Genomic DNA, 57,671 nt, shown 5'->3' with positions numbered 1-57,671 from the left:
GAAGTAATCTTCAGAGAAGTTCATGATCAGGTCAGAACCTGATTTTACTTTGGTGATGCGTAGAGCCAGCTCAGGCAGAATGCGTTGCACAAAATAATTCGCCAAAGCCAGTTTGTTTTGATAGAACTCGCCCTCTTTATTTTTCGCAGCATTGGCAATACGCGCGAACATATACGAGAAGCTGAGCAGACCGACAGCGTGCAGATAGTCGACCGCGGTCGAGTTCGGGAAATCATGACTTTCTCTTGCTGCTTCCAGAATAAACTGAGTCACCGATTCGACTTCAGTCGCTGCATCCAAAGTGGCGTCTTTAATGAAGTTTAGGTCTGCATCCAGACTGTTGGCAAAGTCACGGATTTCAGAGATATATTCAGAGATATATTCACCGCCACATTTAATGGTTTTACGACCGATTAAATCTTGTGACTGTACGCCGTTGGTGCCTTCATAGATCTGGGAAATACGCAGGTCACGGATACATTGTTCCACGCCCCATTCACGGATATAGCCATGACCACCGAAGACCATTTGTGCATCTAATGTCGCCTGGAATGCGGTATCCGTTAAATACGCTTTCGCGATTGGTGTTAATAGCGCAACACGGTCATTGGCTTTTTTCACCGCTTCAGGATCAGTAGAGAATTTGGTAATGTCCAGTTGCTGACCGACATAGACTGCAAAGGCACGAGACGCTTCATTGTTGGCACGTACATTCAGCAGCATACGGCGTACATCACCATGCACCAGAATACTGTCCGCCGGTTTGTTTGGCGATTGAACGCCAGCCGCACTGCGACCCTGTAAACGATCGGTCGCGTATTGTGCAGCATTTTGATAAGCAAATTCAGAAGCACCTAAGCCCTGAATCCCCATGGACAGGCGCTCGTAGTTCATCATTACGAACATCGCAGCCAGACCTTCGTTTTCTTTACCCACCAGATAGCCTTTGGCGCCGTCAAAGTTCATCACACAAGTCGCAGATGCCTTGATCCCCATTTTGTGTTCAATTGAACCTGGGCCGACCGGGTTACGTTCGCCAATCGAACCATCTTCATTCACCAAGAATTTCGGTACGATGAACAGGGAAATACCACGTGAACCCGCAGGTGCATCTGGGGTTTTGGCCAGAACCAGATGAATGATGTTTTCCGCCAGATCATGATCACCGCCGGTAATAAAAATCTTGGTGCCGGTGATGCTATAGCTACCATCTTCATTGTGTTCAGCTTTGGTTTTGATAATCCCCAGATCTGTACCGGCATGTGGCTCGGTTAAGCACATGGTGCCTGACCATTCACCCGAATAAATTTTAGGTAAATAGGTTTCTTTTTGCGCTTGTGAAGCATAGCTGTTTAAGGCCATACCTGCACCGACAGACAGCAGCGGATACAGCATGAAAGACGGGTTGGTGGCAAACAGCATTTCATCAGAAAGTACCGTTAGCATTTTCGGCATTTCCTGGCCGCCCCATTCGGTATCTGCGCCCAGCCCGATCCAGCCGCCTTCTGCATATTGTTTAAAGGCTTCTTTAAAGCCAGCAGGGGTAGTCACATTGCCATTTTCATATTTTGCGCCTTCTTCATCACCGCTACGGTTGAGTGGCAGGGTCACGTTTTGCGCAAATTTCGCCATTTCTTCCAGAATGGCTTCTGCTGTTGCAGCATCGAGGTGCGCTAAATTTTCATTGGCTTGCCAGAATTGTTCTGCATTAAAGACATCGTTGAGGATGAATTTCATATCGGCAAGTGGCGCGTTATAAATTGGCATGGTGTGTCACCTGTTTATTGTTTGATTAAATAAGTTTTAATCAGTCTAAAACACTCAAAATCTGAATGTTAGACGACTAAAGGTTAATTCTGTAACTCGTTATAAAGAAAAAGGACTGTCTGTTCATTGACCGTCCTTTTTCTGTGATGCGATTAGTCTGATTCTAACTTAGAATGCGAAATGTTCTGCATCCAGGTTCATCAATGGCTCTACACCTGTTGCGATCACGTCAACATGTGAACGAACGCGTGGCAGGATTTTCTTGAAGTAGAAGCGTGCAGTGGTCACTTTGGCATTGTAGAAGTCAACTTCAGTGGTGCCAGCAGCCAGTTGCTCTTGAGCAACCAGTGCCATACGTGCCCATAGGTAAGCCAGGGTGACATAACCAGAGAAGTACAGGTAATCGACCGCAGCTGCACCGACTTCTTCAGGGTTTTGCATCGCACGCATACCAATTTGCATGGTCAGGTCGCCCCATTCCTTGTTCAAGGCAGCCAATGGCTCAACGAATTCTTTCATTGCAGCATTGTCTTTGTGCGCTTCAGCAAATTTGTGGATCATCTTGGTGAAGTCTTTCAACATTGCACCTTGAGTACCCAACACTTTACGACCTAACAAGTCCAGCGCCTGAATTTCAGTGGTACCTTCGTACAAACAGGCAATACGTGTATCACGTACGATTTGCTCCATGCCATGCTCAGAAATGAAGCCATGACCACCGAAGACCTGCACACCATGTTTCGCAGCTTCAGAACCGGTTTCAGTCAGGAATGCTTTTGCGATTGGGGTAAGTAGAGACAAGATATTGTCTGCAAATTTACGATCGGCTTCTTCTACAGCATGTTCAACCACGTCCGCATATTGCGCCAATAGGTAAACCAGTGCGCGACCTGCTTCAGCATATGCTTTTTGGGTTAGCAGCATGTTACGTACAGCTGGATGCACAATGATTGGATCCGCTTCTTTTTCCGGGCTCTTAGGGCCAGACAGTGAACGCATCGCCAGACGGTCTTTGGCGTAGGCAAGTGCACCCTGGAAAGAGCCTTCAGACGCTGCCAGACCTTGTACTGCCGTACCGATACGTGCGGTGTTCATGAAGGTGAACATGCAGTTCAGACCACGGTTTTCAGGGCCAATCAGGAAGCCTTTCGCGTTATCGAAGTTGATCACACAGGTTGCGTTACCGTGGATCCCCATTTTATGTTCGATTGAACCACAACGTACGCCATTGCGATCGGCAATAGAGCCATCGGCATTTAGGTTGAACTTCGGTACGATGAATAATGAAATACCTTTGGTACCTTTCGGTGCGCCCGGTAAACGTGCCAGTACGATATGGATGATGTTTTCAGCCATGTCGTGTTCACCCGCAGAGATGAAGATTTTCTCGCCAGAAATGGCGTAGCTACCATCTGCTTGTGGCTCGGCTTTGGTACGGATAATACCCAGGTCAGAACCTGCATGCGATTCGGTCAGGCACATGGTACCCGTCCACTCACCTGAAACCAGTTTAGGCAGGTAAGCATCTTTTTGTTCAGCTGAACCGTGGTGTTCTAAAGTACGAACTGCACCGTGAGACAGGCCAGGGTACATGCCCCATGCCCAGTTCGCAGTACCGACCATTTCAGAAATGGTAATCCCTAAAGAATTTGGTAAACCTTGACCGCCATACTGTTCTTCAGCAGAAAGTGAAGGGAAGCCAAGCTCGATGTATTTTTGATACGCTTCTTTAAAGCCTGTTGGTGTAGTCACCACGCCGTCATTCCAGGTACAACCTTCACGGTCGCCCGCCTGGTTAATCGGAGAAAGTTCATTTTCACAGAAATCAGCCGCAGCTTCTAAGTACTGATCTACCAGTTCACGGCTTACGTTTTCTTGGAATGCAGGGAGATTTGCATAGTGTTGTTCAGCATTTAATAATTCATGCAACACAAATTGCATATCACGTAAAGGCGCTTTGTATTGTGGCATATCGGTTTCCTCAATACTGGTTTAACCAGCGTTATAATCTTAGATGAACTAAAAACGTATCTTCACTGACACGGTTTGGAATGATTCTAATCCTGCAACATCTTCCCCTGCGGTACAAGCTTTTCAGGGGGATTTCTTGGTGACTGTAAAGTCAAAGATTAATATGCATGACGTATTAAACATATTGAGTATAAAGGCTTTAGTCATATTTTGTATGATACGAATAGTCAACTATCCAGGGTAAATAGCACGCAATAAAAAAGCACCCGAAGGTGCTTGTCGTGAATCATTGATTCCTATGCATTAATAGGCAGATGTTTTGGGCTGGAAACGAACATGACATTGACCATTCACTGTTTGTTCACCTGCTTTGATCTGTGCAGCAGTACCATCTTTCTTGCCTTGACAGGCTTGCAGCATCGCTTGTTGTTGTGCCTGACGCTGAGCCAGACGTTGATCAAACTGTTTGGTCAATTCTGCACGTTTTGCATCAGTTAATGCTTCACCGCGCATCATGCCGCCACGGACATCGGCACGCATTGGACGATGTTCACCTTTCATGCCGCGGTGTTCACCGCGCTGGCCTTGCATGTTTTTACGATCGGCTTTAAAAACGATAGTACAGCTGCCATCAATGGTTTTATCACCGGCCTTGATTTGAACCGCTGAACCTACGGCTTTATTGTCACAGGCCTGTTGCAGCTGTTTGGCAAATTGCAGACGTTCCGCACGCTTTGCCTTAAACTGCTCGCGCTGTTCAGGCGAAAGATGATGCTGTTTTTTACCCTCATGATGATGTTTCATCATTTGGCGATGCTCATTGTTCGGTACATTACTGGTAGATTGACAGGCAGTCAAAGCACCCATAGAAAGAACACTGGCACTGATTAAGGCTATTTTTGTCATGGCTTGCATTGTATTTATTCCCGTCAAGAACCTGATTTTATGTCAGGTAAAGATTAAACAATAAAGATGAAGAAACAATGAAGAGTTTTTTGATGTCATGTTCGCTACAATAATGAATATAGAAGAAAAATTGAGATTTCTGTTTTGAACATTCGCCGTATTCCGATTGCATTACGTCTATTTTTGACCGTACTGTTGACCACGCTGGTTATTACCACAGTGAGTCTGGGTGTACTGCATCTGAATATGCAGCGTAATTTCGCCCGCTATGTGGCTGATGTCGAAATGCAGAAACTGGATTATGTGATTAAAAATCTGGCGGATGTCTATGCGGTGTATCAGGACTGGGGCAATGCGATTCAGGCCCAGATTCTACAAATGGAAGGGGAAGCCGCCCCAGATGATTATGACCGTTTATCACGCTGGTGGCTGCGCCGTCAGTATGATATTGCCTTGCAGCAGCGCTATTTTCAGGAACAGACCCTGGTTCAAGTCGCACCCAGTATGGTCGATCCGGCTTTGCCACCGCGTCAGGTCAATGAAGAAGAGTTACGCCTCCTGGCTTCCAATCTACCCTCGCAGTTTCAGCCCTTTGAAGGCCTAAAATTTCCGCTGAGTTCCAATCAGAATCTGTTTAGAACTGACCGTAAGAATGGCGAACAAGCAGCACAGCAGCCGACCGGCAAGAAGCAGTTTATCCAGATGCCGGACCGTCTTGGTCTCAGTTCACGTCTTTCATTGTATGATGCAAAACGGCGTTTTGTGGTCGGTGAGGCTTCAGATGAGCAGATTTCCTATCGTCCGATTATGGTGAATAATCAGATTGTTGGCTATCTGGGCTTAAAGCCGGTTCTGGATCAGGATGATGCCTTAAGTATTAATTTTTTTAGTAATCAAAAGCGTTATTTATTTTTGGTCTATGCGCTCAGTATTTTGGCCAGTCTGATTGCCTCCTTGTTATTGGCGACTTATTTCAAGAAACCAATTCAACGTTTGCTGAATGGTACGCGTGCTCTGACCCAAGGCAATTATCAGTATCAGGTCAAAGTCAACCGCAATGATGAATTGGGTGATTTGTCCAATGAATTAAATGCCTTGGCTGTGATTCTGGATCAGCATGAAACCTCACGCCGTCAATGGGTGGCAGATACCTCACATGAATTGAAAACGCCACTGGCGGTATTGCAGGCACAGATTGAAGCGATGCAGGATGGGATTCGTAAACCCACCCCTGAACATTTTGCTTCCATGCTGGCGCAGGTCACCAGCCTGAAAAAACTGACACAGGATCTGGCCGCACTGGCACAGGCCGATGCGCAGCAATTGCAATTTTACTTCTCGACGGTGAATCCGTGGGAAGTGGTACAGCAGGAACTGATCAACTTCCAGCCGAACTTTGAACAGGCTAAATTGACGGTCACCGCAAATGGCGAAGATACTGAGTTAAATCTGGATCTGGACCGCTTTAAACAGATTGTGGCCAACTTGCTGAGTAATAGTATTCGCTATACTGAAGCGGGTGGGCAGGTGCATATTCATAGCACGCAGGATGAGAAAGAATGGATCTTATATGTCGATGACAGTCCATTTGGTTTGAGCGATGAGCAACTGGCGCGGATTGGCGAGCGTTTCTATCGTGTCGATGATTCGCGTACGCGGGCGACTGGCGGAACCGGACTTGGTTTAGCATTATCATGTAAAATTACGCAGGCGCTGGGTGGCAGCTTAAGCTTTGCGCACTCACCACTCGGTGGTTTACGCTGCAAACTGAGTTTTCCTAAACAAATGAAACCCTAAAGGAAATATATTGATGAAACATGTCATGCTGGTTGAAGATGAAATCGAACTTGCACAATTGGTGCGAGACTATCTGGAAGCTGCTGGTTTTGAGGTCAGTATGTTTCATGATGGGCAGGAAGCATATAACAGTTTTACCCAGCGTAAACCGAGTCTGATGATTTTGGACTTGATGGTGCCGCGTATGGATGGTCTGACCATTTGCCGTAAAGTGCGTGAACAGTCAGATTTGCCGATTATTATGGTGACCGCGCGTACCGAAGAAATTGACCGTGTGTTGGGACTGAATATGGGCGCAGATGATTATCTGTGTAAACCATTTAGTCCGAAGGAACTGGTGGCACGGGTACAGGCAGTCTTACGTCGTCTGGACCGTAAATCAGAACCGGAAAGTAATGATCTGTTCCGTATGGATAAATCCCAACAGCGTATCTGGTATCAACAAAAGGCCTTGAATCTGACCCCGACTGAATTCCGTTTACTGGAGTTATTCCTGGAACATGTCGGGCAGGTCTATTCACGTGCGCAATTGCTGGATCATATCAATCCAGACAGTTTTGATGTCGCGGATCGCGTGATTGACAGTCATATCAAGAATTTGCGCCGTAAAATTTCGGATGCTGCTGAAACCGGCAACCGTCATGAGTGGATTCAGGCGGTGTATGGGGTCGGTTACCGTTTTGAATATCCTGAAGATTGAATAAATAAATATTTTTTTAGCATTGTAAAGCTCCTTTAAAATGGTTATTTTTTAGGAGCTTTTTATTTATAATTTTTAGAGGGTTGGGGTAAAATGATTTTAAAAAAAACATTACTAGTACTAAGTTGCTCTGTGTTTTTAGTGGCTTGTGGTGGAGGTGGGAGTGGAAGCGAATCATCTTCACCTAGCGGAGCAAATGGGGGAGAGGTAACGACACCTGCTTCGGATTTAGAAAAAGCAAAACAACTTGTTAAAACCACCAATGCTATCATTTCTTATTATGATGGTTTTCAAAATATTGCTGATCAATATAAAGTTCCTGCAGAAGTAATAAATAACACATCTTCAGATTTGAGCCGTGCAACAAACTTATTATTAGTGATTGCAGAGGTTGTTACTGAGAATGCACAGGGGCAGACCAAGACTTATACAGCACAACAAATTCAGGATTTAATTAATCAGGATGATGCATATAATTTTAAATTTAAGAGCAATACTTTAAAGGCTAATGTTACGGGTACTTCTATTACTATTTCAGGTGATGCTAGTGTCCAATATTGGCAAGCGTTTAATTGGGATAAAATTACAGCGGACAATGCGTGGAGTAATACAAATTGGTATAATGATTCTGCATACTCAATTTATGGTGATGATGCTGAAGTTACAGTATCAAATTTGGTCTTAGAAGCACCATTTATTGATACCGCTCGCACAACTTATAATTATAAGATTCAGAATAATGGAAAAATTTCTACCAAGAATCTTAAAAATCAGACTGCGAGTTTTAGTTTTACCTCTGATAGTACTGCATCTATGGTTTATGCTACGGCAGACACCATGGAAAACCGTGAAGGTATTCCAAATCAAGCGACTTTGAAATTACAAGGTTTAGTCTTTGAAAGCGCAGATGTAAAAGCTAATTTATCTGAAGTTTCTTTAATTGTACGCAAAGCTATATTTAATAATGGTGTTGGAATTCAAGAACAATTGATTCCATCTGAATTAGTGCTGAAAGGTCTTGTAAGTTATCAGCAGGAATCCTTGAATTTAGAAGCCAAACTTAATTTGAATAATGATTTATCTCAAGCTATTGATGTGAGTGCTGGACAGGAAACATCGACTAATTTCATCAATGCGAATTTAAATGTCAAATTAAGTGGTAATTTAAAAGGCGCCAATGCAGTACCTACACCATTTAGCATTGATATTAGCGCAAAACGTGCTGAATTTACCAAAGGTACAGCGACTGTTGCCGTTGTCGTTGATAAAAATGCATTGGATATTGAGTTAACTGCAAAAGACCTAGATCAGGACCATCAAATTATTGCGGGTGTGCTTAAGCATAAAAATGGAGCATCCATCAGTATTGCAGATGTACAGAATTTTACCTCAGCGAATATTCTGGTTGCAGGAAAAAGTTATGGGACACTCACTAAAAATTCATCTGGGCAATATGTGGTTAAATTTAGTGATGACACAATAACTTATATCGCTCCTTAATCTAAAACTTAACTTTGAGAAGAAGGCAGCATTTGCTGTCTTCTTTTATATCTAATGAAAAAATATTTATTCATATTGGCTGTAAGTTTGCCATACTCTGCTTATGCGGAAAAAACGATTCAATACAGTATAAATGCAGATATTTATAGTGAGCCTGTTAGTGTACATGCCTTTTTAAATAGTTGGGAAACCCCTAATTTTAAAAAAGGCAATAATGCCTTTGCACATGGGAAAATGAAATTAGAAACCAAACAGGATAATTGGACTGTAGGTTGGGTTTGGGCTTATGACTATCAGATTCATTTTAGTGATGATATGGCAAAGTTATACTATCAAATTGAAAATGATCAGTTAATTGATGCAAATAAACATAATCAATTGGAATTAGAAGCTCAGCATGTCGAAACGGTGGGAACTCGTTTTGCCTATGATTGGAAAGTTCATCCTGATTGGACAATTGTGACAGGGGCAACGGCTCTCATCGGCCGTCATTATGTGGATGGTAAATTTCAAGCAACAGGACAAACAACCAATTTGACTGAATTGATGGATCGAGTAGCTTGGTTAAATGGTTCATTGGATTATAGTTATGACCGTCCTGCTTTAAAAGAAGAAGAATTAGGTTGGGATGGAAGAACCAGTAAAGGTTATGGCTATGGCCTAGATTTTGGTTTACATGGGCAAATCAAAAAAGATTGGAATATTAATCTTCAGGTCGATGATTTACTCGGTTACTTATATTGGGATAAGGCTCCATTTACACGCTACAATCTTTATTACGATCAAAATCAGCGTCCTCGAATGGATCTAAGTGGACAATTAAGTAAGAGCAAACAGTATCGTCAAAAACTGCCTTTTAAATTAAGTTCGGAAATTAGCTATGATGTTCAAACTAAGCCTTGGAGTGCGAGCATTAGTAGTTTTTCAAATGAATATATAACATTAGCTCAACTCAATGCCTTTTGGAAAATGGAACAATTAAAATATGGACTGCATATAGAGCCGCAAACACAAGCTTGGGGATTATCAATACAGCATAAAAATTTTGGTGCTAAATATATGACTGACAATTTAGAGAGTAATCAGGCACATCGTTTTAGTGCCTCTTTATATGCTCAATATTACTGGTAAAATCTTTCAACATTAAAATTTTCTAATAAAAACGGAGCGATATGCTTCGTTTTTATTAAGACGAACAACTCACCATCACTTCCGGTACATCACTTGGCAATGGTGCTAAATCTTCAGCATGTTCCAGATCTGGCTGTTTCAGATAAGGCTGGCTGAGCAATTTAAACAAACGATCGACTTCGGAAAAATCATCACGCTCTGCCCGTTCAATGGCTTTCTGTGCCATGTGATTGCGCAGAATATAATGCGGATTGGCTTGCTTCATGGCGGCATCCAGTTCTTCAATATCCTGATGTGCACGAATAGTTTCATATTGTGTCAGGAAAGCTTCAAACTGACGGCGATCCAGACAATCATCTTTAATAGCGTCATAGTCTTTATTTTGCAGGCGGATAAAACTCTGGGTGTAATCCAGTTGCTCACTTTGCAAGATTCGCAAAAATGCCATCGCACAGTCAAAACTGTCTTTATGGAAACCTGGCAAGCCCATTTTCTGGTTTAAACCGTGTTTGTAATGTTCCAAGAATGTCGGCTCATAATGTTCCAGACAGCCGGCCAGATCCTGTTTCCATTGTTCTTTGTCATAATCCGCAGGGCAGAGGGGAACCAGATTGTTTAACCATTGCCACAAGTTCCAGTGCCCGATACTTGGTTGTTGCTGATAGGTATAACGCCCTTGATAATCCGAGTGGTTATTGATCCAGTTCGGACGGAAGCGCTCCATAAAGCCATAAGGACCAAAGTCCAAAGTTGAGCCGGTAATATTCAGATTGTCAGTATTCATCACGCCATGCGCGAAGCCAACCAGTTGCCATTTGGCAATCATGACGGCTGTGCGCTGAATGACTTTTGTGGCAAAGGCTAATAGCGGCTGTTCGGCTTGCAGGCATTCCGGATAATGCCATTCAATACATTTCTGGGTAAATTCAGCCAATAACTCCGGCTGATACTGATTGATCCATTCAAAATGCCCAAAACGGATATGACAATCTGAGGTACGTAACATCATCGCACCCGGCTCCAGCCTTTCGCGTTGAATACCTTGCATTGATGAAGTAAAACCAACCGCATTACTGGATGCTACACCCAAAGCATTTAATGCATGACCCGCCAGATACTCACGAATCACCGAACGCAGTACTGCACGCCCATCACCCATACGCGAATAGGGCGTTGCACCCGCACCTTTTAAATGCAGGTCAATAGTCTGACCTTCCTGATCAAGGATCTGTGCAATTAACAGGCCGCGACCATCTCCCAATTGTCCAGCCCATTGACCAAACTGATGACCTGCGTAGACCATGGCCAAGGGTTGAAACTCAGCAAAGACTTTCTGACCACTACACATCTCGACCCATTGCGCTTTGTCTTCATCTGACCATTGCAGTTGTTCTGCCAAAGCTACGTTAAAATGCCCGGCTTTTGCGCCTTTCAACGGTAGTGGAACTTGATGGTGGTAAAGGGCAGCAGGAAGGGTTTGATAACTAGAGTTAAAATACATGGCACTCAGTACAGGCTTGGAATACCTTGACTATAACAAAGTTGCCTGTAGAAAACTGTTGTATAAACGAGAGTTCAAGTTATCTTTCAGACATAAAAAAAGCCCCGATTGGGGCTTTTTTGTGAGCAGTTTTATTAAGATACTGCTGATTTTTTCAAATTACGAACCAGTAAATTCAAGGTTGCCCGGTGATGGGATAAACGCTGTTCAACCAGCTGGAATTCAACTTTCAGTTTGTCATCCATCTGGTGAATTTTTTCTGCCATAGAAGCCTTTTTCACCTGAATTTCTTGCTCTTTTAGTTTGGCCCAGTCATTTAAGGTTTGGGTAAAGGCATCATATTCCTGTGCAATCTTGGTTTTCACAGTAATGATGTCTTCAGAGACATCATGGCCATAGACCGCAAGATCCTGTTCAGCATATTTAAACTTCATTGCCAGTTCTGCTTTTTTGATATTAAAGCTAGGAATACGACGTAAGTTTTTGGCTAAACCCAGTTTAGAACAGGTCCAGATCAACCATTTGGTTGGATCGTATTGCCACCATTTCACGCCATTACGGTAATCGTACTGGAAAATGTGGTGATAGTTATGATAACCCTCACCCCAGGTGGCAATCGCAAGTACGAAGTTGTCACGTGCAGTATTTTCGTCGGTATAAGGACGATTACCCCACATGTGACACAGCGAGTTGATGAAGAAAGTCACATGATGGCTCAGGATTAAACGCACTAATCCACCCAGCAGCAAGACTCCCCAGACATCGCCGACTGCCCAGCCAATTGGAAGCAAAATAGCAGCATGAACGGCAATCACTAATGGAATATAGTATTTGTCCTGAAACATGACGACTTTGTCTTTTAACAGATCTGGCGCATTTTTATAGTTTGCCACACCTGATGGATAATCACGTAACATCCAGCCGATATGTGCATACCAGAAACCTTTGTTGATCGAGTACGGATCTTGATCCACATCATCGACATGACGATGATGAGTACGGTGACCAGATGCCCAGAACAAGATACTATTCTGTACAGCAAATGTACCCATAATCATTAAGATGATTTTTAATGGTAGAGTGGCTTCATAAGCACGATGTGCCCACAGGCGATGGTATCCTGCTGTAATGCCAAGGCTGCTTACGCCCAGTAAAACAAACATGCTGATCCAAGCGGCGGCGCTAAAATCATGGTGATACGCATATAACGGAATTGCAATCAGGGCAACAATGGGTAATAACACCAATGCAAACACCGCAATCCAGTTAATGGGGGCTTTGGGTAAGGGAGCATTCATCTCCAACAGCACTCCTAGAACCTCGGAAGGTTTAACAAAAAGCAGAAACCGCTGTTGGTTTTAACAGCAGCCTATCTTGTTTATATTAGCATGTGGCCTATGGCATCACTAGCATTATTGTACGGTTGTATTGTACTTGTCAGTAACAGGATAAGTAGGGCAAAAACGACCATTTTGCCAGTCTAGACGGGGCTTGATTTCCGACTAAGTGACTGAGGATTATCGGTCTTTTAGACTATTTAATTGGGCTAATATTAAGCGATTTAACTGTTCATCATTTCTACAATATTGCCAGAAAATTTGCAGAATATATCTCATAGACAATTAATGTAACATTCAAGTCGAATCAATCTAAAAGTCAGACACGCTTTAATAGCTTGACATGGAATCGAGCTGTCTTAAATAAAACGATTTGAACTGATCGATAATCAGGCTGTTTTTTAGAGTTGCTGCAGCATCAGTTTTGGGTAATCGGTAATCAGCCCTTGAATTCCCCAATCACGCAGCTCTTTGGCTCGGCTCACATCATTGACCGTCCAGACACTGATATTCAATTCAGCAGCCTGGGTGGCCTGAATCAGGTCTTTGCTGGCCAGCTCATTCATCCAGCCAATATGACAGCAATCCAGTTCTAGCGCCTGATCAATCGCTTGATATTTTAGGTCGGTTTCGATGAGTAAACCGCGTTTTAGCCGGGAATTTTGCTGTTTGAAGGCTTGCAGGACTTTGGCATCAAAACTGGTAATGATGGCCGCCTGCTCATAGCCTTGCAGTTGCTGTGCAACGTCCAGTGCAATTTTCTCAGCCGCAGCTTCGGAATCGACACTTTTGATTTCGACTTCAATATGCTCAAAGTCTCGAATGACATTTAAGGTCTGATTTAAGAGAGGGGTGGCTTCGACTTTATTCCAGTCTGACCAGGTCACAGCATGATTATAGTGTGCAAGATCTTGATGATTGCATTCATATAAATGCTTTTGCAAACCTGTGGTTCGCACAAAGTCGTCATCATGCATGATGATTAGGGCATTGTCTTTGAGCTGACGCACATCAAACTCAACGGCGCGAATACCGATGTCTTGAATATATTGAAAACCGCCTAGGGTATTTTCAGGGGCTTCGCCACGTGCACCACGATGACCAATTATGCGCATAGACTGCCCATAAATTGAGAAGTTGATTTCATTGTATGCGTGCTATGTGACAAAAAGATGATAAGGCTTATTGTCGTCAGATGCACTGTAAAATCAAGATACATCTGACGCGTATTTTTAGATTTAGAATCAAGAAATAATTCTAGTTTTCGATGCTGTCATTGATATTTTTTTGCCACAGCACTTCTGAACCGCCCTCGCTTCGTTGCAGGGTGCGTGATGCTACAAATAACCAGTCCGATAAACGGTTAAGTAGTTGCAGTGACGCTGCCTGAATATTTTGGTCACGGTGATGAACTGACATTACGCTGCGTTCTGCACGACGGCAAACCGCACGAGCCTGATGGGCAAAACTACATACCAATGTGCCTGCCGGCAGAATAAAATCTTTGAGCATTGGTAAGGCCGCATTCATTCGGTCGATATCATTTTCCAAAAACTCAATCGATACCGGTTGCACCAGATTAAAACCCGGAATGCAGACTTCGCCGCCCAGATCAAATAGCCAGTGCTGAATCAGGCTTAAAGATTTGTCCCAAGTGGCTTTATCTTCAATCGTGCTTGCTGAAATCTGTGCACGTAGTACACCAATCACGGCATTGAGTTCATCCACATCACCGAGCGCATCAATACGTAAATCATCTTTGGCAACGCGTGAACCATCGCCCAAACCTGTGGTGCCTGAATCGCCTGTGCGGGTATAAATCTTACTTAAACGGTGACCCATGTGATTTCCTTGATTTTTAAATGCTGTAAATAAAAAGTATCATGCCATAGGCATGACATGATGCTCAAAAGTATTTATTGAAACGCTGAACTTAGTATTTAAAGGTCACACCGGCAGAAGCAAGACGACCACCATTTAAGTAGTAGTTTCCATAATCTTGATATGAAGTTTTGAATTTAGTGTCGCCCATATTCTGAATATTTGTGAAAAGCTTAACAGATGGATTTAGATTCCAATGAGCATTGAAATCTGCTGTCATATAACCTGGATTATCATGTTTGTAGTCCCAATCTTTGGAACTAGATTTTGCATTTAAAGACAAGCCCAAGCCATAGTTTTCATTCGTCATACCTACAGTTGCAGTAGCATGGTGACGTGGGCGACGAACGAGATCACGATTATCTGAGTCATCTTTAGGTTGAACATAGCTATATGATAGACGTGTATAGAATTGATCAGCTTGCCATTTCAATGCTGATTCAAATCCTGTCAGAATCGCTTTTTTAATGTTTTGATTTTCGCCTGCTTTATAGGTGATCAAGTTTTCAATTTCATTACGATATAAGCTAAATTCAGAGCTAAAACCATGTGAATAATTTTGATTTAAACCAATTTCATATGAAATGCTTTCCTCTGGTTCTAAATTTGGATTACCTGATGAGCTGTATAAATCATTTGCACTTGGTGCTCTAAAAGCAGTACCGATATTGGTATATACACTTGTATCTGATGTAAGTTTATAACGAAGTGCAGCTTGACCTACAGTATGTTCGCCAAACTGCTTATTATCTTCTAAGCGAATACCCAATTGAGTATTCAATTTATCATTATTAAATTGATGTTGAACATAATATCCATTTGAATCTAATGACGTATTATATTCAGTTCCATAACTTAGACTATTAACATCTGATTTGTTAATCGTTCCACCAATTAATATATTTTGATGCGGTGTTAGCTTCCATCGAGCATTCAGGTCATATTCTTGACGTTCATTTAAAGTGTAGTCAATTTCTGAGCCAACATAGGTAGAATTCCAATCACCTGTAATTTCATCTTGTACCCAATTATATATATCAGTTAAATCATTTTGGACAAGGTTGTCTTCAAATTTAGAGTAGCGCGCATTAAGCTCCCACTGATCATTTAATTTGAGTGCACTCTTTGCAGTGAATAATTTATTTTCAAAGTTATGAGAGCGTTGTGCACCATAATCATCGTATTGGCTTGAGCCTTGATTTTCACTGTATTCGATACTTGCGTTGTATTGGGCTTTATCAATGCCTAATTTGGTGGTAAAACCTTTTTGATCAAAACTTGCTTTGGGGGTGTTGGGAATATCTGTGACAATCGTACCATCAGTTTCAAGGCGTTGACCGCGGATTTGAGTATAGATCCCATTTTCTGCTAAATCAGCCCCAACTACAGATTTATACGTTTTATTTTCACCGATTTCGCCTGTAACAAATCCACCCGACTTTTTAGGGGCTTGGGTAATGATTTGAACAACACCGCCAATCGCATCTGAGCCATAAAGTACAGAGGCAGGACCTTTTAATACTTCAACTTGTTTGATATCAGTGGTATCAATAAAAGCCAAAGATGCTGCGTTAGATGTTGCTGTGTTAAGTCGAACACCATCACGTAATACGAGGGTATGATCTGATTCAGTACCACGTAAGAAGATCGATGATTGTTGACCAATACCTCCTGCTTGAACCATGTTGATAGATGCATCATTCTTTAATAGTTCTGGAAGTGATGTAATCGATGATTGCTCAAGAATTGCAGGCTCAATAATCGAGATGCGTGCAGGTACATTTTCTATCTTTTCTTCAGAACGTGTGGCAGTCACCACAATGGTATCTAAAGAGGCTTTCGCAACTTTTTGCTCGGCAGCCTGAACAGATGAAGTGAAACCCAAGGCAAGTGCGATCGCACCTACTAAGGCAGTAGGTTGACAATGAAGTGACATGTTAAAGCTCCCTACATTCACTTCCCCGTGAATGATTGAGTTATAGAACACAACAAGCAGGTTTCCGGACTTAAATGTGCAAAGTACAGGCTTTGCTGTCTATCCACCTTCCCACATCAAGATGCAGTGGTGTAAACCGAAGCGGTTTATTTGATAGACGTTTCATTTTTACCGTTGCGGGGGCAGTGCTGGATTTACACCAGCTTCCCTAAAGCAGGAGGCTGCTTTGGCTCGTTGCAAGATGGGCGCAGTATAAAGTTTGTATGCCTTATAAACAATCTGCATCGAGAATAATCCGGATGAACTTCACGCAAGTCGGATAATTTGCATTACAATGATTTGCCCCAATCTTATAGATTGTTCAATACATTGGTAGATCTAGAGCCAACATAATATGCGAACCCGTGCCAAAATTTGTGGAATCACCCGAGTCGAAGATGTTCATGCTGTGGTGAATGCAGGTGCAGATGCGATAGGATTCGTATTTTATCCACCGAGTCCCCGAGCTGTTACAGCCGCTCAAGCTGCTCAACTGGTTCAAGCCATTGCACCTTATGTGCAAGTGGTTGGACTATTTGTGAATCATTCAGCTAATGAGATTCAGGATATCTTGCAAACGGTTCATCTTGATATTGTGCAATTCCATGGTGATGAAACGCCGGAACAATGTCAGACAATCGCTCAACAGGTCGGACGCCGCTGGTACAAGGCCATTCAGGTCAAACCTGATCTTGACGTAGTTACAGAAATTCAAGGTTATCAAGATGCTGGCGCGAGTGCAGTGTTGTTAGACGCATGGCATCCTGATCTGAAAGGTGGTACGGGCCACAGCTTCGATTGGGAGACATTTCCCAAACTTGATATTCCCTTGATCTTGGCAGGCGGTTTAAATCCTGACAATATCGAACAGGCAATTCTCACTACACAGGCCTATGCCGTGGATGTGAGTGGCGGTGTCGAGTCCGCAAAAGGTATTAAAGACCAACAACTCATAGAACGCTTTATGCAAGGAGTCCATCGTGGATCAGCAAAGTACTAGCCAGAACAGTCAGGCAGTTGACTATACCCAATTCCCGGATGAACGCGGGCATTTCGGTATTCATGGCGGACGTTTTGTGTCAGAAACACTCATGGCGGCTTTAGAAGACTTGGAAAAGCTCTACTTCCGTATGAAAGATGATGCACAGTTTTTGGCAGAATTTGACCGTGATCTGGCGTTTTACGTCGGTCGTCCGAGTCCTTTATATCATGCTGAACGATGGTCGAAAGAGTTGGGTGGTGCGCAAATTTATCTGAAACGTGAAGACCTGAACCATACCGGTTCGCATAAGGTCAACAACACTATTGGTCAGGCCTTGCTTGCAAAATTGTCAGGCAAAAAACGTATTATTGCCGAAACAGGTGCCGGTCAGCATGGTGTAGCAACTGCCACAATTGCAGCACGTTTAGGTCTTGAATGCGTTGTATTTATGGGCGCTGAAGATGTCAAACGTCAGGCCATGAACGTGTACCGTATGCGTTTGCTTGGTGCGACAGTTGTGCCTGTACAAAGTGGCTCTAAAACCTTGAAAGATGCCATGAACGAAGCCATGCGTGACTGGGTAACCAATGTCGATTCAACTTACTATGTGATTGGTACCGTGGCAGGCCCACATCCATATCCGCAGCTGGTACGTGATTTCCAGTCGATTATTGGCCGTGAAGCACGCCGTCAGATTCAGGAGCAAGCTGGTCGTCTGCCTGATGCCTTGGTAGCCTGTGTTGGTGGTGGTTCCAATGCAATGGGCTTGTTCTATCCATTCCTGAACGATCAAGATGTGCAAATGTACGGTGTAGAAGCCGCGGGTTTGGGTATTGAAAGCGGTAAACATTCAGCGCCATTGAATGCCGGTCATGTCGGTGTACTGCATGGAAACCGAACTTACCTGATGTCGGATAAAGAAGGTCAGATCATTGAAACGCATTCAATTTCTGCCGGTCTGGATTATCCGGGTGTGGGGCCAGAACATAGCTTCCTGAAAGATATGGAACGTGTGAACTATGTACCGATCACGGACAATGAAGCCCTACAGGGTTTCCGTGATTTAACCAAGATTGAAGGCATTATTCCGGCGCTGGAAAGCGCACATGCTATGGCTTATGTGTCTAAACTTGCACCGACCATGGACAAGGATCAAATCATTATTGCGACGGTTTCAGGTCGTGGTGATAAAGACTTGATGACTGTGGCACGTATTGATGGCGTGGAAATGGTTGAGATGTAACTGTTCTGATCAGCCTCTTCCTATGGGATAGGTTTGGAGAAAGTAAGTTAAAAAAATCGTGCTAAGAAAACTTGGCACGATTTTTTATTGAGTAGATTTTGAAAAAACACATTGGTATGGAATTAAGAAAACTCACCTTCAGCGCGTTCTTTGGCCCATTCGCGTAAAACAAATTTCTGCAATTTTCCGGTCGAGGTTTTTGGAATTTCGGTAATCACAACATCTTTAGGCACTTTAAAACGTGCCAGATGCTGTTTGCAGAATTCCATAATCTCTTCCGCTGTTGCAGTTTGTCCTGCTTTAAGTTCTACAAAGGCACATGGTACTTCCTGCCAGCGTGGATCCGGCTTGGCCACAACAGCTGCCGTTAAAATGGCAGGATGCTGATACAGCACTTCTTCGACTTCTAGCGAGGAAATATTTTCCCCTCCGGAAATAATCACGTCTTTAGATCGGTCGGTAATCTTGGCATAGCCATCAGGCTGACACACGGCCAGATCGCCGGTATGGAACCAGCCACCGGCAAAGGCTTCTGCGGTCGCTTCCGGATTTTTCAAATAACCTTTCATCACGATATTGCCACGGAACATGATCTCACCCATGGTCTGACCATCATGCGGAACTTCCTGCATGGTGTCAGGATCAAGCACTTTCATACCATCTTGTAGCGGATATGGCACACCCTGACGTGAATGCAATTGCGCCTGTTCCTGAATAGACAAATCACTCCAGCCGGCCTGTGATGCACAGAGCGCAGAAGGGCCGTAGGTTTCAGTCAAGCCATAGACATGTGTGACGTTAATTCCGATATTACGCATGCCTTCAATAATTGCAGCCGGCGGGGCAGCACCCGCCACCATGACTTCGACACGATGGTCAATTTTGGTCTTTTTCTCTTCAGGCGTATTGATCAGCATCGACAGGACAATCGGTGCGCCACAGAAGTAATCGACTTTATGTTCAGCAATTAGTTTGAAAATCAGTTCGGCATCGACTTTACGCAGGCAGACGTTGGTTCCGCCGTTGGCCGCCATAGTCCATGCAAAGCACCAGCCATTACAGTGGAACAGTGGCAGTGTCCATAAATAGGTCGCGCGCGGCATCATGCCACAAGCAATGATATTACTGGCGGCATTAATGTAGGCACCGCGGTGATGATAGACCACACCTTTCGGATTACCCGTGGTGCCAGAGGTGTAACTTAAGCTGATGGCATCCCATTCATCTTGAGGCAAATGCCAGTCAAAATTTGCATCGCCTTGGGCAATCCAGTCTTCATATTCGATTTGACCAATACGGCTGTCTTCACCTTCAAACTCTGCATCGGCCACATCAATCACATAGATCTCTTGTGAAACCAGCGCCAGTGCTTCGGTCGCAAGCGCTGTAAATTCAGGGTCGACCAGTAAGACTTTGCTTTCAGCATGCTCCAGCATAAAGGCAAGGGTTTTGGCATCCAGACGGGTATTTAAGGTATTGAGTACCGCACCTGCCATTGGCACAGCAAAGTGCGCTTCAATCATGGCAGGGACGTTAGGCAGCAGGACAGACACGGTATCATTTTTACCGATGCCTAATTTTTGGAGTTGGTTGGCAAACTGACGGCAGCGATTGTATTTTTCACGCCAGGTAATGCGGCGCTGACCATGAATAATCGCATTTTGATTCGGATAGATATAAGCTGCACGATCTAGATAGCGTAAAGGTGACAAGGCTACAAAATTTGCGGGGGTACGCGGTAATTCATCGTATGCGCTAACCATGGTAAAACTCCGTTGTATCGTTATTTTCATATCCTTTTGAAAAGATATGCACTTCTTCGAAATCTTGCATTTATGCTTTAGTCGAGTAAATTAATATAAATTTTAAGTCATTGAATATTAATTAAAATATTTAGCCCTATTTGATTTTTTTGAACCCGTGGGTTCCCATATTTGATTTTTTAGGTATTTTACTCTAATTGAGTCAGTAAAATAATATGAGCCAGAGAATAATAATGAAAATACAACAGGCGAATGCAGTCTGGCGAAACTGGTCAGGGAGTCAGCACAGCGCTCCTCAAGTTTTTCAGCCCAGAGAAATAAGCGAATTACAAGGTTTGGTGAAGTCACAGGCAAAGATTCGTGCAGTAGGTGCGGGGCATTCATTTAGTGCTTTGGCTAAAACCAATGATGTGCTGCTTCATCTCGATCATTTAAAAGGTGTGGTGGCTTTGGATGAGGCAAAAGTTCAATGTACCGTGCACGCTGGTACGCGTTTATATGATTTAGGTGAATATCTTGCCCCGATCAATCAAGCTTTACCCAATCAGGGTGATATTGATCAGCAAAGTCTGGCGGGAGCGATTTCCACGGGAACGCATGGCACCGGCATCGATTTACCCTGTTTATCTGCTTTTGTGGACGGTTTTGAATTGCTGACTGCAGATGGAGAGCTGTTGCAATGTGATCATCAGCAGAATACCGAGATATTTCAAGCGGGGCGTGTGGCGTTAGGTAGTCTGGGGATATTGACCAAAATTACCCTGCAAAATCGTCCGCGCTATAAATTAAAAGAACAGATTCGGCTGTGTCCATTAAAAGAAGTATTTGCGCATATCGATCAATGGAAACATCAGCACCGGCATATTGAATTTTGGGCATTTCTGCATGCCGATCAGGTCATGCTAAAAACCCTGGATGAAACGGATGATGAAATTCAGCCAAGGCAGGAGAACTGGCCATCTGAAGATGCGTTATTGAGCTTGTGTTCTGAATTGACCCGATTTATTCCTGCATCTAATCCTTATCTGCAAAAACTGCTCAGTGTTTTTGTTAAACCGAGTTGTTATGTAGATTGGTCATCCCGGATTTTTCCGACTCCGCGTCAGACCAGATTTAATGAAATGGAATATCAGCTTCCGGTCGATTCCGGCTTGCAATGTCTGCAGGAGGTTTTAGCCACCTTAAGGAAGCAGAATGTGCCGATGTTTTTCCCGATCGAATTCCGTTATGTCAAAGGCGATGAGATCTGGCTGAGTCCTTTTTATCAGCGTGATTCGGTTTCGATTTCGATTCATCAGTTTTATAAACAGGATTGCCGAGCTATTTTCGATCTGGTCGAGCCGATTTTTCAGAAGTATCAGGGACGGCCACATTGGGGAAAGTTGCACAGCATGACAGCCGCTTCGCTGTGTGATCTTTACCCAAAATGGGATGATTTTATGAGATTGCGCCAGCAACTGGATCCGCAGCAAAAATGGCTGAATCCGCATTTACAGCAGTTATTTTTGTCTGAATAGCAGGAGCGAATTATGCAATCGAAGTATTTTCAGCAACTGACCCGAGATTTGCAGCAGCAGGGAACTGGTACACCGCAACTGATTCTGGATCTGGCTCAATATCAGCAGAATCTGGAGATTGTACAGGCAAAAATCCCTGCGCAGCTCAAGCCGCGTCTGGTGGTGAAGTCTCTAGCCAGTATCCAGCTACTCAAACTGGCCAGTGAAAAGCTGAATACCCGACGATTTATGGTATTTCATTTACCCCATCTTTTAGAAATGATGAGAGCATTTGAACAGGCTGATATCTTGCTGGGTAAACCGATGCCAATTCATGCGGTACAAGGTTTTTATCAAAACGTTCCTGAACAAAATAAAGCAAATGATCAAAGCAATATTCAATGGCTGATCGATGACATAAAGCGCTTGAAGCAATATCTGCAATTCGCTCAAGAATCTAATCTTCAGTTAAATATCAATATTGAAATTGATGTCGGCTTACATCGTGGTGGGGTGAGTAGTCAGCAACAGTTAATAGCCTTACTCAAACTCATTCAGCAATATCCCGACGCTCTCAGGCTTTCAGGGTTGATGGGCTATGATGCACATGTCGCCAAATTGCCGAATATTTTGAAAAGCCCCGAAAAAAGTTATCAGCAATCGCAGCAGATTTATCAACAATATAAAAATACTATTCAGCAGCAATTCCCCGATTTATGGCGGGCAGATTTGTGTTTTAACGGTGGTGGCAGTCCGACCTTTATGCAGCACTGCCAGCAGAGTGTCTGTAATGATCTGGCTTTTGGCTCGATGCTGCTCAAACCCAGTGACTTCGATCTGGACAATTTATCCGTTTTAAAATGTGCGCTCTGGATTGCCACACCGATTTTAAAGGTATTGTCTTATAGCCAGATTCCGGGTCTGGAAATGCTGAATCATTTGCCGCATCGGCATAAAGCACTGTTTATCTATGGTGGCTATTGGCAGGCAGATTATATTTATCCTGAAAAAAGCCGGCCGCATCTGTTGTATGGTCGCAGTAGTAATCAGGAAATGCTTCAGGTACCTAGGCAATGCAATATTCATGTCGATGATTATGTGTTTTTAAGGCCGACACAAAGTGAAGCCATCATTCCGCAATTTGCCCAGCTCTATGTTTATCGTGAGAGAACATTTATTGAGTGGCAGACTTTCCGGGAATAACCACATTTTGAATTAAGAGATGAGCCTAAGTCTTTAAAGATCAGGGAAAGATTTGGGGGTAAATCTGATTTTTATTGGGGAAAAGGTTTAATCATGCGGCCAAGCCGTGTAAAATTCGAATCGATTTTATTTATCCACCGTTTTTATCTTTTGAGGTTTTCCTCGATCATAATCTCGCGGTGACATGCTCCATGGTACGGGGCATCACTCCTTAAGGATTTCTTATGCCAATTATCACTTTGCCAAATGGCGATCAAAAACAGTTTGATCAAGCCGTATCTGTGATGGACGTTGCACTCAGCATTGGTCCTGGTCTTGCAAAAAATACCGTTGCTGGTCGTGTAAACGACCGTTTAGTGGATGCGTCTGATCTCATCACTGAAGATGCAACCTTACAAATTATTACGCCTAAAGACGAAGCCGGTGTCGAAATTATTCGTCACTCTTGCGCGCATTTGGTGGGTCATGCGGTTAAGCAACTGTTCCCAGAAGCAAAGATGGTCATTGGTCCGGTCATTGAAGAAGGTTTCTACTATGACATCTGGATGCCACGTCCATTCACATTAGACGACATGGCAGCCATCGAAGAGCGTATGAAAAAGCTCATCGATCAAGACTATGATGTTGTGAAAAAAATGACCCCGCGTGACGAAGTGATTGCAGAATTCACAGCGCGTGGCGAAGAATACAAATTACGCTTGATCAACGACATGCCTGAAGAAACACAAATGGGCTTGTACTACCATCAAGATTACTTGGATATGTGCCGTGGTCCGCACGTTCCAAATACCAAATTCTTAAAATCGTTCAAGCTGACTAAAATCTCGGGCGCTTACTGGCGCGGTGATGCGAAAAACGAACAATTACAACGTATTTATGGTACAGCGTGGGCAGACAAGAAACAGCTTGCAGCTTATGTAAAACGTATTGAAGAAGCAGAAAAACGCGATCACCGTAAAATTGGTAAAGCGCTAGACTTGTTCCATATGCAAGAAGAAGCACCGGGTATGGTGTTCTGGCATCCGAACGGCTGGACCATTTACCAGGTACTTGAACAATACATGCGTAAAGTTCAGCAAGACAACGGCTATGAAGAAATCCGTACCCCGCAAGTGGTTGATTTCACGCTGTGGGAAAAATCAGGACATGCTGCCAACTATGCAGACAACATGTTCACCACGCATTCTGAAAACCGTAACTACGCGGTTAAACCAATGAACTGTCCTTGTCACGTACAAGTGTTCAACCAGGGTTTAAAATCATACCGTGATCTTCCGGTACGTCTGGCAGAATTTGGTTCATGTCACCGTAACGAGCCATCAGGTTCTTTACACGGCATTATGCGTGTACGTGGCTTTACCCAAGATGATGCGCATATCTTCTGTACCAAAGAACAGATTGGGCCTGAAGTTGCAGACTTTATCAAATTGACACTCGACGTATACAAAGATTTTGGCTTCGAAGAAGTACAAATGAAATTATCAACACGTCCTGAAAAACGTGTCGGTGATGACAAACTTTGGGATATGGCTGAAAAATCTTTAGCAGATGCTTTAGATGCTGCGGGTCTTGAATGGGAGCTTCAGCCGGGCGAGGGTGCATTCTATGGTCCAAAGATTGAATTCTCTCTGAAAGACTGTCTGGGGCGTGTCTGGCAGTGTGGTACCATTCAGTGTGACTTTAACTTGCCAGAACGTTTAGATGCGTCTTATGTCACAGAAGATAACGACCGCGATCAGCCAGTAATGTTACATCGTGCAATTCTTGGCAGTTTTGAACGTTTTATTGGTATACTGATTGAACACTACGCAGGTTTCATGCCACCTTGGTTGGCGCCGATGCAAGCGTGTGTGATGAATATTACCGATTCTCAGGCAGAAGCATGTGAGTCAGTTGTCGCAAAACTTAAAGAAAACGGTATTCGTGCAATTTCTGACTTGAGAAATGAGAAAATCGGCTTTAAGATTCGTGAACGTACTTTAGAGCGTATTCCTTACTTACTGGTACTTGGGGACCGTGAAGTTGAAGAAGGTACAGTAAACGTCCGTACCCGCTCAGGAAAAAATTTGGGTACTATGTCAATCGATGCTTTCGTTGACCTAGTAAAAGCAGCCGTTGCCGAACGCGGCCGGTACATTGTGGAGTAACAGCGATTAAACAGCCTGACCGTAATCAACAGGGCGGTAACAAATCAAACCGTCCTGCCTTGAATGATGAAATTCGTGCGAAAGAAGTCCGTCTTGTAGACGAAAATGGTGAGCAAAAAGGGATTGTAAGCTTAGCTGAAGCCCTGCGCGCAGCAGAAAGTGTGGAACTTGATCTTGTCGAGATCGTAGCCAATGCTGAGCCACCAGTATGTAAGATCATGGACTTCAACAAGCATTTGTTTGATCTTAAGCAAAAGCAGAAAGAAGCGAAGAAAAAACAACATCAAGTCCAGGTGAAAGAAATCAAGCTACGCCCGGGTACTGATGTTGGTGATTACAACGTAAAACTACGTGCAATCATCAAGTTCCTTGAAGAAGGTAACAAGGTGAAAATCACCCTTCGTTTCCGTGGCCGTGAAATGGCGCACCAACAGTTGGGTCTGGCTCAATTGCAAAAAATTGAAGCTGACGTGGCTGAATTCGGTACTGTTGAACAGATGCCGAAAATGGAAGGCCGTCAAATGGGTATGCTGCTTGGTCCTAAAAAGAAAAAGTAAGCACTCATGAAGCGAACAAAGCCCTGCAGATGCAGGGCTTTTTTTATGCCCTAAAATTCCAAGCAGTTTGTATGGCCTGCATAATCTGTTGAGCCTGTTGCCGGGAAAACATTGACAATTGAATCCGGAAAAACCCGAGACAGATTTGGTTGATCAGACCAGGCTGGCATAATCTAAAATCTAGCGTGCCATCGCGTTGACTGATGAGATGCGCTGGAGTTCTACTCAGCCAGCGCTTGAGATGTGCTTTGAGAGAATCGTATCGAGGATTCAGAAAGCTATAGTGTACCGAGTGCCGTTTTAAGCAGAGGCTGATCCGGAAACCGGCCAAAGTATAATAAATTGCCTGAGACGTTATTTTTAGTTTGGTTCCCAGCATGAGCAGCGAAAGACCAAGAAAGCCGCCGATATAAACATAAAAGCCAGGCGACTCTTGCCATAAAAATAACAATCCTTGCAGAAAGCTGGAATTGCTACGCAGACTGCTTAAATAAAAAATGCTGAATATGCCAACAGGATAACAGAGTAGTAAATATCCAATAGCGCGCATGATCGGACTACTCTGATGAAACAGGATTTTTTCTGACGCGTTCATAGCTTATTTTTATGATCATAAAGCGTATTGTTTTAATGAGCTTAGAGAATCTGGAGTTAAAAAGAAAGGCCCTTTTGGGCCCTTCTTTTAAGTCAAATCCAGCTTATTCAACTGATTTTTCATCATTTTCGATCAGCAGTTTATTGCCAATCGGAATTTGGCGCGGCAATTTCTCTTCTGGAATGATACGTTGCAAGTCAATGATCAATAGACCATTTTCATAATCTGCCTGTTGTACTTCAATATATTCATCCAGACGCAAAGACAATTTAAATGTACGTCGTGCAATGCCTTTGTGCAAGAATTCGGTATGGTCATTGCTCTGGTTTTCAGGCTTACCTAAAATGGTCAGTAACTTATTTTCCAGACGAATGTCGAGTTCTTCTTGACGGAAACCCGCAGTTGCGACCACAATCCGATAATTATTTTCGCCATGCTTTTCGATATTATACGGGGGATAATTCGGCGCATCACTTTGCATGGCATAGTCAATAAAGTCATTCAAGCGATCAAAACCGATACTACGACGAAACAGAGGATGAAGATTTAAGTTGCTCATGATTAGAACCTTCTCGATTAAGCAAAGTTATAAAAACAAGAAAATAAGATCTGTCATGTCAGACATCGACAGTACATAAGATTGACGCAATCCTTATGCACAAATAAATATGTGTCTGCTGTAAAAATTTTCAAGATAAAAAATAAAAAAATACATGAATTTTTATTAAGATAATGATATTTATATAAAAATATTTTTGAAATACAGGCTTGTTGTTTCTGGCTGAATCCTCTATGTTGAATGCATCATGGCATAGATAAAGTGCAGGGAGTATTAAAAAAATGATCGATTTATATTATTGGGGCACCCCCAACGGCCATAAAATTAGCATTGCTTTGGAAGAAATGGGGCTGAAGTATCAAATTTTTCCGATTAATATTCTGGAAAATGATCAGTTCCAGTCTGACTTTCTGGCTATTTCTCCTAACAATAAAATTCCGGCGATTGTCGATCAGGAAGGGCCAGATGGCCAGCCGATTTCAATCTTTGAATCGGGTGCGATTTTGCAGTATTTAGGTCGTAAAACCGGCATGTTCTATCCGACAGATGAAATCAAACGTATTCAGGTAGAACAATGGCTGATGTGGCAAATGGGTGGACTAGGCCCGATGCTTGGGCAAAATCATCACTTTAGCCGTTTTGCGCCTGAACGTATCGCCTATGCCACCGAGCGTTATGTCAATGAAAGCAAACGTCTGTATGGCGTGTTAAACAAGCAGCTGGTCGGGCAGGATTATGTGGCTGGTGAATATTCGATTGCTGATATGGCGATATTCCCGTGGTTGTTGCGACACGACTGGCAGCAGATTAATCTGGCAGATTATCCTGAAGTGGCTAAATATATCGATCGCTTGAATGCACGTCCTGCGGTTCAGAAAGCGCTTGCTATACAGGTCAGTTAAGCTGCAGCCTTTATGCTAAAATAGCCTTAAATAAATAAAGCCACCCTTAAGGTGGTTTTTTATTGGATGGATATATGAACGATTTTCTTCTGAATTTTACCAAGATTGTTGAAAGCAATACCCGAATTTACTGGAGTATTCTCTTCGGTATTGCTGCATGTTTAGTGCTTTATATTGCTGAAATTGTACATATTGATCAGGTAATTGCTGCTCTCAATACCAAAGATCAGCAGATTTTGCGTGCAGCGATTGAACCCATTACCCAGCAGTATAAATGGGGACGGATCATGGCAATGGTGGCAGCAGTACTGTGGTCCAGCTGGGAATATAGCAAAGCCAAGAAAAAACTGCGTTTAAGCCATTAATACTGGCATGAGCCTGTTTCTGCTCTTTCTATCAGCCTTCGGTGCAGCGACATTACTGCCTTTACAGTCTGAAGCTGTGCTGCTTGGTCTTTTGGTACAGGCAAGCCATAGTGTGGCACTGTTAATTGCGGTGGCCAGTCTGGGGAATATTCTGGGTTCCTGTGTCAACTGGTATCTGGGGCTTAAAATCGAGCATTATAAAAATAAAAAATGGTTTCCAGTGTCAGAAGACAAGATGCTCAAGGCACAAATGATATATCAGAAATATGGCTATTGGTCTTTGCTGCTGAGCTGGGTGCCTATTATTGGAGATCCAATTACTTTAATTGCAGGACTACTGAAAGAAAACTTTGCCCGATTTTTGCTCATTGTCAGCCTGGCGAAAATTGGACGTTATCTGTTTATTTATGCGGCTTTTGCCCTGTTCTAAACCTGAAGCGATTTTTCTGATTCCGTTTTGCGCACTATTTTTAAAGTGAAATTATAAAATCATCCTGTTTAAATTCGCTTATTGGATGAAGATGCTTTTGTTTTAAACAAAGATGCTTTAGAATACTCGCTCCCTTACCTGCAGGTCGTTTTGTAATGGTGCAAACGAGCCGAACAGGTGTTCAAAAGAGGTTGTTATGCCTAAGATGAAAACTCGCCGTGGTGCAGCTAAACGCTTTAAAGCGACTGCTAACGGTTTTAAGCGTAAACAAGCGTTCAAACGCCACATTTTGACCAAAAAATCTGCTAAGCGTATTCGTCAATTGCGCGGCTGTGTAATGGTTCACGTAAGTGACGTTGCTTCAGTTCGTCGTATGTGCCCGTACATCTAAGGAGATTATAAATGGCTCGTGTAAAACGTGGTGTACAGGCTCATCGCCGTCACAAAAAAATTCTTGCTCGCGCTAAAGGTTACTATGGTGCTCGTTCACGCGTTTACCGCGTAGCGTTCCAGGCGGTAATCAAAGCTGGTCAATATGCATACCGTGACCGTCGTCAGAAGAAACGTCAATTCCGCGCTTTGTGGATTGCACGTATCAATGCTGGTGCACGTCAAAACGGTTTGTCATACAGCCGCATGATTTCTGGCTTGAAAAAAGCTCAAGTAATCATTGACCGTCGCGTTCTTGCTGACATCGCTATGCATGACGCAGTTGCGTTTGCTGCGATTGCTCAAAAAGCAAAAGATGCGTTGGCTGCATAAGTCTTTATGACTTGAAAAAAGACCGCCATTTGGCGGTCTTTTTTTGCCTGAAAAATGGGAAATAGCTAATGCGCGATTTTCGTGAAATATGGTCGCCCATCGATCAGACTAAAAAAGTTAAGTTTGCGAATAACGACATCGATACTATTTCAGAAAAATGGGCTGAAACTAATACTGTAATCTGCTTGAATTTAACCTTTTATTCCCATCTTTACTGATCAATAAAAAGAGCATTATCTCGAGCGCTGAGTAAAAAATAATTGCGGTTAAATTCAAATAATCGAAAAAATATCAAACCCTAGTTGAGTCGAGATTCAATTGTTTGATGGATGATCAAAACTCATCGCGAAAACCGACAGCATTATTTCAAGCTCATCTCTGCTGTCGAATATCGACATATCCACTGGATTCGGCTAAGTTTTATCCAAGAAGTTAATATTTTCTTGCTGAAATCTTAAAGACCAAAATAGTAGCCAATCAGACAGATAATCACGGTAATCACAATCAAGGTCAGTACATTTGCAGAATTAGATTTGCCCGGATTTTGAGGTTTTTCCGCTTTAGATATTTTGGGCGAACGGTGTTCGGTACTCATACCCACAAATGGGTCAGGCGCAACTTTTGGGGTGAGCTGTGCAGTTTTATAGTGGTTGGCAACTTTGCTGATGAATTTGGCACTTAAATCATCAATTTTTTGTGAAAAGTGGCGTAAATTGAGCTGCTGATCTGGGCTCAGGACTTCACCATCTGACGTATAGGGATGTTGAATTTTAGTTTGAATAAACTCATTTAAGGCATCTAGCCGGTATAAAGTCTGATGCGCATAATCAGCTGAATAGTCGGTCGGAATCACGGCCAAATGACTTTCTGTATCTGCCTGAATTGCCGGTATCGTGCCGTAGTATGGAAGATTGGTATACGCCGGTTCTATAAAATCTTGAGCTAGGCTGCTTTCAAATAACTCATAATTGGTATAAGCCTGGATATCATCCCAGTTCGGTGCTTCCAGATCTGTGTCAATACGCTTGGCCAGTTTGGGATTCAGCTCATAACACCAGAATGTTTCATGACGTAAAGGGGATTGCTGCGATTTAGGCGCTTCGTAATCATTGTCTGCGCTATACCATTCCGGCAATTCTTTGCCAATAATCCAGGCAGTTTTGGCTTTGGCACCATGGCTGACGATAAAATGCGCCAGAGGTAGCAGCTCGACATTGGCATTCGGATTTTTTTCATCAACCAGTAAATCCGAGCGATGCAAGCTCAGTCGGCGAACCCCTTGTTTTTTCAGTCCTTCCAGCCAAATCTGAAAATGCTGGGCCAATAGGTGCTGTGACATCAGATCCCGGAAGGCAAACTGATGCTGATTAAAAATGGAATGTTGAATCCAACGATTGAAACTCAGGTCCTGAGTCAGATACTCATTGCCATAAGTGACCAAGGTCAGCTGCTGTTTCCAAATTTGATCGAGTGCCATAGTGATTTGATCTGATTGATATTGTGTTTATCTTATACTTTTTATATTTAATCATGCCAATCTAATTTTCCTTAAAACGTATCTTCATCAAAGTGTCTAAAAACTGTTAGAATGTGGGGTTTTAAAATATTTTTTAACCTGTTGCTTTGAGAGTTACTATGTCACTGGAAGCCCTGACCACTGAAGCGCTCGCTGCGATTGCAGCAGCAGAAGACCTTGCTGCACTTGATCAAGTACGAGTGCAATTTACGGGGAAAAAAAGCCAGCTCGCGGAACAATCTAAGTCGCTTGGTAAAATGGATCCTGAACAACGTAAAGTCTTCGGTGCACAAATCCATGCTGTGCGTGAAGCCATTACCGCTGCATTAACATCACGTCAAGCTGAACTGCATAAAGCGGCGTTAGAACAAAAATTGGCAAGCGAAACCATTGATATTACCTTGCCAGGTCGTGGTCAACAGGTGGGCAGTATCCACCCTGTGACCCAGGTACAAGAGCGTATTTGTCAGTTCTTTACCAAAGCCGGTTTTACGGTGGCCACTGGTCCTGAAGTTGAAGATGACTATCATAACTTTGAAGCGCTGAATATTCCGGGGCATCACCCGGCGCGTGCCATGCATGACACCTTTTACTTCGATGTAAATCATTTGCTACGTACGCATACGTCTGGTGTACAGATCCGTACGATGGAAACACAACAGCCACCGATCCAGATCGTGTGTCCGGGCCGTGTCTATCGTTGTGACTCGGATCAAACCCATTCGCCAATGTTCCATCAGATCGAAGGTTTGTATGTGGCTGAAAATACCAGCTTCGCAGAACTGAAAGGTTTGTTGATTAACCTGCTGAATGAATTCTTCGAAAAAGATTTGAAAGTACGCTTCCGTCCATCTTATTTCCCGTTCACTGAGCCGAGTGCTGAAGTGGATATCATGGATGAACGCGGTCGCTGGTTAGAAGTTTTGGGCTGCGGTATGGTGCATCCAAATGTGCTACAAGCTGCCGGCATTGACCCTGAGAAATACAAAGGCTTTGCTTTCGGACTGGGCGTAGAACGTTTTGCGATGTTGCGCTACGGTGTGAACGACTTACGTATGTTCTTCCAGAATGATGTGCGTTTCTTACGCCAGTTTGCTTAAAACTTTTTATTTAATCCTCTCCTAACCTCTCCTTTAAGAAAGGAGAGGTACTCCACGAAATAAATGGGGTTCTCCCCCTTAGAAAAAGGGGGAGTCAGAGGGGGATTCTAGAGATTTGAATTACAGGTTTTATATCAATGAAAATTAGCGAAAATTGGCTACGCACATGGGTCAACCCAGCCATCGATAGCGACAAGCTTTCTGATCAATTGACCATGTTGGGTCTTGAAGTTGATGAACTTGCTCCTGCAGCAAAAGCATTTACAGGCGTAGTGGTTGGTGAAGTTCTGACAGTAGAACAGCATCCGGATGCAGACCGTTTACGTGTGACCACTGTGAATATCGGTACAGCTGAGCCATTACAAATCGTCTGTGGCGCGCCAAACGTACGTGCAGGCATGAAAGCGCCTGTAGCAACCATTGGTGCGGTATTGCCGGGTGATTTCAAAATCAAGAAAGGCAAGCTACGTGGTATGGAGTCTCAAGGGATGCTGTGCGGCGCTTCTGAGATTGATCTCGAAGATAAAATTGACGGTCTGTTAGAGCTACCAGACGACGCAGCTGTGGGTGTCAACATTCGTGAATATCTGGATCTTGATGACAATGTGATTGACATCAGTATCACGCCGAACCGTGGTGACTGTTTCAGCATTCGCGGGATCGCACGTGAAATTGGTGTGATTAACCAATTGCCAGTGACTGCGCCTGAAATTAAAGAAGTGACTGCAACCATTGCTGATGAAAAGCAGGTTGTAGTCAGCACTGAAGGCTGTCCACGTTACTTAGGTCGTGTGATCAAAAACGTCAATACCAAGGCAGCGACTCCTGTATGGATGGAACGCGCATTAGCACGTTCAGGTATTCGTCAGCACAGTATTCTGGTCGATATTACCAACTATGTCTTGATGGAGCTGGGTCAACCGCTACATGCATTTGATGCTGCTAAAGTGCAAGGCGCAGTCCATGTACGTCAAGCCACTGCGGACGAAAAACTTGTGCTTTTAAACGAGCAAGACGTTGAGCTTTCTGACAACGTGATGGTGATTGCGGATGACGAAAAAGCATTGGCGATTGCCGGTATCATGGGTGGCCTGTCTTCAGCAGTCAGTGATGCAACCACTGAAATTTTCCTGGAATCTGCTTTCTTCGCACCATTACATATTGCCGGTCGTGCCCGTAGCTTTGGTTTACATACGGATGCCTCACAACGTTATGAACGTGGTGTGGACTTTGAATTGCCATTAATTGCAATGCACCGTGCATCTCAGCTTATTTCTGAGCTGGCTGGCGGTGAATTTGGACCAATCACCGTGGCGGAAAAAGCTGAACTTTTGCCAAAACGTGATGCGATTGAATTAAACCAAGCTCAAGTCGATCAGTTATTAGGTTATAAAGTTGAAAGCGATTTTATTACTGATGCCTTGACACGCCTTGGTTGTACGGTGATGGTAAAAGCAGAAGGCGAATGGTCTGTAGTTCCGCCATCACATCGTTATGATATGGTGATTTATCAGGATTTGATTGAAGAAGTTGCACGTATTCATGGCTATGACAACATTCAAATCAGTCTGCCTGTGATTGATGTGAAGTTGGCAAAATACCAGGATCAGTTTGAACTGGGTCAACTCCGTCAAACGGCGGTGACTTTAGGCTATCAAGAGGCGATCAGTTTTAGCTTCGCTGACTTGAAGCTTGAAAAGCAACTTAATTCCAGTGTGAATCCATTAGCATTAGCAAATCCAATTTCAAGTGATTTGGCTGTCATGCGTTCTACCTTGTTGTCTAGTCTGATCCCTTGTGTTCAGTACAATGTTAATCGTCAGCAAAGCCGTGTACGCTTCTTTGAACTGGGTTTACGTTTTGACTATCAGGAAGCCAGCAGCATTCATGATTTAAAACAGATTCCAACCTTTGCGCTGATTGCAACCGGTTCACGTCATGTTGAATCTTGGCATGCTAAACCTGCTGCAATGGACTTCTTTGACTTTAAAGGTGATGTAGAAGAAATTCTGGCTGCCGGCCGTGTCAAAGTAGAATATGTACGTTCAGAGCGTAGCTGGTTACACCCAGGTCAATCCGCAGAAATTCTCGTGAATGGTCAATCAATTGGTTACCTAGGGCGTCTACATCCTTCTCTGGAAGACGAGCTTGATCTGGCAACGACTTGGGTGGCAGAATTGGATCAAACGGCTGTTTTGCAAACTTATGTATCTAATTTTACAGAATTATCACGTTTTCCATCGGTTCGACGTGATATTGCGCTTTTAATTAGTGATAAGATTAATGTTAGCGAAATTCAGGGACTTATCGAAAAAACAGGTGGGGAACTTTTAGACTCGACGTGGTTATTCGATGTGTACACTGGACAAGGAGTAGAAGAAGGGAAACGCTCACTGGCATTTGCACTTCTCTGGCAGCATCCAAGCCGTACACTGGAAGATGCTGAAATTAAATCAGGTATGGATAATATCCTTCAAGTGTTAGAAAACACTTACCAAGCGACATTGAGGGCTTCATGACAGCACTAACTAAAGCAGAAATGGCTGATCATTTAAGTGAGCTCACGAGTTTAAACCGTCGTGAAGCAAAACAAATGGTTGAGTTGTTTTTCGATGAGATTAGCCAAGCGCTGATCTCAGGCGAACAAGTAAAACTTTCGGGTTTTGGTAACTTCGAGTTGCGTGATAAGCGTCAACGTCCAGGCCGTAATCCTAAAACGGGTGAAGAAATTCCGATTTCTGCACGCCGTGTGGTGACCTTCCGTGCGGGACAGAAGTTCCGTCAACGTGTGGGAAATGAGCAGATCAACTGATCTGCTTTTTTTTAAATTCTGTTATTTTTCTAAATTTCAGTTTTTAAAATAAAAAAAAGAGAGCTCAAGGCTCTCTTTTTTTGTACTGAATAATCTAAAAGATTATTGAGCAGCAGCTTCAGAAGCAGCAGTAGCGTCAGCAGCAGCGTCAACAGCAACAGCAGCAGCAGCGTCAGCTTCAGCAACAGCAGCGTCAGCTTCAGCAACAGCAACTTCAGAAGTAGCTTCTACAGCAGCAGCGTCAGCAGCAGCTTCAGCTTCAGAAGCAGCTTCTACAGCTTCAGATGCAGCTTGGTTAGCGTCAGCAGCAGCGTCGTCAGCTTTTTTAGCACAACCAACGAAAGCTAGAGTAGTAGCAACTGCAGCAGCAATAGCGATTTTTTTGAATAACATGGCATCACTCTCTAAAAATTGAGATTAAAAAAAACCTAAGTTAGTCTGTTAAGTGCTTTTATTGTTCCTAATTGTGTTAGGGACTAACAACGCAGGAGCAGTCTAACTGGTCTGCAAATATGCTATCACTGCGCCTTTTTAATTGCTACTAGCAAGACTCAAAAAAGTACTGAAAAATGCTAAAAAATCATAAGTTTTTAACAGAAAATAACAATGGAATGAAACATTTAGATTGGAGAAAGGCTTGTTAAGTTTTTAAAAGTTATACAATTTTTAATTTGATTATTTTATTAATCAAAAACTTAAAAATAAGTTTACATAAATGAGGCTCGATTGTTTCATTGTGTAATTTATGTCAACCTAAAAAAAGGCCACCGCTTAGGTGACCTTTCATTTGAAATTTTAATTCGAGGCTTTGCGTTTCATCTGATCAAAGAAGTCATCATTGGTCTTGGTTTCTTTCATACGATCCAGTAAGAACTCCATCGCTGCCAATTCATCTTGAGTATGCAGCAGCTTACGCAGAATCCAGACTTTGCGCAGATTGTCTTCTGACATCAGGCGTTCTTCACGGCGAGTACCAGATTTCTTGATATTCATCGCAGGGAAGACACGTTTTTCAGCAATACGGCGATCCAGAGTAATTTCCTGGTTGCCTGTACCTTTGAATTCTTCGTAGATCACTTCATCCATCTTGCTGCCTGTTTCAATCAGGGCAGTAGAGATAATGGTGAGTGAACCACCTTCTTCAATATTACGTGCAGCACCGAAGAAACGTTTAGGACGTTCTAATGCATGCGCATCTACACCACCGGTCAAAACCTTGCCTGATGAAGGAATCACCGTGTTATACGCACGTGCCAGACGGGTAATCGAATCCAGTAGAATCACCACATCTTTTTTGTGCTCAACCAGACGTTTGGCTTTTTCAATCACCATTTCAGCGACTTGAACATGACGTGCAGGTGATTCATCAAAGGTCGACGCAACCACTTCACCGCGAACGGTACGTTCCATTTCGGTGACTTCTTCTGGACGTTCATCAATGAGAAGCACAATCAGAATAGCTTCTGGGTTATTACGAACAATCGATTGCGCAATACTTTGCAGCAACATGGTTTTACCGGCTTTTGGTGGTGCCACAATGATTGAACGTTGACCTTTACCAATCGGTGCCACCAAGTCGATCACACGTGTGGTTAAATCTTCAGTGGTACCATTACCGAGTTCCATCACCAGCTGTTCAGTCGGGAACAATGGGGTCAAGTTTTCGAATAAGATTTTATTACGTGAATTTTCAGGGGTGTCGTAGTTAATCTGATTAACTTTAAGTAAGGCAAAATAACGTTCGCCTTCTTTTGGTGGACGAATAGTGCCAGTAATGGTGTCGCCAGTACGTAGGTTAAAACGACGAATTTGAGAAGGACTGACATAGATATCGTCAGGGCCTGCTAAATAAGAACCTGCGGCTGAGCGTAAAAAGCCAAAACCATCTGACAAAATTTCTAGAACGCCATCACCAAAAATCTCTTCGCCATTCATTGCATGACGTTTTAAGATGGCAAAAATAATGTCTTGCTTGCGGTTACGAGCCATACCTTCAAGGCCCATAAACTCGGCAATCTTGATGAGTTCGCCAATCGGTTTTTTCTTGAGTTCGGTTAAATTCATAGGTGGTCAGATAGAATCAAAGTTCTGAGGTACAGGTTAGAAAGGGAGTAACATTCGGCCGCATACAAGCATTCAAACGAAAGCAATTGAATTTGCAAAAGAACAATTCAGAGATCTGTTTGAGTGTTTCAAAGAAAAATGTGAAAAACAATTTCTATTGCCGAGCGGCATCTTATGTAATGTGTCTTGTAAGAAATTGGCAGGATTTAAGATCCTTTATCTCTTGAGTAGCAAATATAAGAGAAAATGTCGGCTTTGTCAATTTATAGCCGAAAAAAATACGCGATTGTCAGTCGCGTATTTTTTACTGAAAATGCTGGGCTTAGATATTGTCATCAATAAACGCAGTCAGTTTAGATTTTGGCGCAGCACCCACTTGAGTTGCAACAACTTCACCATTTTTGAACATCAACAAAGCCGGGATATTACGGATGTTGAAATTTACGGCAGTTTGTTCGCAAGAAGTTACGTCAACTTTCACGATTTTAACTTTGCCCTGGTATTCATCAGCAAGCACTTCTAGTACGGGTGCAATTGCTTTACATGGTGCACACCAGCCCGCCCAGAAGTCGACCAGTACAGGTACGTCTGATTGAAGAACGTCTGCTTCGAAGTTTGCGTCAGTAGTGTTTACGATGTTGCCAGACATGGAATGTGCTCCAGATTAATATTTTAAAGATAACTAATTATTAGTATTACATAGCCATCTTTAACAATGTAGGGGAATCTGTAAATTTTCAATGCTTAATGTTATTTTGTCTAATGGATGATCACGATAGTGATGATCGTGTCTCACTATTGTTCTCCATATAAAAAAGAATCATGCATCAAATTGTCGCTACAAATGGCTTTTAAATTGCATGCATGTGAATTACTCTAAGCACAATTCGTTAAAGGTTTATTTCCGGAATGTCTGACTTTTTGATTGATGAAGAATTACTTGCCGCCATCGATATGGGATCAAATAGCTTTCATTTGGCCATCGCACGTGTAGATCATGGCGAAGTTAAAAAAGTGGCATCAATGTCAGAAAAAGTTCAGCTTGCCGCCGGACTCGATGAAAATAAAAATTTAACCGAAGCTGCACAGCAACGGGGTTTGGCCTGTCTGGCACGTTTTGTCGGACGTTTAGGTGCAGTTCAGCCAAATCGTTTACGGATTGTGGCGACCAATGCCTTGCGTCAAGCCAAAAATGGGCATGAATTTATTCAAAAAGCTGCAGAAATTCTACCCAAACCAATCGAAATTATTGCCGGCCGTGAAGAAGCCCGTCTGATTTATCTCGGGGTTTCGCATACCATGGCCAACAGTGGTCGTCGTCTGGTGGTTGACATCGGTGGCGGTTCGACTGAACTGATTATTGGTGAAGAGTTCGAGCCGATTCATACTGAATCGGTGCAGATGGGCTGTGTCGCCTTTACCAAGGCTTATTTTCAGGATGGTGAGATCAGTGCCAAAGCTTTTGATAAAGCGGTTACTGCGGCGCGTAAAGAAATCTCCGGAATTGCCAATACCTATAAAGAAGCCGGCTGGGATGCGGTGGTCGGTTCCAGTGGCACGATCAAGGCCTGTCGTCAGATTTGTATCAATATGGGCTGGAGCAATGACAAAGAACAGCTCACCCGTGAAGGCCTGGAAAAACTCAAAGACAAACTGCTCAAATATAAATATGTCTCGGATATGGAATTCGAAGGTCTCAAAGAAGACCGCCGCGCGGTATTGCCGGCTGGGATTGCCATTCTCTATGCTGTGTTTGATGTGCTCGGAATTAATCATCTGGTTTATTCGGATGGTGCGCTGCGTGAAGGCGTGATGTATGACTTGCTTGGCCGTTTCAAGCATGAAGATATCCGTGATCGTTCCGTACATGCCCTGATTGGTCGTTATAATGCCGATGCCAAACAGGCCGAGCGTGTGGTCCAGACTGCACAAAAACTGTTTAATGACGTGGAACATGAACTGGGCCTGACGATAGAGGATAGCGATCTGTTACGTCGTGCTGCCTATCTGCATGAGATTGGTTTGGCGATCAGCCATAGTGGTTATCATCGTCATGGTGCCTATTTATTACAACACTCGGATATTGCCGGTTTCTCACAAGTCGACCAAAATCATTTGTCACATTTGGTCGCACACCATCGCCGCAAATTGCGCGTTGATGCCAAGCATGATGTGATGAAAGTCGGTGGATCGAAACTTTTATGGTTATGTTTGCTGCTTCGTCTGTCGGTTTTGGTCAATCACAGTCGTAGTGATGAGATGCTTCCTGCCATTGAACTTAAGGTTGAAAATGCGCAACAATGGCAGCTCAGCGTGTCTGGTGATGCCCGACAATGGCCATTGCTGGTTGCTGAACTGCATGATGAACAGCAGCAATTTAAAAATTGGGAGATTGAACTCTCGATTCAATCCGAACAGTTTGTTAATTAATACCTTTATAGGGATGAAAACGGTTAACCTATGAAAAATAAAGCGACTCCATCAAAAGCATGGGCGACAGTGCAGATTGCACGTCATCCGGAACGTCCACAATTTCTGGACTATGTGGGTGAAATATTCACTGAATTTGATGCTTTACATGGTGACCGCCTATATGGTGATGATGGTGCGATGATTGGTGGTCTGGCGCGTTTTGATGGTCAACCGGTGATGATCGTCGGTCAGCATCGTGGTCGTAGTACCCGTGAAAAATTACAGCACAATTTTGGCATGAGTAATCCTGAGGGTTATCGTAAGGCGCAGCGTCTGTTAGACATGGCTGAACGTTTTAATCTGCCAGTCTTCACTTTTATTGATACCATGGGTGCTTATCCTGGTGTTGGTGCAGAAGAACGTGGTCAGGCTGAAGCCATTGCCACCAGTCTGGCGCAGCTTTCTAATTTGAAAGTACCGGTGATTGCAACTGTACTCGGTGAAGGCGGTTCAGGTGGCGCACTGGGTATTGGTGTGGCAGACCGTGTGGTGATGCTGTCTCACAGTATCTATTCAGTGATTTCACCTGAAGGCTGTGCATCGATTCTTTGGAAAACTGCCGAAAAAGCCGAACAGGCCAGTGAAGCCTTGGCGCTGACTGCAGAAAAATTGCAGAAAATGGGCATTGTAGAATATGTGGTGGATGAAGGTGAGGGCGCTCATTTAAATCCGGATCATGTCATGAACAGCTTGAAAGCAGTGTTAAAAGAAGCTTTGAATGAACTGCAACCAATGGAAGCGCAAGCACGATGCGAAGCACGTTACCAACGTTTAATGAAGTTTGGCAGCGACAATTTAGGTCTGGTTTCTTAAAACAGCTGCAGGGCTTTCCTGCAGAGACAAAATTTCTCATCGGGTGCAGTGGCGGCGTGGATTCTATGCTGCTACTGCATCTGATGTTTTTTTTATGCCCGGAAAAAGTTCGGGCGATTTATGTCGATCATCAATTACAAGTTTTCAGTGCAGATTGGGGTAAGTTTGTGGCTGATCGATGCCAGCAACTGAGTATTCCCTGCATCATCCAGCCGGTTCGGGTCGAAAATGGCAATCTGGAACAGCAAGCGCGTCATTGCCGTTATCAGGCTTATTTACAACATTTGCAAACGGATGAAATTCTGGTGTTGGCGCATCATCAACAGGATCAGGCAGAAACCTTAATGCTACGTTTATTGTCTGGTGCTGGCGTGGATGGTTTGGCGGCCATGAAACAGGTTGATGTACGTGAAAATCTCACCATTTGGCGGCCACTGCTGGATATTTCCCGTGAGCAGATTTGCCAATGGGCAAAACACTTAAATATTCAAAATATTGAAGATCCGAGCAATGCTGATACCCATTATGACCGGGCCTGGGCACGCCAGACCTTGTGGCCAGTTTTGAGTGAACGTTATCCGAAAATGCAGTCTGCGCTGGTACGCACCAGTGAACTGATGCAAGATGCCCAGGAAATTTTGCAAGAAGTATTACAACAAGATTTACAGGCGTGTGGAACCGATACGCAACTTGATTTGTCTAAACTTCTACAACTGTCAAGATCACGGCAACGCCAGTTACTCTCCGCCTGGATGAAAGGCGAAGCGCAGTATCGCCCCTCTTTAGATATGGTCGAGCGTCTGCAACGCGAGGTAATTCATGCCAAACCCGATGCGCAGGCGGCCTTACACTGGAAAGATTATTACTATGTACGCTATCAGCAGCAACTATATCGTTTGACAGAAGAGGTTTATTTGGCCGAGCAGCAACAGCTTCAAACTGGCCTAAAAACCTTGAAAATTGCGTTAAAAGATCATGTGCAGGTCTTGTCCGGAAAATATGTCATTGAATCTGCAAAGGTGGGTTTATCCACAGCATTATTGCAGCAGCCCTTATACTTGCAGCAGCGTCAGGGGGGTGAAAAGATCCATCTCTATGGTCGTGTTGGCGCCTGGCCGCTGAAAAAAGCCATTCAGGAAGCGCAAATATTTCCTTGGGTTCGGCATACTATTCAAATATTAAGCACAGATAATGTTATGCTAGGCGTGTTTACCCCTAAAGGATTTTGGTTGGCCCAATCTGCATATTGTGAAGCAGGGGGATGGCTGCCGATTTCGGTTTCTTCAACTTTAGAACTCAACAACGAGCATTAAACATGAGTGCAGCTTTAAATTGTAATATTAGTTTTATTGGTGGCGGTAATATGGCCCAAGCCTTAATTGGCGGCCTGATTTCGCGTGGTTTGCCAACAACACGTATTACAGTTTCTGATCCGGTCGAACAAGTCCGTGCCTTACTTGCGGAAAAAGAAATCAATGTGACCGATGATAATAGCGCTGCAATTCAGGATGCAGATATTGTGGTGTTTGCGGTAAAGCCTCAAGTTTTGGCACAAGTGTTACAGCCTTTAAAAGGTCTGGTCAATGATAAGCTGATTATTTCCATTGTTGCCGGTGCGGAAATAGCGACATTGGCAAGCTTATTGGGGACAGCGCGTATTGTACGGGTCATGCCGAATACGCCAGCCTTGGTACAAACCGGGGCGCATGGTCTATACGCCCATGAAGATGTAGAAAATAGTGACCGTGATTTGGCCAGTCAGGTTTTAGCCTCTACGGGCTTGACCATTTGGGTGAATTCAGAAGCGCAAATTGATGCGGTGACTGCTGTATCGGGTTCGGGGCCGGCTTACTTTTTCTATATGATGGAAAGTATGATTCGTGCGGGCAAAAATTTAGGGCTGGATGAAAAAGTGGCTACGGCGCTGACCTTGCAAACGGCTTTAGGTGCGGCACAAATGGCGATCACCAGTTCGAACACCCCAGCCGAGCTGCGTAAAAATGTGACCTCTCCAAATGGAACGACACAGGCAGCCCTTGAAGTCTTCGATCGCGCCCAGATTTCTCAAAATATTCAGGCCGCACTTGCCGCTGCACAAAAACGCAGTCAAGAACTGGCACAAGAGCTCAGTGAAAGCAGCAAATCTTCAGTTTAATTTTTAGGAACGTTCAAGTATGGGTGCAAATTCTGCGCTAATTTTTGGCATTATCATTAACGTCGCGATTTTGCTCGTATTCTTCCGATTTTTAATGCAATTGGCTGCTGTCAGCCCCTACAATCCCGTGGTTCTTTCGACTGTAAAAGCCACTAAAATTGTAGATGTGTTTGGTCGAATTTTCCCAACTTTGGCCAAAGGCCGTGTCAATACTGCCGCTTTGGCATTATTGGTGGTACTGTATTTGCTGAAAATTTTCGGCATGATGTATCTCTCTGGTGGCATGCCGAATGGTCCTGTGCATTTACTGATTTTGACCTTTGTCACCATGATGCAGGACTTGATCCGTTTCTGTCGTTATTTGATTTTCGCTACGATTATCTTAAGTTGGGTGGTGATGTTTACTCAGTCTCGTTCACCGTATATTGAAGTGGTTCAGGAGTTGGCTGAACCATTGCTGGCACCTTTCCGTAAGATTATGCCAAATATGGGGATGATTGATCTCTCTCCAATTTTTGCTATTTTAACCTTGATCATCATTGAAATGATCATGAATCAGGTGGCAATTGTATTGTTGACCGGACTTTAATCGGATTCAAATAAAAAGGACGCTGAGGCGTCCTTTTTATTTGCGCCTCCCTTTTCTAAAGGGAGGTTGGGAGGGGTTTAAATTTCCCCAAACCCCTCTTTTTCAAAGAGGGGCTTTACCTTACATCTTCCAACTCAAAATTATGGACTTCAAGAAAGGCATAGGAATAAGTAAATGAAAGTTCCTCTTCCTTTGGGATGAGAAGCATTGCTGCGCAAGGGGGAGAGGGGTTTAAAACCAACCTGCATCCCCTTGCCGAATATATGCCTCATCTCCTATAAGGAGGAAGGAGCTTAGAAGCGCATTAATGCGCCTCATCCCAGTTTTTACCTTTACCGACTTCAACCACCAACGGTACAGAAATCTGCAATACTGATTGCATGACTTCAGCCAGTTTCGGTGCCAGTTCATCGGCAATAGCTTCATCGACTTCAAACACCAGTTCATCGTGGACTTGCAACAGCATTTTGGCCTGATCTTTTGGCAACATCTTGTCGACTTCAATCATTGCCATTTTAATGATATCTGCAGCCGAACCCTGTAGCGGAGCATTAATTGCAGCACGTTCTGCTGCTTTGCGCACCATCATATTACGAGCATCAATATCCGGTGTATATAAACGACGACCAGAAACGGTTTCGACAAAACCTTGATCGAGTGCCACCTGACGGGTGCGTTGCATATATTCATAAATCCCCGGATAACGATGGAAATACTGTTTAATGTATTCTTGTGACTCTTGACGAGTAAAGCCCAACTGACGGGTTAGACCGAATTCAGACATGCCATAGAGCAGACCAAAATTCACGGCTTTGGCTTGGCGACGTTGATCATTTGTCACCTCTTCAAAAGCGATGCCCAAAACTTCTGCTGCAGTACGACGATGCACGTCCTGACCGTGATTAAAGGCATGTACCAAGGCTTCGTCTTGGGAAAAATGCGCCATGAGACGTAATTCAATTTGTGAATAATCGGCAGCGAGCAGCACACGACCTTTCGGTGCTACAAAAGCTTTACGAATTTGACGGCCAATTTTCTCGCGAATGGGAATATTTTGTAAATTTGGATCTGTTGAAGATAGACGACCCGTTGCAGTCAGCGCTTGATGATAACTGGTGTGTACGCGGCCACTGTCATTATTGGCTTGTTTGCATAAACCATCGGTATAGGTGCTTTTCAGTTTAGACAGGCCACGATATTCCAAAATCAATGCGGCAATCGGATGATCCAGTTTTTCTAAAATACTTTCACTGGTGCTGTATTGGCCAGTCGAGGTTTTCTTGCCGCCTTTGAGGCCCAGCTTATCAAACAAAATTTCACCGACTTGTTTTGGTGAGCTGACATTAAAACTTTGGCCTGCTAATTCAATAATCTGGTTTTCCAGATTCTGAATGGTTTGTGCAAATTCTTCACTGAGCTGGTCAAGGAAATGCACATCTAACTGAATGCCATTTTCTTCCATTTTCGTTAATACACGTGCCACCGGCATTTCAATGCGATGCAAAAGCTGACTTAATTCAGGATGGACTTTGAGTTTTTCATCCAAAACTTCATAAAGACGATAAGTGACATGAGCATCTTCAGCAGCATAATGTGCAGCGGTTTCCAGCGGAATCTGGTTAAAGGTTTTCTGTTTGGCTCCTTTACCGGCAACTTGTTCATAGGTCGTGGTCAGATGGCTCAAATACAGACGCGCCACATCATCCATACCATGACGGGTTGCCACAGAATTCAGCACATACGATGCCAGCATGGTATCAAAATACCAGCCTGCCAAATGAATGCCATGGTTTTCCAGTACATGCGCATCATATTTCAGATGATGACCAATCTTCTGTACGCTGTCATCTTCCAGAATCGGCTTGATCTGTGCCAAGATGACTTCACGATTGAGCTGTTCCGGTGCGCCTTCATAATCATGGGCCAAAGGAACATAGTAAGCATCGTTGGCATCAAAGGCGACCGAGAAGCCGACAATCTGCGCGATACGATAATCCAGACTGGTGGTTTCGGTATCGAATGCAAAACGTTTTTCGGTACTGAGACGCTTAAACAGTGTGTCCCAATCCTGTTGGGTCAGCAAGGTATGATAGGTCGCTTGTCCGAGCTGGTCATCACTGCTGGTGATAGAAGCATGATCTTCCTGTGCTTCTGGTGCAGCGACTGCTTTGGCATTAATCGATTTTGCCGCCTGCTGATAATTTGCATTATTTGGGTTGTTGGGATGATCTAGGGACTGTAACTGGTTACGGAACTCAAGTTCTGTATATAAGTGGCGCAAGGTTTCGACATTCGGATCACCCAGTTTTAAATCGTCATAACCAAAGTTAAGATCCAGATCGATCACAATACTGGCCAGTTGATGGTCCAGTGCAATGCCATCCACATGCTCTTTAATATTTTGACCAACTTTGCCTTTGATCTTGTCGACATTTTCTAAAATGCCGCCAATCGAACCATATTCGGTTAGCAGTTTTGCCGCGGTTTTGGCACCGACACCCGGCACGCCCATGATGCCATCAGAAGCATCGCCCATCAGGGTCAGGTAATCAATAATCTGATTTGGCCATACGCCAAACTTTTCAAACACGCCATCGACATCCAGCGGCTTTTCTTTAAAGCTGTCTTCCAGGGTCACTTTGTCTGTGACCAATTGCGCCATATCTTTATCACCAGTCGAAATCAGCACCTGATGTCCCAAGGCTTCGGCACGTTTGGCCAATGTTCCGATAATGTCATCGGCTTCGGCACCCGGCAAGGTATGCAGGGGAATACCCAGTGCACGAATCAAGGCATGCAAATAAGGAATCTGTTCGGATAATTCCGTCGGCATGCTCGGGCGGTCACCTTTATAAATCGGTGAAAGCTCATGCCGGAACGTCGGTTCTGGCGTATCGAAAATCACCGCCATATGGGTCGGTTGGATCCGACGCATCAGTTTTTGAATAGCAGAAATCGCACCACGAATTGCATTGGTATGTAAACCGGTTGACGTGGTTAATGGTGGCAGTGCGTGAAAGGCACGAAATAAAAAGTAAGAGCCATCGACCAAGACAAATGGTGGCATGTAATCAATTCCTTATTCAAAATACAGCGCTATTGTACGTGATTTTTACTGCGCTCGCTGAGGCGAGTCTGAGTTTACAGCTTAGCGAATATCGGCTGAAGATGAAATAAGCAGCACAAGCTGTTGTATGATGGAATGATTCAGGAAAGAGAAATATAAGAATGGCTGCAGGACGCAATGAGTTACGCATGATCTGGCTGATTACTCTGCTAATTGTTGGGATCAGTGCCTGGTATCTGGATTATCAGATTGTGACTTATCTGTGTGGTGTGGGTTTTCTCTTCAGTGTGATGCAATATGTCAGCGCAGTAGAAGCCCCGCTACAGCAACTGGCTGCACAGCAGCAGAGGTCTCTGGAACGCAATTCGAAAGTTCCTTTATATGTCTCTTCAATTATTGCAATTGTTGGTGGGCTGGCCGAGCTTGACTGGTTGATGGGCATCGGGATTACCGCCTGGGTGTTCTTTTTACTCCGATGGCTGCAACGTCTGGAAGGGCGCTTGATACAGTTACAGTCGCAATCTTATTCTGCCGATCCACCACCCTCGACACCACCGAACTGGTCTGATGCTGCACCTGTGACTGCTCAACCGGCTCTAAATTCTCAGTCCACGCCTAATCTCATCGATCAAGTGCAGCGCTGGATCTTTCAGGGCAATCCGGTCTTAAAAGTCGCCATTAGTATTTTAGTGATCGGGATTATTTTGTTGCTGCGTTTTGCCACCGAGCACTGGCAGCTGAGTCTGGCTGCTAAATTAGGTCTGGTTGCGCTTGCCAGTTTGTTTGTAACAGGACTGGGCTATCGGCTGATTCCTAAAAACCGCAGTTTTGCTCTGGCGCTGGAAGGATTAGGTTTAGGGAGTTTGTTTCTGACAGTATTCTTTGCCTATTACAATCTGGTGATTCCAACACTACCGCTGGCAGCATGTGTATTTATCATCATTTTGGCAATGACGCTGTATTTAAGTCTGAAACAGGAAAGTATCGAACTGGCCATAATGGCTTTGCTGATTGCTTATCTGGCGCCGTTTACCTTGCCAATCCGAGATGCTTCCGCTGTTGAGCTGATCAGTTATTACTTGCTGATTAATGTCGGGGTGGCAGTGCTGAGCAGCTTCCGCCCCTGGAAAATTCTCAATCAGATTGCCTTTTTAATTACGGCGATTGTCGGTGGAATGTATAGCCTGATTCATGGTGATACTCATGAGCGTTATGCCATGACTGCGCTGATTCTGGCGCATAGTGCGCTGTTTATCTGGCTGGGTTTTCGTTTTAGCCAGTTGCTGGCACGACAGGATTTGTCCCGTTTTCAGCTAAAACCGGTACTCGACTTGGCCTTGATTTTTGCCGCACCGATTACTGCTTATATTTTTCTGTATCTGATTCACTTTAATCAGCCCGATCAAAAACTCTGGCAAGCCGGTCTAAGTCTGTTGTTCGCAGGGGTCTTTGCCACTTGTTGGACTTTATTGCGCCAAAAACAAACGATTCAGCTTATTTCACAAAGTTATCTGAGTCTGATGCTAATTTTTCTGGCACTGGTGCCACCGATCTTATTGACCGAACAATGGAGTGTGGTTGGTTGGGCTGTGGAAGGGGTACTAATTTATCTGTGGGCCTTAGAGAAAAATGTCCGGGTGGCGCATTATTTAAGTATGGGCTTATTGTTGATGGCCGGATTTAGCAGCCTGTATTATCTGGTCGAAATCAATCCCACACCGCGGATGATTTTCTGGATTTTGAGTCTGTGTTATGTGGCAGTAGTGGCGATCAGTCAGCTCAAAGAAAAATACCAGCAGCAACTGGATAGTCTGAGTATCAGTTTTTTAAGTAGTTTAAGTGTTGCAGCCAGTTTAATGCTCTTTGCTTTGCTAGAAGATGAATTTTCGAGTCAGCATGCCTATGTGTTGAGTTTATTCATCATCACACTGGGCTATGTGCTGTTGAATGAAATGATTCTGCGCAAAAATCAGCAATGGTCCTGGTTGCTACCGAAGTGGAGTGGTATCTCACCCTTGCTGGTCATTGCAGTGATTCTGACACTGGATCGCAGTCAAAATGCGGTGATTGTCTGGGATAGCGGTCTGGAGCGCGGGGTTTTTGCCCTTTCGGCGATGCTATTAGCGATTCTGTGGCTCAGACCACTGGCTGGTTTGCAGCTATCCAAAGAATGGATGAGTTTGGGCGTTTTTAGCAGTTTGGCTTTGGCCAGTCTGTGTCTGATCCCGAGCATGCCTTATTTCAGTATGGTGATCTTACCTTTATTGTTTTGCCTGTGGTGCTATCGACAGGACCTGCAATCAGGCTGGCAGCAGCTTTGGCAAACCAAGTGTTGTTTATTGCTGATGGCCACTTGGCTGGTATGTTCACAGTTATTTAGTCAGCAAGCATTCCAGTATTACTGGTTGCCGATTCTGAATCCTTTTGACCTGATCAGTATCGCCATGTTTGCCAGTTTTATCTGGATGCTGTTGCAACAGATTAAGGTTGGCCGTGATAAGGGCATGATCGCAGTCTTGATGGTGTTGAGCCTGTTATGGCTTTCCAGTTATATGGTTTTAAGAGCTTTACATGTGTATTTACACACGCCGTTTAATGATATGGAGCTATGGGGTAATGCGACGGTGCAACTCAGCTTGACTGTACTTTGGGTATTACTGGCCTGGATCACCATGTGGACGGCAACCTTAAAAAACCTGAAGCCGATGTGGATTTTAGGCGGCAGTATTCTGGTGGTTGTGACCTTAAAATTGGTGCTCTTTGACCTGTCGCATATTGGCACCCTGACGCGAGTCATTTCCTTCTTGCTGGCAGGTGGGGTGATGCTGCTGATTGCCTATATTGCACCGATGCCAGAGAAAACTGATTGAATCCTCTCCCTAAGCCTCTCCTTTAAAAAGGAGAGGGAATCGAAGGGTTATTTTAGATCAGGCTCTCTTTTGAGGGCCTTGTCATTGGCGTATTGGTCAATATCAACATTCTCTAAGGGGCGAGATAATGGATGGTCGACAAAGCCCATTTTCGGCACTGGAATTTCAATCTGATTATCGACAAAGCCATTACGAATCCGTTCCTGCATTTCATCGCGTACTTTCAGATAATTTTCCTGCTGGCACCAGATCGCAAATAACAACTCGATGGATGATTCACGAAAGGCGGTAACGGTGACTGCAGGTTTCGGGTCAGCCAAAACTAATGGATACTTATTGGCGACATCCAGCAGCACTTCTCGTACTTTAATAATATCTTCGTGGAAATTGATCGCCAGCGTAATCGGAATACGCCGTATCGGAAATTTTGACAGGTTCTGTACCGGTGCCCGAATCAGCTGTTCATTCGGCAAACGTACATAGATATTATCCTGCGTGAGGAGTTTGACTGAAAGCAGGTCAATCGAAATCACTTCACCTTCAATGGTATGCCCACGAATCAAGGTGATTTGAATAGTATCGCCGACTTCGAAAGAACCCTCACCAATCAGGAACAGACCGCTGATCAGGTTGGATGCCGAGGTTTGTGACGCAAAACCCAAGGCTACGGTGAGAATCCCGGCAGCCCCGAGGAAGACACTCAGTTTAAAACCGGCTTCTTTCAGGCTGGCCATTACAAACAGCAGGAAAATAAAATAGAAAATCCCGCGGCGCCAGACCAGCTTCTGATGGGCATTAAAACGTACACCAATGGTCCGAATAAAGGTATTGGAAATAAAGCGCGCAATCAGGAAACCAATAAAACATAACACCACCGCGACCAAAATTTCGGTTAAACGGTCGGTATTGATATTGGTAAATACTCCCTTCAGGCTGTTGGTGACTTCGGTCGGAATATTTGAACTTGGCATCAGACGCCCTTAGAAAAATGAATCAAACATATTAAATAAAGCGCCCGCCGGATCACGCGGTGGATGCAGATAGGCGACTTCACCGGCATTTGGCGGGGTACGGTTCTCCACCCGAATACGCGGTGGGCGGTCCGAACCTTCATGCAAGACCCGGATTTGCGAGGTCCATAAGCGCCCGGTACTTTCACTGTAAAATAACGGCAGGGCAGGCACCGGGACATTCATCCGGTCAAAGCGCAATTGCTGGTTACTGGTATTGTGAAATTCAATCGGTGTAACCGCACGAAAAGCGCGTGGATGCAATTGTTTCAGTTCAGTTCTGCCATCGACTGCAGTGGCATAGCAGATTTCACCTGAGCGATGATTCGGCCCAAACCAGGTGTCTTTTGGCAAGATCACCGGGAGATCAAAAATTGGTTCGCGCTGCCCCTCGACAAAACCAGCAATCCATAAGGGCGTGCTGATATAAAGCGTACCACGTTGTCCGGCAGGAATATAAATCGGATCAACCGGCTTGATCACCACCGAACGGTTTGCCAAACGTGGCATCAACTGTAATTTATTTTGGGTGGATTTGAACATATAACGTTCAATGTGCACCGGCGCTGGAAAGGCAAAGTTCGGATCATCAATCTGATGCCATTGCTGCTCATAATCATATTGCACCACAGGACGATAGTATTCCAGTCGCCATTCCTGAATGCCTCGAGTCAGACGAAACAGCAAGGAACCAAACTGCCAGGCTTTGGATTGATTTATTTCAAAAATCTGTTCTCCCCACCAGCGCATTTTCGCTGTATTCGGGATTAATTCATCTTTATCTTGCGGCAATGTTGGCACCCTTTCTTGCTAAATCTTTGAAAACATACTTCACGCTGTCATATGCTTAGAGTACACTCAATTTAAATTTTTTCATCATTATTATAATCCGCGATGCAAGTACTTAAACAATTACAAATCCCATATAGCTTCGCCAAGCGCCATGGTGTGCTGTTGCGTTATGAGGGAGATCAGGCCTTTATTCTGCGTCGTGACAATACCTCGATGCTTGCATTGCAGGAAGCGCGCCGTCTGCTCGGTTATCCGGCTCATTTTCAGCTGTGCAGCGAACAGGAATTTAACCAGTTACTCAGCTCCAGTTTTGCCGGAGATAGCGGCGAATCACAACAGGTGGCTGCGGGTCTGGAAGATCATCCGGATTTACTCAGTCTGGCCGATTCCGTACCTGAAGCTGAAGATCTGATGGATCAGGAAGATGATGCGCCGATTGTACGACTGATCAATGCATTATTGTCTGAAGCGATTCGGGTCGGGGCTTCCGATATTCATATTGAATCTTTTGAGAAAAAACTGTCGGTACGTTTACGGGTCGATGGCCAGCTCCGTGAAATTGTCCAGCCACGCCGTGAACTTGCGCCGCTTTTGGTCTCGCGGATTAAAGTCATGGCCAAACTGGATATTGCGGAAAAGCGTATTCCACAAGATGGTCGTATTTCCTTGCGTCTGGCCGGACGTGAAGTCGATGTCCGTGTATCTACTTTGCCATCCTCTCATGGTGAGCGTGTGGTGATGCGTCTGCTGGACAAGCAGGCCGGTCGTTTAAATATGACCCATTTGGGCTTGATGAATAATGACTATGATCGACTGAAAACTCTGGTGCATCGTCCACACGGCATTATTTTAGTCACTGGGCCGACCGGTTCGGGTAAAACCACCACCTTATATGCCGCACTTTCTGACCTGAATGATGGTTCCAAAAACATCCTCACCGCTGAAGATCCGATTGAATATCAACTGGAAGGGATTGGCCAGACCCAGGTGAATACCAAAGTGGATATGACCTTTGCACGTGCCTTAAAAGCCATGCTGCGCCAAGATCCTGATGTGGTGATGGTCGGTGAAATTCGTGATCTGGAGACCGCAGAAATTGCGGTGCAGGCCTCCTTGACCGGGCATCTGGTGTTGTCGACCCTGCATACCAATACCGCGATTGGTGCTGTCACGCGTTTGAAGGATATGGGCATTGAGCCGTTCCTGCTTTCAAGTTCCCTGATTGGGGTAATTGCCCAGCGTCTGGTCAGAACGTTATGTCCGCATTGCGCGACCTGGCATGAAGCAGATGCTTTTGAAAAGAAACTGTTTGAAAATATTGAACATCCACAGGATTTAAGACTGCCGCAACCACAGGGTTGTGAACGCTGTGGCAATACTGGTTTTAGTGGGCGTACTGCGATTTATGAAATTGTGCCCGTCGATGATCATATGCGCCGTCTGGTTCATGGCAATGCGGCCGAATACGAAATAGAAAGTTATGCACGGCAGCAATCCGGTTCGATTCGGGATGATGGTCTGCGCAAGGTATTGGCAGGGAAAACTACCATTGAAGAAGTGTTACGGGTCACCAATGAAGCAGCAGAATAATTTTCTAATCTGCTGCTTTTAATGACTTGTCCTCAGGATATCTGGATATTTACCAGAGGCTGACGATTTTTTTCATCAGTTGGGCCCGAAAAGGTGCAGTCGGATTACCCGGATTCCGCTGAGTTTCATTTTCATAGAAGGTCTGCCAGGCCTGCGCCATTTCTAAAGTAACCCCATCCTGTTTCATTTTTTCAACATCGGCTGTGGTGACACGCTGGAAACGGACTTCGGCATCTTTGGGGCCAGCACCCCAACCAATGATACCTTTACCAAATTCAGGCAGAATCATATTGTTGGGTGTTGCAGGAATGGGCAGACGTTCAATCTCGGCATTAACTACAGATTTTACTTGGGGGCGAACTTTTTCTGAAATTTGCAGCTCTGCAAAAGAGGCAGTCGCAATGCTGAACAGGAGAGAACTAGAAATAAATAATTTAAACATAAGGTGATTTAAAATAAATTATTGCAAATAAGAATCATTATATATAAGTATTAAGATTTTTGCTTTTGTTTTGAAAATAGAATTGGCCTTTAAGGGAAGATGCAGCGATTAAAATTTTATAATAGCGCTCTAGCTATCCTGAAGCATTTTTTCAGGATAGCGGTTGAATCGAAAAATTAAGTAATGACGTTTAAGTTCACATCAATATTATTGCGGGTTGCATTTGAATAGGGACAGACAATATGCGCGGCATCTACCAGTTTTTGCGCTTCTTGCTGATCCATACCTTCAAGATGGATATTTAAAGTCACCTCAATACCAAACCCGGTCGGAATTGGACCAATTCCTACATCACCCTCGATATAAGCATCTTTACTCATATTCAGTTTGTCACGATTGGCAACAAATTTCATCGCACCCAAGAAACATGCCGAATAACCTGCGGCAAAGAGCTGTTCAGGGTTGGTTCCACCACCAGGTCCCCCCATTTCTTTGGGCACGGCCAATTGTACATCTAAAATCTGATCGTCAGAGGTGGCGCGGCCATCACGACCACCTGTGGCTTTGGCATGTGCGGTATAGACGGCTTTTTCTAATGACATGAGCTTAATCCCTATTTATTGTTCATGGAGCTTCTATGCTCGGCGATTTTGCCTGAAGAATAAGCAGGGATTTTGTTAATTTATGCAAGTATCCGGGCAGGTTTCTTAAGAAAGTTGTAGCAGTTTACGATGTTGCATTAAAGGCATGGATTCACGGATTTTTTGCTGTTCACTTAAATCAAAGTCCACCGTAATCAAATGTGCGCCATCAGCATGGATCATATTCAACAGTTGGCCGCGGCTATTGGTGGCAGCTGCATGCCCCCAAGTCTGACGTTTTTCACCATGCCAGCCTTGTTGAGCAGCGCCAAGTACCGAACACTGGCTATCCATGGCACGGGTTTGCAGCAATAACTGCCAGTGCATTTCACCGGTGGTATAGGTAAATGCAGAAGGCGCAGTCAGGAGATTTGCACCCTTAGCACGTAAGCTTAAAGCCAGTTCTGGAAAGCGCAGGTCATAACAGACCATCAAGCCGATATTGCCAAAAGGAGTCTTGGCAACGACCACATCTGTGCCGGGTTCAAAGAATTTAGACTCCTGATAACCACCGACAGCATCGCCGACTTGCACATCAAACAAATGAATTTTGTCATAACGCGCTTCGGTTCGTTCAGGACTGATACACAGACTGACAGTACGCACCCGGCCATCTTGAATGATTGAACCATCCGGACGATAAGGGCAGGGCAAAGTCCCGGCCACAATCCAGGTTTGATATTGATGGGCAAGTTGTTCCAGACGTTGTTGAATGACTTCAAATTGTGCAGCAGTTTCGCGTTGTTTGCCTGCTGCGAAACAGACGAAATTTTCCGGGAAAACAATTAACTCAGCACCATTGGCCTTACTTTGTTGAATTAAAGACTCAATCTCCACAAAATTGGCGTCAATTTCATTTTGAGAATTCATTTGTGCAACAGAAAGTAAAGTCATGCGGTCCTCTTATATAGTCGTTATACCTTTTGCTCGGAGATTTTATCTAAATTGTCTTGCTCTTTCTGTAACTGTTTGACTAAAGGTTCAAACATATTCTGGTTGCTTTGATTTAGCTTCATCAAGGTTTTATGCGCATCCAGAACGGTATTGAGCATATTTTGATGCGTCACATGTTCTTCCATCAGCGCACGGGTGCAGACATTCGGATCGCCACAATAATTCAGAATCACAAACACCTGGCTCAGTCCCATACTGTTGGCCAAAGTAGTAATGTCGGAATTGGTAGAAAGCATAACAGCTTGAATATTATGTACTTGCTTGAGTTTCAGTCCTAACTTGGCCAAAACACCGAGTACGGTACTGTCAATAAAACTGGTTTCGGTGAGATCAACGATAGCGCCAACTACGTTGTCCTGCTGTTCAATTTTGTTCAGTAATTTGTCTAGACTAATACAAGATTGGGCACGCACTTCGCCGATAAGCTTAAAAATATGCGTTCCATTCAGACTTGCATATTCAACATGACCTGTTGACATATAAATGCCATTTGCAGAGAAGGATATTAAATTATCCCATAGGGTGTATTGATACTCAAGTAGCTGAAAGTGGTAATCAAATTAAGTGCTTATAAAGTCTGTAAATATACTGCTAATTTACGCGGATAAAGCTTAAAAAGGCGATATCGTCGGCCACATGTTCTGGAGCCTGAAATGACTCATTCTGCAAGTGATGTAATAATTGCGAAAATTGCTCATTTAATCCACCATCAAAGGGTTCCAGTGCACCATCTGAACAGATGATAAAACGGGCATTAGGGCTTAATACCCATTCGTTTTCTTCAACCTCAAGCTCTTCGGTCAGACCTAAAGGGAAGCTGCTGGTAGAGAAAATCTTAGGCTCTTGATTGGGTTCAAATATAATCGGTGGGGGATAATGTCCGGCACTGGACCATTTTAATACATGGGTTTCCAGATTTAAAATCCCGGCAATCATGGTGATGTGCTTTTCAATATTTTCCTGCATTAGCATGCCGTTAAGCTTTTTAATCAGCTCGCGCGGCGTTTTGGAGCGACCGTGAAAAGCAGCCATCCAGGACGTGAGTAAACTACTGGTGACGCCATGTCCAGATACATCGGCCAAATAGAAAATCACTTCTTTGTCGCTAATTTTCCAGTAATCATACCAATCTCCTGAAAGATAGGCTGAAGGCTGAAAATAAGTTTCGACCTCATAATTGGTCAGTTTAATCGGGTTGGGTAACAATCTTTTTTGTAGTTCTGCCGCAGAAGGCAGATCACGGCTATCCTGGTTACGTTTATATTGCGCATCAATTTTTTGCAGCGCCAGGTCAGGATTTTCAGGAAGTTTATTCCAGATCCAGCCTGCCAGCGCCCCTTGCTCCCAAGCCTGAGCCAACGCTGTGCCTTCATGCTCTAAGGCCAGCACAATGGTAGGCAGATTCCACTTATATTTCAGATAGTCATGTACATCTGCAATTGCGATAATCGTAGAATCATACAGCTCATGATCATCCAGATAGATCATCTGAATATGCGGAAGCGTATCAAGTACCTGATCTAAATAGGGAATATCACGAGTCGGTTGAATGAAATACATAAAAAAGTGATTCGATCTCAGGGTTGGTTATACGATGTACTATAACAAGCAAGGTATTGCTAGCGAACAGATTTCACTAGCAATCATACATCAAGCATGAACTTAAAGATCTTCTTCTGAAGATTCAATATTGTTCTCATCAAAAGGTATATCTTCAGAACTATCTTCTTCGAAGTCATCTTCTAGGAATAGGGTATCTTGTTCTGTACCTTTCTTTTCAGCAATCGCGTAATTGGTGCGTTGCAAGTAAATATCCCGAATCTGGGCATAACGATCACCGGTCAGCACCCCTTCAACATCCAGTATTTCCGAGCGGTTATCAATGGCACGCCAGAACTGGTCGGTCCAGTAAAGCCCATCTTCATCTTCGAGAAGATATTTTTGTGGGCGGGTTTGACTATCTACAGCAGTACCAATCACCCCACGCACTGAACTTGGGCCTAAAAATGGCAACATAATATAAGGACCAGACGCAACACCATAATAACCCAAAGTAGTTCCAAATCTCTCGTCTTCATGACTTAAACCAAGGCGACGTGCCGGATCAGCCAAACCTAAGGTCGTTAAAGTATTAATGGTAAAACGTCCCAAGGATTTTGCTGCGCGGGTCGGACGACCCTGAATCAGCTGATTGACTACATTCCAGGGTTCACCCAGGTTATTACGGAAATTGGTGTAGCTACCGCGGACATCCTGTGGAACTTTCTCAACATACTGAACAGCTATAGGACGTACCACAGTACGGTCAATCGCATCATTAAACTGATAAATCTTTCTATTTAACGGTTGGAAAGGATCTTTGACTTCTTCAGCCTGTGCTGCACTGGCATCGACTTTTAGCTGTGTCTGTAATTGTTGTGCCTTGGCCGATATTTTGGTTCTGAGTGGCGTTTTCAAAGATTCATTTTCCACAGCCGTATTGACCTCTGCGAAAACATGTACGCTTGATACTAGAGAAAATAAGCATATAGATAAGTAAATAGAACGATGCATAAGGAAACCCGAGGCCTTGTCTGAGTAAGGAGCACTACTTATTAGTATAAAAATAATAAACGTTATATTCACGAATAGACATCATTTAAGCAAATTTGTATAAAAAATGAATGAAAATACACAAAGAGAGTAAAAAATGTACATGCAAAATGATTTTCTTGAAAAAGGTGTTGCAAGCGCTCTGAAATGCTGTAGAATGCACATCCATCGGCAGTGATGAAGATTAAAACTTCTGATAAAACAGTAACTTAGCACAAAGTGTTAAGATTGGGTTTTGTTGGATAAGTTTAAATTAATTTGAATTACGGATTGACACTTTAGAAATTCAGTGTAATATAGCCGACCTAGCTTGCTGGTGACGAATCAGCAAGAAGATCATTAAGAGATTATGAAGAACAACTTGTGTGGATTTTTACTGGTTGATTGATCGAAATTATTTTCATTGATTGATGGTAGAAATTACTCGAAGTTTATTTGAGAAATATTTGTCAGAAAATTGATGAGCCAAGATTGGTGCCCTTTAAGGCACTACATAGTATTAAACTGAAGAGTTTGATCATGGCTCAGATTGAACGCTGGCGGCAGGCTTAACACATGCAAGTCGAGCGGGGAAGAGTAGCTTGCTACTTTACCTAGCGGCGGACGGGTGAGTAATGCTTAGGAATCTGCCTATTAGTGGGGGACAACATCTCGAAAGGGATGCTAATACCGCATACGTCCTACGGGAGAAAGCAGGGGATCTTCGGACCTTGCGCTAATAG

At 43.9% G+C, this 57,671-nt stretch carries 49 protein-coding genes, 1 rRNA gene and 1 riboswitch (1 of these 51 running past the window's edge); of the genes, 26 read left to right on the top strand and 24 right to left on the bottom strand.

Annotated elements, in window-relative coordinates; genetic code table 11:
- The 3 genes from FTU45_RS02660 to FTU45_RS02650 all read right to left on the bottom strand — a co-directional run.
- On the bottom strand, window positions 1-1,767 hold the 5' portion of the coding sequence (locus tag FTU45_RS02660) for an acyl-CoA dehydrogenase C-terminal domain-containing protein (protein ID WP_180075873.1). It extends 15 nt beyond the left edge of the window; the window shows 1,767 of its 1,782 coding nt (coding positions 1-1,767); it begins with the start codon at window positions 1,765-1,767; its stop codon lies beyond the left edge, outside the window.
- A gap of 168 nt (window positions 1,768-1,935) precedes the next feature.
- Entirely contained in the window at window positions 1,936-3,738 is a 1,803-nt protein-coding gene (locus FTU45_RS02655; RefSeq protein WP_005172595.1) for an acyl-CoA dehydrogenase C-terminal domain-containing protein, read from the bottom strand.
- A gap of 303 nt (window positions 3,739-4,041) precedes the next feature.
- Complete coding sequence (locus FTU45_RS02650; protein WP_100534591.1) at window positions 4,042-4,653, bottom strand: hypothetical protein; 612 nt, start codon at window positions 4,651-4,653, stop codon at window positions 4,042-4,044.
- 135 nt (window positions 4,654-4,788) lie between these two features.
- Between FTU45_RS02650 and baeS the strand changes: the two genes are divergently transcribed.
- The 4 genes from baeS to FTU45_RS02630 all read left to right on the top strand — a co-directional run bounded on the left by baeS (window position 4,789) and on the right by FTU45_RS02630 (window position 9,772).
- Window positions 4,789-6,441: a sensor histidine kinase efflux regulator BaeS gene (gene baeS, locus FTU45_RS02645; RefSeq protein WP_180075872.1), complete on the top strand. Its 1,653-nt coding sequence runs from the start codon at window positions 4,789-4,791 to the stop codon at window positions 6,439-6,441.
- Window positions 6,442-6,454: 13 nt separating this feature from the next.
- Window positions 6,455-7,141, top strand: coding sequence for a response regulator (locus FTU45_RS02640; RefSeq protein WP_004278304.1), 687 nt, complete (start codon window positions 6,455-6,457; stop codon window positions 7,139-7,141).
- Between the two features lie 93 nt (window positions 7,142-7,234).
- Window positions 7,235-8,641, top strand: coding sequence for a hypothetical protein (locus FTU45_RS02635; RefSeq protein ID WP_218949402.1), 1,407 nt, complete (start codon window positions 7,235-7,237; stop codon window positions 8,639-8,641).
- A gap of 54 nt (window positions 8,642-8,695) precedes the next feature.
- Window positions 8,696-9,772 (top strand): DUF5723 family protein, encoded by a 1,077-nt coding sequence (locus tag FTU45_RS02630; RefSeq protein WP_180075871.1) that lies wholly within the window; start codon window positions 8,696-8,698, stop codon window positions 9,770-9,772.
- Window positions 9,773-9,827: 55 nt separating this feature from the next.
- Here the strand turns inward: FTU45_RS02630 and FTU45_RS02625 are convergent, their stop codons facing one another.
- The 5 genes from FTU45_RS02625 to FTU45_RS02605 form a co-directional block, all read right to left on the bottom strand.
- Complete coding sequence (locus tag FTU45_RS02625; RefSeq protein ID WP_180075870.1) at window positions 9,828-11,273, bottom strand: YdiU family protein; 1,446 nt, start codon at window positions 11,271-11,273, stop codon at window positions 9,828-9,830.
- 134 nt (window positions 11,274-11,407) lie between these two features.
- Window positions 11,408-12,571, bottom strand: coding sequence for an acyl-CoA desaturase (locus FTU45_RS02620; protein ID WP_005095770.1), 1,164 nt, complete (start codon window positions 12,569-12,571; stop codon window positions 11,408-11,410).
- Between the two features lie 440 nt (window positions 12,572-13,011).
- Entirely contained in the window at window positions 13,012-13,725 is a 714-nt protein-coding gene (locus FTU45_RS02615; protein ID WP_180075869.1) for a glycerophosphodiester phosphodiesterase, read from the bottom strand.
- 142 nt (window positions 13,726-13,867) lie between these two features.
- Window positions 13,868-14,452: a cob(I)yrinic acid a,c-diamide adenosyltransferase gene (locus tag FTU45_RS02610; protein ID WP_180075868.1), complete on the bottom strand. Its 585-nt coding sequence runs from the start codon at window positions 14,450-14,452 to the stop codon at window positions 13,868-13,870.
- A 91-nt stretch (window positions 14,453-14,543) separates the two neighbouring features.
- On the bottom strand, window positions 14,544-16,427 hold the full coding sequence (locus tag FTU45_RS02605) for a TonB-dependent siderophore receptor (RefSeq protein WP_180075867.1): 1,884 nt from the start codon (window positions 16,425-16,427) through the stop codon (window positions 14,544-14,546).
- 37 nt (window positions 16,428-16,464) lie between these two features.
- Window positions 16,465-16,677, bottom strand: a riboswitch (cobalamin riboswitch).
- Between the two features lie 144 nt (window positions 16,678-16,821).
- Here FTU45_RS02605 and FTU45_RS02600 point away from each other — a divergent pair.
- The gene (locus tag FTU45_RS02600) at window positions 16,822-17,466 is read left to right on the top strand and encodes a phosphoribosylanthranilate isomerase (RefSeq protein ID WP_180075866.1); all 645 of its coding nucleotides are present in this window, start codon (window positions 16,822-16,824) and stop codon (window positions 17,464-17,466) included.
- Complete coding sequence (trpB, locus tag FTU45_RS02595) at window positions 17,447-18,691, top strand: tryptophan synthase subunit beta (protein WP_005095779.1); 1,245 nt, start codon at window positions 17,447-17,449, stop codon at window positions 18,689-18,691. The genes FTU45_RS02600 and trpB overlap by 20 nt, the downstream gene beginning before the upstream one ends.
- Window positions 18,692-18,813: 122 nt before the next feature.
- Here trpB and FTU45_RS02590 read toward each other — a convergent pair whose 3' ends face one another.
- Window positions 18,814-20,454, bottom strand: a complete 1,641-nt coding sequence (locus FTU45_RS02590) for an acyl-CoA synthetase (RefSeq protein ID WP_005095781.1) — start codon at window positions 20,452-20,454, stop codon at window positions 18,814-18,816.
- A 233-nt stretch (window positions 20,455-20,687) separates the two neighbouring features.
- Between FTU45_RS02590 and FTU45_RS02585 the strand changes: the two genes are divergently transcribed.
- From FTU45_RS02585 to infC, 4 genes are all read left to right on the top strand, one after another.
- On the top strand, window positions 20,688-21,971 hold the full coding sequence (locus FTU45_RS02585) for a D-arabinono-1,4-lactone oxidase (protein ID WP_180075865.1): 1,284 nt from the start codon (window positions 20,688-20,690) through the stop codon (window positions 21,969-21,971).
- Window positions 21,972-21,983: 12 nt separating this feature from the next.
- Entirely contained in the window at window positions 21,984-23,153 is a 1,170-nt protein-coding gene (locus tag FTU45_RS02580) for an alanine racemase (RefSeq protein WP_180001466.1), read from the top strand.
- 224 nt (window positions 23,154-23,377) lie between these two features.
- Window positions 23,378-25,300 carry a threonine--tRNA ligase gene (gene thrS / locus FTU45_RS02575; protein WP_005095787.1) on the top strand — a complete coding sequence of 641 codons (1,923 nt, stop codon included), beginning with the start codon at window positions 23,378-23,380 and terminating at the stop codon, window positions 25,298-25,300.
- Window positions 25,301-25,359: 59 nt separating this feature from the next.
- Window positions 25,360-25,857 carry a translation initiation factor IF-3 gene (infC, locus tag FTU45_RS02570; protein ID WP_004647518.1) on the top strand — a complete coding sequence of 166 codons (498 nt, stop codon included), beginning with the start codon at window positions 25,360-25,362 and terminating at the stop codon, window positions 25,855-25,857.
- A 43-nt stretch (window positions 25,858-25,900) separates the two neighbouring features.
- Here the strand turns inward: infC and FTU45_RS02565 are convergent, their stop codons facing one another.
- Both FTU45_RS02565 and FTU45_RS02560 read right to left on the bottom strand, forming a co-directional pair.
- The gene (locus FTU45_RS02565; RefSeq protein ID WP_180075864.1) at window positions 25,901-26,452 is read right to left on the bottom strand and encodes a hypothetical protein; all 552 of its coding nucleotides are present in this window, start codon (window positions 26,450-26,452) and stop codon (window positions 25,901-25,903) included.
- Between the two features lie 103 nt (window positions 26,453-26,555).
- A complete protein-coding gene (locus tag FTU45_RS02560) occupies window positions 26,556-27,011 on the bottom strand; it encodes an Hsp20 family protein (protein ID WP_005095791.1) in 456 nt (151 codons plus the stop codon).
- A gap of 281 nt (window positions 27,012-27,292) precedes the next feature.
- Between FTU45_RS02560 and FTU45_RS02555 the strand changes: the two genes are divergently transcribed.
- The 5 genes from FTU45_RS02555 to rplT all read left to right on the top strand — a co-directional run bounded on the left by FTU45_RS02555 (window position 27,293) and on the right by rplT (window position 29,470).
- Window positions 27,293-27,913, top strand: a complete 621-nt coding sequence (locus FTU45_RS02555; protein ID WP_005095793.1) for a glutathione binding-like protein — start codon at window positions 27,293-27,295, stop codon at window positions 27,911-27,913.
- A gap of 74 nt (window positions 27,914-27,987) precedes the next feature.
- Window positions 27,988-28,278: a hypothetical protein gene (locus tag FTU45_RS02550; RefSeq protein ID WP_005095794.1), complete on the top strand. Its 291-nt coding sequence runs from the start codon at window positions 27,988-27,990 to the stop codon at window positions 28,276-28,278.
- A 7-nt stretch (window positions 28,279-28,285) separates the two neighbouring features.
- Window positions 28,286-28,708, top strand: coding sequence for a YqaA family protein (locus FTU45_RS02545; RefSeq protein ID WP_005095796.1), 423 nt, complete (start codon window positions 28,286-28,288; stop codon window positions 28,706-28,708).
- 196 nt (window positions 28,709-28,904) lie between these two features.
- The gene (rpmI, locus tag FTU45_RS02540; RefSeq protein WP_004278281.1) at window positions 28,905-29,099 is read left to right on the top strand and encodes a 50S ribosomal protein L35; all 195 of its coding nucleotides are present in this window, start codon (window positions 28,905-28,907) and stop codon (window positions 29,097-29,099) included.
- A gap of 11 nt (window positions 29,100-29,110) precedes the next feature.
- A complete protein-coding gene (gene rplT, locus FTU45_RS02535; RefSeq protein WP_005095799.1) occupies window positions 29,111-29,470 on the top strand; it encodes a 50S ribosomal protein L20 in 360 nt (119 codons plus the stop codon).
- A 454-nt stretch (window positions 29,471-29,924) separates the two neighbouring features.
- On the opposite strand, the gene FTU45_RS02530 is transcribed toward rplT, so the two are convergent.
- Window positions 29,925-30,947 carry a hypothetical protein gene (locus FTU45_RS02530; protein WP_100355716.1) on the bottom strand — a complete coding sequence of 341 codons (1,023 nt, stop codon included), beginning with the start codon at window positions 30,945-30,947 and terminating at the stop codon, window positions 29,925-29,927.
- A gap of 158 nt (window positions 30,948-31,105) precedes the next feature.
- Between FTU45_RS02530 and pheS the strand changes: the two genes are divergently transcribed.
- From pheS to FTU45_RS02515, 3 genes are all read left to right on the top strand, one after another.
- On the top strand, window positions 31,106-32,086 hold the full coding sequence (pheS, locus tag FTU45_RS02525; RefSeq protein ID WP_005095803.1) for a phenylalanine--tRNA ligase subunit alpha: 981 nt from the start codon (window positions 31,106-31,108) through the stop codon (window positions 32,084-32,086).
- Between the two features lie 137 nt (window positions 32,087-32,223).
- Window positions 32,224-34,605, top strand: a complete 2,382-nt coding sequence (pheT, locus tag FTU45_RS02520; protein ID WP_180075863.1) for a phenylalanine--tRNA ligase subunit beta — start codon at window positions 32,224-32,226, stop codon at window positions 34,603-34,605.
- Complete coding sequence (locus FTU45_RS02515) at window positions 34,602-34,898, top strand: integration host factor subunit alpha (protein WP_004783565.1); 297 nt, start codon at window positions 34,602-34,604, stop codon at window positions 34,896-34,898. The genes pheT and FTU45_RS02515 overlap by 4 nt, the downstream gene beginning before the upstream one ends.
- Before the next feature lie 102 nt (window positions 34,899-35,000).
- Here the strand turns inward: FTU45_RS02515 and FTU45_RS02510 are convergent, their stop codons facing one another.
- The 3 genes from FTU45_RS02510 to trxA all read right to left on the bottom strand — a co-directional run bounded on the left by FTU45_RS02510 (window position 35,001) and on the right by trxA (window position 37,611).
- Window positions 35,001-35,291, bottom strand: a complete 291-nt coding sequence (locus tag FTU45_RS02510; RefSeq protein ID WP_180040483.1) for a hypothetical protein — start codon at window positions 35,289-35,291, stop codon at window positions 35,001-35,003.
- Window positions 35,292-35,693: 402 nt separating this feature from the next.
- Window positions 35,694-36,962 carry a transcription termination factor Rho gene (gene rho / locus FTU45_RS02505; RefSeq protein WP_005095808.1) on the bottom strand — a complete coding sequence of 423 codons (1,269 nt, stop codon included), beginning with the start codon at window positions 36,960-36,962 and terminating at the stop codon, window positions 35,694-35,696.
- 322 nt (window positions 36,963-37,284) lie between these two features.
- Complete coding sequence (gene trxA / locus FTU45_RS02500) at window positions 37,285-37,611, bottom strand: thioredoxin (RefSeq protein ID WP_004278266.1); 327 nt, start codon at window positions 37,609-37,611, stop codon at window positions 37,285-37,287.
- 260 nt (window positions 37,612-37,871) lie between these two features.
- On the opposite strand from trxA, the gene ppx reads away from it, so the two are divergent.
- Genes ppx through FTU45_RS02475 form a run of 5 tightly spaced genes read left to right on the top strand, consistent with a single transcriptional unit; the run spans window position 37,872 to window position 42,991 of the window.
- The gene (gene ppx / locus FTU45_RS02495) at window positions 37,872-39,392 is read left to right on the top strand and encodes an exopolyphosphatase (protein ID WP_074384073.1); all 1,521 of its coding nucleotides are present in this window, start codon (window positions 37,872-37,874) and stop codon (window positions 39,390-39,392) included.
- Window positions 39,393-39,422: 30 nt separating this feature from the next.
- Window positions 39,423-40,247 carry an acetyl-CoA carboxylase carboxyltransferase subunit alpha gene (locus FTU45_RS02490; protein WP_005095813.1) on the top strand — a complete coding sequence of 275 codons (825 nt, stop codon included), beginning with the start codon at window positions 39,423-39,425 and terminating at the stop codon, window positions 40,245-40,247.
- Window positions 40,184-41,560 (top strand): tRNA lysidine(34) synthetase TilS, encoded by a 1,377-nt coding sequence (gene tilS, locus FTU45_RS02485; protein WP_100534577.1) that lies wholly within the window; start codon window positions 40,184-40,186, stop codon window positions 41,558-41,560. Before FTU45_RS02490 ends, tilS begins: the two co-directional genes overlap by 64 nt.
- A 2-nt stretch (window positions 41,561-41,562) precedes the next feature.
- A complete protein-coding gene (gene proC, locus FTU45_RS02480; protein ID WP_005095818.1) occupies window positions 41,563-42,402 on the top strand; it encodes a pyrroline-5-carboxylate reductase in 840 nt (279 codons plus the stop codon).
- Between the two features lie 19 nt (window positions 42,403-42,421).
- On the top strand, window positions 42,422-42,991 hold the full coding sequence (locus tag FTU45_RS02475; protein WP_005095820.1) for a YggT family protein: 570 nt from the start codon (window positions 42,422-42,424) through the stop codon (window positions 42,989-42,991).
- 304 nt (window positions 42,992-43,295) lie between these two features.
- Here the strand turns inward: FTU45_RS02475 and polA are convergent, their stop codons facing one another.
- Window positions 43,296-46,058, bottom strand: coding sequence for a DNA polymerase I (polA, locus tag FTU45_RS02470; RefSeq protein ID WP_180075862.1), 2,763 nt, complete (start codon window positions 46,056-46,058; stop codon window positions 43,296-43,298).
- Between the two features lie 161 nt (window positions 46,059-46,219).
- Between polA and FTU45_RS02465 the strand changes: the two genes are divergently transcribed.
- Window positions 46,220-48,928: a DUF2339 domain-containing protein gene (locus tag FTU45_RS02465; protein WP_180075861.1), complete on the top strand. Its 2,709-nt coding sequence runs from the start codon at window positions 46,220-46,222 to the stop codon at window positions 48,926-48,928.
- A gap of 47 nt (window positions 48,929-48,975) precedes the next feature.
- On the opposite strand, the gene FTU45_RS02460 is transcribed toward FTU45_RS02465, so the two are convergent.
- Window positions 48,976-49,899: a mechanosensitive ion channel family protein gene (locus FTU45_RS02460; protein WP_005095828.1), complete on the bottom strand. Its 924-nt coding sequence runs from the start codon at window positions 49,897-49,899 to the stop codon at window positions 48,976-48,978.
- 9 nt (window positions 49,900-49,908) lie between these two features.
- Window positions 49,909-50,688, bottom strand: a complete 780-nt coding sequence (locus FTU45_RS02455) for a hypothetical protein (RefSeq protein WP_167381259.1) — start codon at window positions 50,686-50,688, stop codon at window positions 49,909-49,911.
- Between the two features lie 144 nt (window positions 50,689-50,832).
- Here FTU45_RS02455 and gspE point away from each other — a divergent pair, with 144 nt between their 5' ends.
- Window positions 50,833-52,320, top strand: coding sequence for a type II secretion system ATPase GspE (gene gspE / locus FTU45_RS02450; protein WP_005172539.1), 1,488 nt, complete (start codon window positions 50,833-50,835; stop codon window positions 52,318-52,320).
- A gap of 49 nt (window positions 52,321-52,369) precedes the next feature.
- On the opposite strand, the gene FTU45_RS02445 is transcribed toward gspE, so the two are convergent.
- The 6 genes from FTU45_RS02445 to FTU45_RS02420 form a co-directional block, all read right to left on the bottom strand.
- Complete coding sequence (locus FTU45_RS02445; RefSeq protein WP_005095834.1) at window positions 52,370-52,762, bottom strand: DUF4951 domain-containing protein; 393 nt, start codon at window positions 52,760-52,762, stop codon at window positions 52,370-52,372.
- Window positions 52,763-52,938: 176 nt separating this feature from the next.
- Entirely contained in the window at window positions 52,939-53,364 is a 426-nt protein-coding gene (locus FTU45_RS02440; protein ID WP_005095836.1) for an organic hydroperoxide resistance protein, read from the bottom strand.
- A 105-nt stretch (window positions 53,365-53,469) separates the two neighbouring features.
- Complete coding sequence (locus FTU45_RS02435; RefSeq protein WP_159138730.1) at window positions 53,470-54,297, bottom strand: carbon-nitrogen hydrolase family protein; 828 nt, start codon at window positions 54,295-54,297, stop codon at window positions 53,470-53,472.
- A gap of 20 nt (window positions 54,298-54,317) precedes the next feature.
- Window positions 54,318-54,836, bottom strand: coding sequence for an anti-anti-sigma factor GigB (gene gigB / locus FTU45_RS02430; protein ID WP_004647542.1), 519 nt, complete (start codon window positions 54,834-54,836; stop codon window positions 54,318-54,320).
- A gap of 112 nt (window positions 54,837-54,948) precedes the next feature.
- Window positions 54,949-55,917 (bottom strand): RsbU family protein phosphatase GigA, encoded by a 969-nt coding sequence (gigA, locus tag FTU45_RS02425; protein ID WP_005095839.1) that lies wholly within the window; start codon window positions 55,915-55,917, stop codon window positions 54,949-54,951.
- Window positions 55,918-56,019: 102 nt separating this feature from the next.
- Window positions 56,020-56,910, bottom strand: a complete 891-nt coding sequence (locus FTU45_RS02420) for a VacJ family lipoprotein (RefSeq protein WP_180051049.1) — start codon at window positions 56,908-56,910, stop codon at window positions 56,020-56,022.
- Window positions 56,911-57,450: 540 nt separating this feature from the next.
- Here FTU45_RS02420 and FTU45_RS02415 point away from each other — a divergent pair.
- Window positions 57,451-57,671, top strand: a 16S ribosomal RNA gene (locus FTU45_RS02415); the annotation flags it as partial.

The organism is Acinetobacter sp. YH12106, from assembly GCF_013418995.1.
Lineage (GTDB): Bacteria > Pseudomonadota > Gammaproteobacteria > Pseudomonadales > Moraxellaceae > Acinetobacter > Acinetobacter pseudolwoffii.
Note: the sequence above shows the minus strand (reverse complement) of the source record. Positions and strands in the feature narration are given on the sequence as shown.

What these genes read in the sequence shown, in the direction of transcription:
- gigB (WP_004647542.1), bottom strand. Translation starts at nt 54,836, where the DNA reads ATGTCAACAGGTCATGTTGAATATGCAAGTCTGAATGGAACGCATATT.
- gspE (WP_005172539.1), top strand. Translation starts at nt 50,833, where the DNA reads ATGCAAGTACTTAAACAATTACAAATCCCATATAGCTTCGCCAAGCGC.
- polA (WP_180075862.1), bottom strand. Translation starts at nt 46,058, where the DNA reads ATGCCACCATTTGTCTTGGTCGATGGCTCTTACTTTTTATTTCGTGCC.
- FTU45_RS02515 (WP_004783565.1), top strand. Translation starts at nt 34,602, where the DNA reads ATGACAGCACTAACTAAAGCAGAAATGGCTGATCATTTAAGTGAGCTC.
- FTU45_RS02635 (WP_218949402.1), top strand. Translation starts at nt 7,235, where the DNA reads ATGATTTTAAAAAAAACATTACTAGTACTAAGTTGCTCTGTGTTTTTA.
- FTU45_RS02565 (WP_180075864.1), bottom strand. Translation starts at nt 26,452, where the DNA reads ATGAACGCGTCAGAAAAAATCCTGTTTCATCAGAGTAGTCCGATCATG.
- rho (WP_005095808.1), bottom strand. Translation starts at nt 36,962, where the DNA reads ATGAATTTAACCGAACTCAAGAAAAAACCGATTGGCGAACTCATCAAG.
- FTU45_RS02420 (WP_180051049.1), bottom strand. Translation starts at nt 56,910, where the DNA reads ATGCATCGTTCTATTTACTTATCTATATGCTTATTTTCTCTAGTATCA.
- FTU45_RS02590 (WP_005095781.1), bottom strand. Translation starts at nt 20,454, where the DNA reads ATGGTTAGCGCATACGATGAATTACCGCGTACCCCCGCAAATTTTGTA.
- FTU45_RS02610 (WP_180075868.1), bottom strand. Translation starts at nt 14,452, where the DNA reads ATGGGTCACCGTTTAAGTAAGATTTATACCCGCACAGGCGATTCAGGC.
- proC (WP_005095818.1), top strand. Translation starts at nt 41,563, where the DNA reads ATGAGTGCAGCTTTAAATTGTAATATTAGTTTTATTGGTGGCGGTAAT.
- FTU45_RS02625 (WP_180075870.1), bottom strand. Translation starts at nt 11,273, where the DNA reads ATGTATTTTAACTCTAGTTATCAAACCCTTCCTGCTGCCCTTTACCAC.
- rplT (WP_005095799.1), top strand. Translation starts at nt 29,111, where the DNA reads ATGGCTCGTGTAAAACGTGGTGTACAGGCTCATCGCCGTCACAAAAAA.
- tilS (WP_100534577.1), top strand. Translation starts at nt 40,184, where the DNA reads ATGCGAAGCACGTTACCAACGTTTAATGAAGTTTGGCAGCGACAATTT.
- FTU45_RS02490 (WP_005095813.1), top strand. Translation starts at nt 39,423, where the DNA reads ATGAAAAATAAAGCGACTCCATCAAAAGCATGGGCGACAGTGCAGATT.
- FTU45_RS02455 (WP_167381259.1), bottom strand. Translation starts at nt 50,688, where the DNA reads ATGCGCTGGTGGGGAGAACAGATTTTTGAAATAAATCAATCCAAAGCC.
- pheT (WP_180075863.1), top strand. Translation starts at nt 32,224, where the DNA reads ATGAAAATTAGCGAAAATTGGCTACGCACATGGGTCAACCCAGCCATC.
- FTU45_RS02605 (WP_180075867.1), bottom strand. Translation starts at nt 16,427, where the DNA reads ATGTCACTTCATTGTCAACCTACTGCCTTAGTAGGTGCGATCGCACTT.
- FTU45_RS02475 (WP_005095820.1), top strand. Translation starts at nt 42,422, where the DNA reads ATGGGTGCAAATTCTGCGCTAATTTTTGGCATTATCATTAACGTCGCG.
- rpmI (WP_004278281.1), top strand. Translation starts at nt 28,905, where the DNA reads ATGCCTAAGATGAAAACTCGCCGTGGTGCAGCTAAACGCTTTAAAGCG.
- FTU45_RS02655 (WP_005172595.1), bottom strand. Translation starts at nt 3,738, where the DNA reads ATGCCACAATACAAAGCGCCTTTACGTGATATGCAATTTGTGTTGCAT.
- ppx (WP_074384073.1), top strand. Translation starts at nt 37,872, where the DNA reads ATGTCTGACTTTTTGATTGATGAAGAATTACTTGCCGCCATCGATATG.
- FTU45_RS02620 (WP_005095770.1), bottom strand. Translation starts at nt 12,571, where the DNA reads ATGAATGCTCCCTTACCCAAAGCCCCCATTAACTGGATTGCGGTGTTT.
- FTU45_RS02550 (WP_005095794.1), top strand. Translation starts at nt 27,988, where the DNA reads ATGAACGATTTTCTTCTGAATTTTACCAAGATTGTTGAAAGCAATACC.
- FTU45_RS02545 (WP_005095796.1), top strand. Translation starts at nt 28,286, where the DNA reads ATGAGCCTGTTTCTGCTCTTTCTATCAGCCTTCGGTGCAGCGACATTA.
- FTU45_RS02640 (WP_004278304.1), top strand. Translation starts at nt 6,455, where the DNA reads ATGAAACATGTCATGCTGGTTGAAGATGAAATCGAACTTGCACAATTG.
- FTU45_RS02555 (WP_005095793.1), top strand. Translation starts at nt 27,293, where the DNA reads ATGATCGATTTATATTATTGGGGCACCCCCAACGGCCATAAAATTAGC.
- FTU45_RS02510 (WP_180040483.1), bottom strand. Translation starts at nt 35,291, where the DNA reads ATGTTATTCAAAAAAATCGCTATTGCTGCTGCAGTTGCTACTACTCTA.
- thrS (WP_005095787.1), top strand. Translation starts at nt 23,378, where the DNA reads ATGCCAATTATCACTTTGCCAAATGGCGATCAAAAACAGTTTGATCAA.
- FTU45_RS02615 (WP_180075869.1), bottom strand. Translation starts at nt 13,725, where the DNA reads ATGCGCATAATTGGTCATCGTGGTGCACGTGGCGAAGCCCCTGAAAAT.
- FTU45_RS02445 (WP_005095834.1), bottom strand. Translation starts at nt 52,762, where the DNA reads ATGTTTAAATTATTTATTTCTAGTTCTCTCCTGTTCAGCATTGCGACT.
- pheS (WP_005095803.1), top strand. Translation starts at nt 31,106, where the DNA reads ATGTCACTGGAAGCCCTGACCACTGAAGCGCTCGCTGCGATTGCAGCA.
- FTU45_RS02435 (WP_159138730.1), bottom strand. Translation starts at nt 54,297, where the DNA reads ATGACTTTACTTTCTGTTGCACAAATGAATTCTCAAAATGAAATTGAC.
- FTU45_RS02465 (WP_180075861.1), top strand. Translation starts at nt 46,220, where the DNA reads ATGGCTGCAGGACGCAATGAGTTACGCATGATCTGGCTGATTACTCTG.
- FTU45_RS02650 (WP_100534591.1), bottom strand. Translation starts at nt 4,653, where the DNA reads ATGCAAGCCATGACAAAAATAGCCTTAATCAGTGCCAGTGTTCTTTCT.
- FTU45_RS02600 (WP_180075866.1), top strand. Translation starts at nt 16,822, where the DNA reads ATGCGAACCCGTGCCAAAATTTGTGGAATCACCCGAGTCGAAGATGTT.
- FTU45_RS02630 (WP_180075871.1), top strand. Translation starts at nt 8,696, where the DNA reads ATGAAAAAATATTTATTCATATTGGCTGTAAGTTTGCCATACTCTGCT.
- FTU45_RS02460 (WP_005095828.1), bottom strand. Translation starts at nt 49,899, where the DNA reads ATGCCAAGTTCAAATATTCCGACCGAAGTCACCAACAGCCTGAAGGGA.
- FTU45_RS02560 (WP_005095791.1), bottom strand. Translation starts at nt 27,011, where the DNA reads ATGAGCAACTTAAATCTTCATCCTCTGTTTCGTCGTAGTATCGGTTTT.
- trxA (WP_004278266.1), bottom strand. Translation starts at nt 37,611, where the DNA reads ATGTCTGGCAACATCGTAAACACTACTGACGCAAACTTCGAAGCAGAC.
- FTU45_RS02440 (WP_005095836.1), bottom strand. Translation starts at nt 53,364, where the DNA reads ATGTCATTAGAAAAAGCCGTCTATACCGCACATGCCAAAGCCACAGGT.
- gigA (WP_005095839.1), bottom strand. Translation starts at nt 55,917, where the DNA reads ATGTATTTCATTCAACCGACTCGTGATATTCCCTATTTAGATCAGGTA.
- FTU45_RS02585 (WP_180075865.1), top strand. Translation starts at nt 20,688, where the DNA reads ATGAAAATACAACAGGCGAATGCAGTCTGGCGAAACTGGTCAGGGAGT.
- FTU45_RS02580 (WP_180001466.1), top strand. Translation starts at nt 21,984, where the DNA reads ATGCAATCGAAGTATTTTCAGCAACTGACCCGAGATTTGCAGCAGCAG.
- FTU45_RS02530 (WP_100355716.1), bottom strand. Translation starts at nt 30,947, where the DNA reads ATGGCACTCGATCAAATTTGGAAACAGCAGCTGACCTTGGTCACTTAT.